The 55,405-nt window shown below is 66.0% G+C and carries 57 protein-coding genes and 4 tRNA genes (1 of these 61 running past the window's edge); 23 read left to right on the top strand and 38 right to left on the bottom strand.

All coding sequences use genetic code 11. The features are described from left to right. Nucleotides 1–32: 32 nt before the first annotated feature. On the bottom strand, nt 33–518 hold the full coding sequence (locus tag KIT89_RS08845; RefSeq protein WP_297600438.1) for a glutathione peroxidase: 486 nt from the start codon (nt 516–518) through the stop codon (nt 33–35). Between the two features lie 175 nt (nt 519–693). Between KIT89_RS08845 and KIT89_RS08850 the strand changes: the two genes are divergently transcribed. Next, nucleotides 694–1,692, top strand: coding sequence for a 2-oxoglutarate and iron-dependent oxygenase domain-containing protein (locus KIT89_RS08850; protein ID WP_297600441.1), 999 nt, complete (start codon nt 694–696; stop codon nt 1,690–1,692). Here the strand turns inward: KIT89_RS08850 and KIT89_RS08855 are convergent. Then, nucleotides 1,689–2,678 (bottom strand): YafY family protein, encoded by a 990-nt coding sequence (locus tag KIT89_RS08855; protein ID WP_297600443.1) that lies wholly within the window; start codon nt 2,676–2,678, stop codon nt 1,689–1,691. The genes KIT89_RS08850 and KIT89_RS08855 overlap by 4 nt on opposite strands. 109 nt (nt 2,679–2,787) lie before the next feature. On the opposite strand from KIT89_RS08855, the gene KIT89_RS08860 reads away from it, so the two are divergent. Beyond that, nucleotides 2,788–3,243 carry a VOC family protein gene (locus tag KIT89_RS08860; protein ID WP_297600446.1) on the top strand — a complete coding sequence of 152 codons (456 nt, stop codon included), beginning with the start codon at nt 2,788–2,790 and terminating at the stop codon, nt 3,241–3,243. Between the two features lie 180 nt (nt 3,244–3,423). On the opposite strand, the gene KIT89_RS08865 is transcribed toward KIT89_RS08860, so the two are convergent. After that, nucleotides 3,424–3,514, bottom strand: a tRNA-Ser gene (locus KIT89_RS08865). A gap of 110 nt (nt 3,515–3,624) precedes the next feature. On the opposite strand from KIT89_RS08865, the gene KIT89_RS08870 reads away from it, so the two are divergent. Both KIT89_RS08870 and radA read left to right on the top strand, forming a co-directional pair. Beyond that, on the top strand, nt 3,625–4,011 hold the full coding sequence (locus KIT89_RS08870; RefSeq protein WP_297600449.1) for a cupin domain-containing protein: 387 nt from the start codon (nt 3,625–3,627) through the stop codon (nt 4,009–4,011). A gap of 42 nt (nt 4,012–4,053) precedes the next feature. Beyond that, nucleotides 4,054–5,400 carry a DNA repair protein RadA gene (gene radA / locus KIT89_RS08875; RefSeq protein WP_297600452.1) on the top strand — a complete coding sequence of 449 codons (1,347 nt, stop codon included), beginning with the start codon at nt 4,054–4,056 and terminating at the stop codon, nt 5,398–5,400. Nucleotides 5,401–5,558: 158 nt separating this feature from the next. Here the strand turns inward: radA and KIT89_RS08880 are convergent, their stop codons facing one another. The 4 genes from KIT89_RS08880 to KIT89_RS08895 all read right to left on the bottom strand — a co-directional run bounded on the left by KIT89_RS08880 (nt 5,559) and on the right by KIT89_RS08895 (nt 9,782). Further along, entirely contained in the window at nt 5,559–6,014 is a 456-nt protein-coding gene (locus KIT89_RS08880) for an SseB family protein (RefSeq protein ID WP_297600454.1), read from the bottom strand. 30 nt (nt 6,015–6,044) lie between these two features. Beyond that, nucleotides 6,045–6,659, bottom strand: a complete 615-nt coding sequence (locus tag KIT89_RS08885; protein WP_297600457.1) for a hypothetical protein — start codon at nt 6,657–6,659, stop codon at nt 6,045–6,047. 74 nt (nt 6,660–6,733) lie between these two features. Continuing rightward, complete coding sequence (locus KIT89_RS08890) at nt 6,734–7,255, bottom strand: amino-acid N-acetyltransferase (protein WP_297600460.1); 522 nt, start codon at nt 7,253–7,255, stop codon at nt 6,734–6,736. 28 nt (nt 7,256–7,283) lie between these two features. Continuing rightward, nucleotides 7,284–9,782, bottom strand: a complete 2,499-nt coding sequence (locus tag KIT89_RS08895) for an ATP-dependent Clp protease ATP-binding subunit (RefSeq protein ID WP_297600462.1) — start codon at nt 9,780–9,782, stop codon at nt 7,284–7,286. A 172-nt stretch (nt 9,783–9,954) separates the two neighbouring features. Between KIT89_RS08895 and KIT89_RS08900 the strand changes: the two genes are divergently transcribed. The 3 genes from KIT89_RS08900 to KIT89_RS08910 all read left to right on the top strand — a co-directional run bounded on the left by KIT89_RS08900 (nt 9,955) and on the right by KIT89_RS08910 (nt 11,987). Continuing rightward, nucleotides 9,955–10,599, top strand: coding sequence for a hypothetical protein (locus KIT89_RS08900; RefSeq protein WP_297600465.1), 645 nt, complete (start codon nt 9,955–9,957; stop codon nt 10,597–10,599). Next, entirely contained in the window at nt 10,599–10,835 is a 237-nt protein-coding gene (locus tag KIT89_RS08905; protein ID WP_297600467.1) for a helix-turn-helix transcriptional regulator, read from the top strand. Before KIT89_RS08900 ends, KIT89_RS08905 begins: the two co-directional genes overlap by 1 nt. Before the next feature lie 174 nt (nt 10,836–11,009). Continuing rightward, nucleotides 11,010–11,987, top strand: a complete 978-nt coding sequence (locus KIT89_RS08910; RefSeq protein ID WP_297600470.1) for a pirin family protein — start codon at nt 11,010–11,012, stop codon at nt 11,985–11,987. Here the strand turns inward: KIT89_RS08910 and glsA are convergent, their stop codons facing one another. The 17 genes from glsA to tilS form a co-directional block, all read right to left on the bottom strand. Then, a complete protein-coding gene (gene glsA, locus KIT89_RS08915) occupies nt 11,988–12,968 on the bottom strand; it encodes a glutaminase A (RefSeq protein WP_297600473.1) in 981 nt (326 codons plus the stop codon). It abuts the gene before it with no gap. A 9-nt stretch (nt 12,969–12,977) separates the two neighbouring features. Next, nucleotides 12,978–13,163 (bottom strand): hypothetical protein, encoded by a 186-nt coding sequence (locus KIT89_RS08920; RefSeq protein ID WP_297600475.1) that lies wholly within the window; start codon nt 13,161–13,163, stop codon nt 12,978–12,980. Nucleotides 13,164–13,219: 56 nt separating this feature from the next. Then, nucleotides 13,220–13,741 carry a hypothetical protein gene (locus tag KIT89_RS08925; protein ID WP_297600478.1) on the bottom strand — a complete coding sequence of 174 codons (522 nt, stop codon included), beginning with the start codon at nt 13,739–13,741 and terminating at the stop codon, nt 13,220–13,222. Between the two features lie 180 nt (nt 13,742–13,921). Further along, nucleotides 13,922–14,077, bottom strand: a complete 156-nt coding sequence (locus KIT89_RS08930; protein ID WP_297600481.1) for a hypothetical protein — start codon at nt 14,075–14,077, stop codon at nt 13,922–13,924. 9 nt (nt 14,078–14,086) lie between these two features. Next, nucleotides 14,087–15,598 carry a lysine--tRNA ligase gene (gene lysS, locus KIT89_RS08935; protein WP_297600484.1) on the bottom strand — a complete coding sequence of 504 codons (1,512 nt, stop codon included), beginning with the start codon at nt 15,596–15,598 and terminating at the stop codon, nt 14,087–14,089. A gap of 185 nt (nt 15,599–15,783) precedes the next feature. Continuing rightward, nucleotides 15,784–16,647, bottom strand: a complete 864-nt coding sequence (panC, locus tag KIT89_RS08940; protein ID WP_297600487.1) for a pantoate--beta-alanine ligase — start codon at nt 16,645–16,647, stop codon at nt 15,784–15,786. After that, a complete protein-coding gene (locus KIT89_RS08945) occupies nt 16,644–17,420 on the bottom strand; it encodes a DUF2520 domain-containing protein (RefSeq protein WP_297600490.1) in 777 nt (258 codons plus the stop codon). The genes panC and KIT89_RS08945 overlap by 4 nt, the downstream gene beginning before the upstream one ends. Continuing rightward, nucleotides 17,417–19,000, bottom strand: a complete 1,584-nt coding sequence (locus KIT89_RS08950) for a PH domain-containing protein (RefSeq protein ID WP_297600493.1) — start codon at nt 18,998–19,000, stop codon at nt 17,417–17,419. Before KIT89_RS08950 ends, KIT89_RS08945 begins: the two co-directional genes overlap by 4 nt. Then, the gene (locus KIT89_RS08955; RefSeq protein WP_297600496.1) at nt 18,997–19,524 is read right to left on the bottom strand and encodes a PH domain-containing protein; all 528 of its coding nucleotides are present in this window, start codon (nt 19,522–19,524) and stop codon (nt 18,997–18,999) included. Before KIT89_RS08955 ends, KIT89_RS08950 begins: the two co-directional genes overlap by 4 nt. After that, complete coding sequence (locus KIT89_RS08960; protein ID WP_297600499.1) at nt 19,521–19,982, bottom strand: DUF3180 domain-containing protein; 462 nt, start codon at nt 19,980–19,982, stop codon at nt 19,521–19,523. Before KIT89_RS08960 ends, KIT89_RS08955 begins: the two co-directional genes overlap by 4 nt. Further along, nucleotides 19,979–20,470: a 2-amino-4-hydroxy-6-hydroxymethyldihydropteridine diphosphokinase gene (gene folK, locus KIT89_RS08965; RefSeq protein ID WP_297600502.1), complete on the bottom strand. Its 492-nt coding sequence runs from the start codon at nt 20,468–20,470 to the stop codon at nt 19,979–19,981. Before folK ends, KIT89_RS08960 begins: the two co-directional genes overlap by 4 nt. Beyond that, nucleotides 20,467–20,838: a dihydroneopterin aldolase gene (gene folB / locus KIT89_RS08970; protein WP_297600505.1), complete on the bottom strand. Its 372-nt coding sequence runs from the start codon at nt 20,836–20,838 to the stop codon at nt 20,467–20,469. Before folB ends, folK begins: the two co-directional genes overlap by 4 nt. Next, a complete protein-coding gene (gene folP, locus KIT89_RS08975; RefSeq protein ID WP_297600508.1) occupies nt 20,835–21,662 on the bottom strand; it encodes a dihydropteroate synthase in 828 nt (275 codons plus the stop codon). Before folP ends, folB begins: the two co-directional genes overlap by 4 nt. Further along, nucleotides 21,662–22,243, bottom strand: coding sequence for a GTP cyclohydrolase I (gene folE, locus KIT89_RS08980; protein ID WP_297600510.1), 582 nt, complete (start codon nt 22,241–22,243; stop codon nt 21,662–21,664). The genes folP and folE overlap by 1 nt, the downstream gene beginning before the upstream one ends. A gap of 9 nt (nt 22,244–22,252) precedes the next feature. After that, nucleotides 22,253–24,250: an ATP-dependent zinc metalloprotease FtsH gene (gene ftsH, locus KIT89_RS08985; protein WP_297600513.1), complete on the bottom strand. Its 1,998-nt coding sequence runs from the start codon at nt 24,248–24,250 to the stop codon at nt 22,253–22,255. A 103-nt stretch (nt 24,251–24,353) separates the two neighbouring features. Next, on the bottom strand, nt 24,354–24,908 hold the full coding sequence (hpt, locus tag KIT89_RS08990) for a hypoxanthine phosphoribosyltransferase (protein ID WP_297600516.1): 555 nt from the start codon (nt 24,906–24,908) through the stop codon (nt 24,354–24,356). Nucleotides 24,909–24,917: 9 nt separating this feature from the next. After that, nucleotides 24,918–25,967 (bottom strand): tRNA lysidine(34) synthetase TilS, encoded by a 1,050-nt coding sequence (gene tilS / locus KIT89_RS08995; RefSeq protein ID WP_297600520.1) that lies wholly within the window; start codon nt 25,965–25,967, stop codon nt 24,918–24,920. 79 nt (nt 25,968–26,046) lie between these two features. Between tilS and KIT89_RS09000 the strand changes: the two genes are divergently transcribed. Then, nucleotides 26,047–26,538 (top strand): inorganic diphosphatase, encoded by a 492-nt coding sequence (locus KIT89_RS09000; RefSeq protein ID WP_297600522.1) that lies wholly within the window; start codon nt 26,047–26,049, stop codon nt 26,536–26,538. Here the strand turns inward: KIT89_RS09000 and KIT89_RS09005 are convergent. Both KIT89_RS09005 and KIT89_RS09010 read right to left on the bottom strand, forming a co-directional pair. Further along, complete coding sequence (locus tag KIT89_RS09005) at nt 26,535–27,863, bottom strand: NlpC/P60 family protein (RefSeq protein WP_297600525.1); 1,329 nt, start codon at nt 27,861–27,863, stop codon at nt 26,535–26,537. The two genes, KIT89_RS09000 and KIT89_RS09005, sit on opposite strands and share 4 nt — an antisense overlap. A gap of 9 nt (nt 27,864–27,872) precedes the next feature. Beyond that, the gene (locus tag KIT89_RS09010) at nt 27,873–29,102 is read right to left on the bottom strand and encodes a M23 family metallopeptidase (RefSeq protein WP_297600528.1); all 1,230 of its coding nucleotides are present in this window, start codon (nt 29,100–29,102) and stop codon (nt 27,873–27,875) included. Between the two features lie 344 nt (nt 29,103–29,446). On the opposite strand from KIT89_RS09010, the gene KIT89_RS09015 reads away from it, so the two are divergent. The 3 genes from KIT89_RS09015 to KIT89_RS09025 all read left to right on the top strand — a co-directional run bounded on the left by KIT89_RS09015 (nt 29,447) and on the right by KIT89_RS09025 (nt 29,759). Then, nucleotides 29,447–29,522 (top strand) — tRNA-Glu (locus KIT89_RS09015). A 28-nt stretch (nt 29,523–29,550) separates the two neighbouring features. Continuing rightward, a tRNA-Asp gene (locus KIT89_RS09020) sits at nt 29,551–29,627 on the top strand. Nucleotides 29,628–29,686: 59 nt separating this feature from the next. Continuing rightward, nucleotides 29,687–29,759 (top strand) — tRNA-Phe (locus KIT89_RS09025). Nucleotides 29,760–30,222: 463 nt separating this feature from the next. On the opposite strand, the gene KIT89_RS09030 is transcribed toward KIT89_RS09025, so the two are convergent. Together KIT89_RS09030 and KIT89_RS09035 are read right to left on the bottom strand one after the other, a co-directional pair. Then, complete coding sequence (locus KIT89_RS09030; RefSeq protein ID WP_297600531.1) at nt 30,223–30,516, bottom strand: hypothetical protein; 294 nt, start codon at nt 30,514–30,516, stop codon at nt 30,223–30,225. A gap of 203 nt (nt 30,517–30,719) precedes the next feature. Then, the gene (locus KIT89_RS09035; protein ID WP_297600533.1) at nt 30,720–31,124 is read right to left on the bottom strand and encodes a hypothetical protein; all 405 of its coding nucleotides are present in this window, start codon (nt 31,122–31,124) and stop codon (nt 30,720–30,722) included. A gap of 80 nt (nt 31,125–31,204) precedes the next feature. Between KIT89_RS09035 and KIT89_RS09040 the strand changes: the two genes are divergently transcribed. Both KIT89_RS09040 and KIT89_RS09045 read left to right on the top strand, forming a co-directional pair. Continuing rightward, nucleotides 31,205–31,483, top strand: a complete 279-nt coding sequence (locus tag KIT89_RS09040; protein ID WP_297603980.1) for a hypothetical protein — start codon at nt 31,205–31,207, stop codon at nt 31,481–31,483. A 111-nt stretch (nt 31,484–31,594) separates the two neighbouring features. Then, a complete protein-coding gene (locus KIT89_RS09045) occupies nt 31,595–31,906 on the top strand; it encodes a hypothetical protein (protein WP_297600535.1) in 312 nt (103 codons plus the stop codon). Here KIT89_RS09045 and KIT89_RS09050 read toward each other — a convergent pair. Continuing rightward, nucleotides 31,903–32,994, bottom strand: coding sequence for a DNA cytosine methyltransferase (locus KIT89_RS09050; protein WP_297600537.1), 1,092 nt, complete (start codon nt 32,992–32,994; stop codon nt 31,903–31,905). The genes KIT89_RS09045 and KIT89_RS09050 overlap by 4 nt on opposite strands. 154 nt (nt 32,995–33,148) lie before the next feature. On the opposite strand from KIT89_RS09050, the gene KIT89_RS09055 reads away from it, so the two are divergent. From KIT89_RS09055 to KIT89_RS09075, 5 genes are all read left to right on the top strand, one after another. After that, the gene (locus KIT89_RS09055) at nt 33,149–37,858 is read left to right on the top strand and encodes a DEAD/DEAH box helicase family protein (protein ID WP_297600539.1); all 4,710 of its coding nucleotides are present in this window, start codon (nt 33,149–33,151) and stop codon (nt 37,856–37,858) included. Further along, nucleotides 37,828–40,977, top strand: coding sequence for a helicase-related protein (locus KIT89_RS09060; protein WP_297600541.1), 3,150 nt, complete (start codon nt 37,828–37,830; stop codon nt 40,975–40,977). Before KIT89_RS09055 ends, KIT89_RS09060 begins: the two co-directional genes overlap by 31 nt. Continuing rightward, nucleotides 40,974–42,767 (top strand): DUF1998 domain-containing protein, encoded by a 1,794-nt coding sequence (drmB, locus tag KIT89_RS09065; protein ID WP_297600545.1) that lies wholly within the window; start codon nt 40,974–40,976, stop codon nt 42,765–42,767. Before KIT89_RS09060 ends, drmB begins: the two co-directional genes overlap by 4 nt. Nucleotides 42,768–42,831: 64 nt before the next feature. Beyond that, nucleotides 42,832–43,293, top strand: a complete 462-nt coding sequence (locus KIT89_RS09070; RefSeq protein ID WP_297600548.1) for an iron chaperone — start codon at nt 42,832–42,834, stop codon at nt 43,291–43,293. 33 nt (nt 43,294–43,326) lie between these two features. After that, complete coding sequence (locus KIT89_RS09075; protein ID WP_297600551.1) at nt 43,327–43,512, top strand: hypothetical protein; 186 nt, start codon at nt 43,327–43,329, stop codon at nt 43,510–43,512. Nucleotides 43,513–43,597: 85 nt separating this feature from the next. On the opposite strand, the gene KIT89_RS09080 is transcribed toward KIT89_RS09075, so the two are convergent. Continuing rightward, a complete protein-coding gene (locus KIT89_RS09080) occupies nt 43,598–43,948 on the bottom strand; it encodes a metalloregulator ArsR/SmtB family transcription factor (protein WP_297600554.1) in 351 nt (116 codons plus the stop codon). A gap of 87 nt (nt 43,949–44,035) precedes the next feature. On the opposite strand from KIT89_RS09080, the gene KIT89_RS09085 reads away from it, so the two are divergent. Genes KIT89_RS09085 through KIT89_RS09095 form a run of 3 tightly spaced genes read left to right on the top strand, consistent with a single transcriptional unit; the run spans nt 44,036 to nt 46,637 of the window. Beyond that, nucleotides 44,036–45,352: an NAD(P)-binding domain-containing protein gene (locus tag KIT89_RS09085; RefSeq protein ID WP_297600557.1), complete on the top strand. Its 1,317-nt coding sequence runs from the start codon at nt 44,036–44,038 to the stop codon at nt 45,350–45,352. Continuing rightward, entirely contained in the window at nt 45,340–45,852 is a 513-nt protein-coding gene (locus tag KIT89_RS09090; RefSeq protein ID WP_297600559.1) for a GNAT family N-acetyltransferase, read from the top strand. Before KIT89_RS09085 ends, KIT89_RS09090 begins: the two co-directional genes overlap by 13 nt. Continuing rightward, a complete protein-coding gene (locus KIT89_RS09095; RefSeq protein WP_367275865.1) occupies nt 45,849–46,637 on the top strand; it encodes a DUF554 domain-containing protein in 789 nt (262 codons plus the stop codon). Before KIT89_RS09090 ends, KIT89_RS09095 begins: the two co-directional genes overlap by 4 nt. Here the strand turns inward: KIT89_RS09095 and KIT89_RS09100 are convergent. Next, the gene (locus KIT89_RS09100) at nt 46,634–47,089 is read right to left on the bottom strand and encodes a rhodanese-like domain-containing protein (protein WP_297600561.1); all 456 of its coding nucleotides are present in this window, start codon (nt 47,087–47,089) and stop codon (nt 46,634–46,636) included. The genes KIT89_RS09095 and KIT89_RS09100 overlap by 4 nt on opposite strands. Then, complete coding sequence (locus tag KIT89_RS09105; protein WP_297600563.1) at nt 47,086–48,165, bottom strand: DUF998 domain-containing protein; 1,080 nt, start codon at nt 48,163–48,165, stop codon at nt 47,086–47,088. The genes KIT89_RS09100 and KIT89_RS09105 overlap by 4 nt, the downstream gene beginning before the upstream one ends. A 59-nt stretch (nt 48,166–48,224) precedes the next feature. Here KIT89_RS09105 and KIT89_RS09110 point away from each other — a divergent pair, with 59 nt between their 5' ends. Further along, nucleotides 48,225–48,473, top strand: coding sequence for a glutaredoxin domain-containing protein (locus KIT89_RS09110; RefSeq protein ID WP_297600566.1), 249 nt, complete (start codon nt 48,225–48,227; stop codon nt 48,471–48,473). 9 nt (nt 48,474–48,482) lie between these two features. Here the strand turns inward: KIT89_RS09110 and KIT89_RS09115 are convergent, their stop codons facing one another. From KIT89_RS09115 to KIT89_RS09125, 3 genes are read right to left on the bottom strand one after another with little or no spacing between them, the layout of a single operon-like run. Then, complete coding sequence (locus tag KIT89_RS09115) at nt 48,483–49,211, bottom strand: dienelactone hydrolase family protein (protein WP_297600568.1); 729 nt, start codon at nt 49,209–49,211, stop codon at nt 48,483–48,485. After that, entirely contained in the window at nt 49,208–49,699 is a 492-nt protein-coding gene (locus KIT89_RS09120; protein ID WP_297600571.1) for an isoprenylcysteine carboxylmethyltransferase family protein, read from the bottom strand. The genes KIT89_RS09115 and KIT89_RS09120 overlap by 4 nt, the downstream gene beginning before the upstream one ends. Nucleotides 49,700–49,726: 27 nt before the next feature. Further along, nucleotides 49,727–51,886 (bottom strand): acyl-CoA dehydrogenase, encoded by a 2,160-nt coding sequence (locus KIT89_RS09125; RefSeq protein ID WP_297600574.1) that lies wholly within the window; start codon nt 51,884–51,886, stop codon nt 49,727–49,729. 201 nt (nt 51,887–52,087) lie between these two features. Here KIT89_RS09125 and trxA point away from each other — a divergent pair, with 201 nt between their 5' ends. Continuing rightward, a complete protein-coding gene (gene trxA / locus KIT89_RS09130) occupies nt 52,088–52,468 on the top strand; it encodes a thioredoxin (protein WP_297600577.1) in 381 nt (126 codons plus the stop codon). A gap of 12 nt (nt 52,469–52,480) precedes the next feature. On the opposite strand, the gene KIT89_RS09135 is transcribed toward trxA, so the two are convergent. The 3 genes in view from KIT89_RS09135 to KIT89_RS09145 are tightly spaced (at most 41 nt apart) and all read right to left on the bottom strand, a layout consistent with a single transcriptional unit that may run on beyond the window. Further along, nucleotides 52,481–53,191 (bottom strand): 1-acyl-sn-glycerol-3-phosphate acyltransferase, encoded by a 711-nt coding sequence (locus KIT89_RS09135; protein WP_297600580.1) that lies wholly within the window; start codon nt 53,189–53,191, stop codon nt 52,481–52,483. Between the two features lie 21 nt (nt 53,192–53,212). After that, complete coding sequence (recQ, locus tag KIT89_RS09140) at nt 53,213–55,054, bottom strand: DNA helicase RecQ (protein WP_297600582.1); 1,842 nt, start codon at nt 55,052–55,054, stop codon at nt 53,213–53,215. A gap of 41 nt (nt 55,055–55,095) precedes the next feature. After that, on the bottom strand, nt 55,096–55,405 hold the 3' portion of the coding sequence (locus KIT89_RS09145; RefSeq protein ID WP_297600584.1) for a hypothetical protein. It continues 203 nt past the right edge of the window; 310 of the gene's 513 nt are visible here — the last part of the coding sequence; its start codon lies off the right edge, out of view; its stop codon occupies nt 55,096–55,098.

The raw sequence follows: 55,405 nt of genomic DNA on the forward strand, positions 1-55,405 counted from the left end.
TCGCGTCAATCGCGCGTTCGCGCAGTCACTCGTCAGCTCGGCAGGTTCGCTTCGATGACCGAGATGATCTCGGGCGCATCGGGCACGATGTTCGGCCTGAAGCGGTGCACTTCTCCGCTCGGTAGCACGAGAAACTTCTCAAAGTTCCAGGTGATCGGCCCGGCGAGCCCGTGCGCGTCGGGCGTCTCGACGAGCTCGGCGTAGAGGGGGTGGCGCTTCTTGCCGTTGACCTTGACCTTCTCCGTCATCGGAAAGGTCACGCCCCACGTGGTGCTGCAGTATTCGGCGATCTTGCCTTCGCTCGACAACTCTTGCAAGAACTGGTTCGACGGCACGCCGAGCACGGTGAACCCGCGGTCACCGTAGGTTTTCTGCAACCGCTCGAGAGCTTCATACTGAGGCGCGAGCCCGCACCTCGATGCGACGTTGACGACGAGCACGACGCGGCCCGAGAACTCGGCGAAGGTCGTCTCGCGGCCATCGATCATCGTGAGAGGAGCATCCGTCAGTGCGGTCATGGCACCACGGTAAAGCGAGTGTGCTGTGAGTCACGTGAGCGTGCTACAGTCGCCCCATCATGAGCACGCTGTTCTGTTGTCGCTGTTGTCGCTAGTTCACTTCTCGAACTAGCTCCCCGGTGCGCCTTCTTCGCGCCCGCCCCCCGACAGCACAACTCACGAACAGGAAACCCCTATGCGCTCTCTGCCCATTCTCGACCTCGCCCTGCTCAACGGCACCGCCGATGACGCCGCTCGCTTTCGCGACGAACTGCGCCACGCCACCCACGAGGTCGGCTTCTTCTACCTCGTCGGCCACGGCCTCAGTGATGAGCTCATCGCCCGCATGATGCAGACGGCGCGCGACTTCTTCGCCCTGCCGGTCGAGTCAAAGCTCGCCATCGAGAACACGCACAGCCCGCACTTTCGCGGCTACACCCGCATGGGCGGTGAGCTCACACAAGGAGCCACCGACTGGCGAGAGCAGATTGATATCGGTGCTGAACGGGATGCTGTTCCGCTCGGCGAGGGTGTGCCCGACTTCTGGGCGCTCGAGGGCCCCAACCTCTGGCCGGCCGACTTGCCCGCGCTGCGCGAGGTCACGACCGAGTGGATGGACCGCCTCGGTGAGATCAGTGTGACGCTCTTGCGTTCGTGGGCCGAGGCGCTCGGGGCGCCCGCCGACACCTTCGACGCGGCCTTCGCCGGCAACGCCTCGCCGCACCTGAAAATCGCCCGTTACCCGGGGCGTGAGCAGACCGAGGGCACGCAGGGCGTCGGAGCCCACAAAGACCTCGGCGTGCTCACTTTGCTCTACGTCGAGGAGGGCAAGGGCGGACTGCAGGTGGAGAAAGACGGCGACTGGATCGACGCTCCCCCCGTGCCCGGCGCCTTCGTGGTCAACATCGGCGAGCTGCTCGAGATCGCGACGAACGGCTACCTCAAGGCGACCCTGCACCGCGTGCAGTCACCGCCCGCCGGTGACTCGCGCATCTCGGTGCCGTTCTTCTTCGGGCCGGCACTCGACGCCGAGATTCCGACGATCAACTTGCCTGCCTCATTGGCGGCTGAGGCCCGGGGTGTGACCCTCGACCCCGACAACCCGCTGCACCCGGTCTTCGGCGTCAACTGGCTCAAGAGCCGCGTGCGTTCGCACCCCAACGTCGTCGAGGCGCATTACCCGCACTGGCTCTAGGTCGCTCGGCTCGTGCTCGTCGCCGCGTAGCGTTCAGCGAGCGTGGCGAAGGCGGAGGCGAGCTCTGGCGGGCCGATGACGTCCATCGGCACGTCGAACCTGCCGAAGGAGGCAGCGAGCGCCACCCATGACCACGAGCCTGCTTCGAGGCTGCAGGTGTGATCGTCGATGGCGGTGACGACGCCGTCGCCCGCGAAGGGCAGAACCTCTCGTGCCGGAAGCGCCAAGCGCACGGTTCCGCGGCACGGCCAGTCGTTCACATCAGAACCTTTGAAGCGCGCGGAGACGAACTCGTGCACGTTGCCACCCGGCACCGAGCGAGGGGTGAAGCGGGGCCCGCTGGGTGTGCGGGGGTGAAGCCGATCGACGCTGTACAAGCGCCAGTCGTCGCGGTCGAGATCCCATCCCACGAGATACCAGCGCCCGTGTGAGGTCACGAGGTGGTGCGGCTCTATCCGGCGGGGCGGGGTCAGCTCGCGTGCGTCAGATTCTGTGGTGTCGCGGGGTGCGTAGTCGCAGCGAAGTGTCGCGTGGTCGCGAATCGCATCGGCGAGAGCGATGAGCACGTCGATCGAGATTTTCACTGGCGCTCCGTCACCAGGGCGACCGATGGTGATGATCTCTAGCGCATCGAGTCGATACGTCAGGCGTGAGGGCATCACTTGACGAATGGTGGCGAGGGCCCGAACGGCGGCCTCGTCGAGTCCGGCCCCGACCGCGGGTGCGGCCTGCAGCGCGATGGCGATGGCAATCGTCTGATCGTCGTCGAACAAGAGAGGCGGAAGTTCGCTGCCAGCATCGAGACGATATCCGCCATCGGGGCCGAGCGTGGCGTGGATGCTGTAGCCCATCTCGCGGAGCCGCTCGATGTCTCGGCGCACCGTGCGGTCGCTGATGTTGAGGCGTTCGGCCAGAAGTGACCCCGGCCAGTCGCGACGGGTTTGCAGCAGTGACAACAGATTGAGCAGCCGCGTTGTCGTTGTCACGCACTCGAGATTAGTCGAGGTCTAGGACAAGAACTGACCTATACACACGAGAGGGTAGATCCATCGCGCCGATCGGGCCGACTCTCACCTCGAACATCAAGGAGCTCACATGACCATCCAGACCACCACTCACCTCAACTTCACGGGCGACGCTCGCGCAGCACTCGAGTTCTACCAGTCGGTCTTCGGCGGGCATCTCGTCATCAACACCTACGCCGACTTCGGCATGCCTGCCGATGTGCCTGGCGCCGACAAGGTTGTCTTCGGCCTCGTCGCGGCCGACAACGGCTTTCGCATCATGGGCTACGACATCCCCGGTCAGACCGAGGGTTCGATCGCGGGCGGGGGCTCGACTCGTCGCGAGAACAACGTCACGATCACCGACCAGGCCGTGTTTGTGTCCGTCAGCGCAGACTCCCTCGACGAACTCCAGGGCTACTGGAACGGCCTGGCCGTCGGCGCCACCATCGTCGAGCCCTTGGCGGCGTCGGCATGGAGCGCCGGCTTCGGGATGCTCACCGACCGTTTCGGCGTCACCTTCAGCGTCAGCGTCACCGCGTCGTAGGCCGCCGGCGCCTCCTGGTGTCCCCTGCCGTTGCAGAACGCGAGAGGCTAGTCGGAATGCACGAACGCCGACGTGTGGGTGCCCGTCGCGACGAGGGGCGCCCACACCGTTAGCCCACGGAAACGCAAGAGACCCCCGAACCAAGAAGTTCGAGGGTCTTCTCTGTCGTGCGACAGGACTTGGCGGTGACGGTGGGATTTGAACCCACGGTGGGCTCAACACCCACACAACTTTTCGAGAGTTGCACCTTCGGCCGCTCGGACACGTCACCGCGAGAGAGTTTAGTACAGGCGCGCGGGCGGGTCGAACCGCGCGAGCGCAGGGCAGGGCATCCTGAGCAGTTCGCCTCAAAAGCCGCACCCCGACTGGCAGACTGAAGCGATGTTCGACAAGACCACGATCTCTGCAGAACTCGCCGAAGTGACCGAGCACTGGACTCCGCGGGTGATTGGTCGTGTGAACGACCAGTACGTCAAGGTCGCCAAGCTGCTGGGCGAGTTCGTCTGGCACGCGCACGACAACGAAGACGAGCTGTTCTGGGTGGTCTCGGGGCGGCTGCGCATTCAACTCGAAGGCCGCGACGAGGTGGTGCTCGAACCCGGTGAGTTCTTCGTGGTGCCGCGCGGGATGCGTCACAATCCGGTGGCCGACAGCGAGGTCGAGATCGTGCTCATCGAGACCGTCACGACCACCCACACGGGCGATGTCGTTCACGAGAAGACGGTGCCGATCGAGCGCCAGCTACCTGAGAACCGCCGAGCTAGCTAGGTCGAGTCGCGCGTCGGTGCATCGCCGTATCCTGTAGCAACCATGGCCAAACCGACCGCGAACTTCGTGTGCACCGAGTGCGGGTGGACGACCCTGAAGTGGGCGGGCCGCTGCGGCGAGTGCCAGCAGTGGGGCACCGTCATCGAGAAGGATGCCCCGACGCGGCACACCGCGCCGGCCCGGGTCGCTGAGGGCCGGGCTGCCCGCCCGATCACCTCGATCGAGCCGCGGGGCGAGAGCCACACGCCCACGGGCATCAGAGAATTCGACCGCGTACTCGGCGGCGGCATCGTGCCGGGCGCCGCCATTCTGCTGTCGGGTGAGCCGGGGGTCGGCAAGTCGACTCTGTTGCTCGAAGTCGCCGCGCGCGCCGCGAAGCTCGGCCAGCGCGTGCTCTACGTATCGGCCGAAGAGTCGGTGGCACAAGTGCGGCTGCGGGCGGGTCGCACGGGCGCGCTGACCCCCGAGCTCTACCTCGCGAGCGAGACCGACCTCGCAACCATCCTCGGTCAGATCGATGAAGTGCAGCCGGCCCTCGTCATCGTCGACTCGGTGCAGACCGTCGCCTCATCACTCGTCGACGGGCTGGCGGGCGGGGTCAGCCAAGTGCGCGAGGTCGCAGCCACGCTCATCCGCGTCGCAAAAGACCGTGACATTCCCGTCGTGCTCGTCGGCCACGTCACGAAAGACGGCACCATCGCCGGCCCCCGCCTGCTCGAGCATCTCGTCGACGTCGTCTGCCAGTTCGAGGGTGACCGCCAGACGGCGCTGCGCTTCGTGCGCGCGCTCAAGAACCGCTTCGGCCCCACCGACGAGGTCGGCTGCTTCGAGATGACGGGCGACGGCATCGCCGAGGTGGCCGACCCGTCGATCTTGTTCCGCTCGGGGTCGACCACGCCGGTGAGCGGCACGTGCGTTGCCATCGCCATGGAAGGCCGCCGCGCCCTGCCCGTCGAAGTGCAAGCGCTCATCGTCGCCTCGAACGCACCCCAGCCGAGGCGTGTCGTCAACGGCGTCGACTCGTCTCGCGTCGCCATGCTGCTCGCCGTGCTCGAACGCCGCTGCGGCATGCCGCTCAGTGGGTTCGACGTGTACGTCTCGACCGTCGGCGGAATCCGGCTGACCGAGCCTGCCGCCGACCTGGCGATCGCGCTGGCGGTTGCGAGCGCCCGCCGCGAGAAGGCTCTGGATGCTCACCTCGCCGCCATCGGAGAAATCAGTCTCGCCGGCGAGATACGCGCCGTGTCGGGCGCCCCGCAGCGCGCCGCCGAAGCAGCGCGCCTCGGCTACACCTCGATCGTCGACGCGTCATCGCTGCACTTGCGAGAAGCCGTGCGACTCGCGTTCGCGAGCGCGCACGACGAGAAGCTCGACGTGCCCGAGTTCTAGGCTGCACGTCTCGCCCCCCGCGCGCCGCCACCGCTACGCGAAAGTCGGGCTTTGTGGCGCGGGTCGCGAAACATTGCGCGACTCGTGCCACTTTCGGCGACTCTCACGGTGAGGGGTCGCCGCGGGCACGGCGAGGGGTGGGGCTCGGCGGGAGTCAGTCAGTCAGCGGAGAGCCGCAGGGCGTCGAGCACATCGTGCGGCTCGGCCTGCATCGCGTGCGGCCCCGCGACGTCGAACCACACCGCCTCGAGCACGCCCAGGTTCTGCTCGATGAAGTCGGCGAGCGTCGCGGCGTCATAGGCGAGCACGCGGTGCTCGGGCTCGCTCGGCGTCATCGCCGCATAGTGCTCTGGCGCCGAGAAGAGCAACAGCATGTACTTGTCGGCCTCACCGCGCCGAAACACCCGCACCTGCGGCGACCCCTCCACCGGCAGCAAAGGAACGATCACGTGATCGTTGCGCAACGCGAAGGCGACGGCCGCCGCGTCTTGCTGCTCGAGCGCGGCGCCCAGACGCTGCTCGGGTGGCAGCGTCGACGCGGGCAACCCCGGCGGGCTCGACCCCGACACAGGCGCACGCCGAGCGGGGCGTTTCGAAGTCTTCTTCTTGGGCATCCTGAACAGCCTACGGGGCCGTCTCGAAAGCTAGTTCAGAATGAACGGGCGATCGCCTTCGCTCGCGAACTCGCCCACCGTCACGCTCAGTCGATAGGTGGCTCCGCCAGCGATGACGTCGGGCCGGGCCGCGTCGCAGTCGCCCGGGGTCGAGCGGGTGCGGCTCCACGGGAAGGGTGTGCTGTCGAGCGCAACACCCGGCTCGAGCAGCACCGTCGCCGGCAGCGCGGGGTCTTGGCAGTCGGTCGACGCCCAGATGCGGTCGCTGCCCGACATGATGAGATACTCCTGCACGTCGGGGCCGGCCTGGATGGTGCACGGGGCGGATCCGGTGTTGAGCAGTGTGAACGACAGTAGTGGCTGCTGACCCGCCGGGTAGCTCGACGCGTCGGTCACCGGGGTGACCTCGACCTGACCGGCCGTGCACGCGGCTGCCTCACCCTCAGCGCCCTCGTCGTCGGGGGCCGCCGACTCGGTCGACTGCGGATCGGGGCTCGGCTGCTCGCCGGGGTCGCCCGCCCCGGGCCTCACGATGATGAGCACGATGATGACGATGACCGCCAGCAGGCCCAAGCCCACGACGAGTCGCCGCCGCCAGTAGACCTCGGGCGGCTGCGGTCCGACCGGATGACGCAGCGTCGACATACGCACAGAGTATGCCCGGCGGGCAGCGGTGGCCGGATGCTCGCGCGGCGTGTGCCCGTTCTCGCAGGCCGCGCTTACGCCGTGAGCGACTTGAGCATGCGCGTGTTGCCGAGGGTGTTGGGCTTGACGCGCGAGAGGTCGAGAAACTCGGCGATGCCCTCATCGGGCGAGCGCAGCAGTTCGCTGTATACCTCAGGGTCGACCAGCAACTGTTCGTCGGTGGCGCTGAAGCCGTGCCGCGTAAAGAAGTCGACCTCAAACGTGAGACAGAACAGTCGACGCAAGCCGAGCCTGAGCGCTTCGTCTTCGAGCGAGGTCAGCAAGGCGTGACCGACGCCCGCGCCGCGCCAGCTGTCGGCGACGGCGAGGGTGCGCACTTCGCCCAAGTCTTCCCAGATGACGTGCAAGGCGCCACACCCGATGACGTTGCCCGTGGTGTCGTCGACGGCCACGCGAAACTCTTGCAACGACTCGAAGAACACGACGAGTTCTTTGCCCAGCAGAATGCGCTGCTGCACGAGCGGTTCGACAAGCCGCTTGATCGCCCGAACATCACCCGTGCGTGCTTCGCGCACGCTGAAACTTCTCGCCGTCACCGCCCCAGCCTAGGGCCGCCGAGCACCCTCAGTCGTCGGCGGGCAGCTCACCAGCCGACGCCGAGACCCCAGCCTCGACAGCCGCGAGCTCTTTCTGCGTCGTGACGAAGGTGAACTCGCCGTCGACGAAGTCGACCGCGACGTGGTCACCGCCGTTGAGCTCGCCGTGCAGAATGCGCTCGCTCAGCGCGTCTTCGATCTCGTGCTGCACCGCGCGGCGCAACGGTCGGGCACCGAGCGTCGGGTCCCAGCCCAGCTTGATGAGCTGCGCCTTCGCCGCCGCCGACACCTCGATCGTCATGTCGCGGTCGAGCAGTCGCTCGCGCAGCCGCTTGATGAAGAGATCGACGATCTGCATGAGCTCGTCTTCGGTGAGTTGCGGGAACACGATGGTCTCGTCGACACGGTTCAAGAACTCGGGCTTGAAGTGCTTCTTGAGCTCTTCGACGACCTTCGCCCGCATGGCCGAATACGACGCAGCGGTGTCACCTTCGATCGTGAAGCCCACGGGCCCGCCCGTGATGTCTTTCGTGCCGAGGTTGGTCGTCATGATGATGACCGTGTTCTTGAAGTCGACGACGCGACCCTGACCGTCGGTCAGGCGACCCTCTTCGAGCACCTGCAGTAGCGAGTTGAAGATGTCGGGGTGCGCCTTCTCGATCTCGTCGAAGAGCACCACCGAGAACGGCTTGCGGCGCACCTTCTCGGTGAGCTGCCCGCCCTCTTCGAACCCGACGAAGCCGGGGGGGGCTCCGAACAGGCGCGAGACGGTGTGCTTCTCGCCGTACTCCGACATGTCGAGCGCGATGAGCGCGCCCTCGTCGTCGAAGAGAAACTCGGCGAGCGCCTTGGCCAGCTCGGTCTTTCCGACACCGGTGGGGCCGGCGAAGATGAATGAGCCGCTCGGACGCTTCGGGTCTTTCAGGCCGGCGCGCGTGCGGCGAATGGTCTTCGCGAGCACCGAGATCGCCTCTTCTTGGCCGATGACCCGCTGGTGCAGGGCCTTCTCCATGAAGATCAAGCGAGAGCTCTCTTCTTCGGTGAGCTTGAACACCGGGATGCCCGTGGCCTGCGCCAGCACTTCGGCGATAACGCCCTCGTCGACGGTGCCGCTCGCGGCGACTTCGCCGGCGCGCCACTGCTTCTCGAGCCGCAGCCGCTCACCGAGCAGCTTCTTCTCGTCGTCACGAAGGCTCGCGGCTTTCTCGAAGTCTTGGTTCTCGATCGCCAGCTCTTTCTCGGTGCGCACTCCGGCGATCTTCTCGTCAAACTCGCGCAGCTCGGGCGGCGCCGACAAGATCGACAGCCGCAAGCGTGCGCCGGCTTCGTCGATGAGGTCGATCGCCTTGTCGGGCAAGAAGCGGTCTTGCACGTAGCGGTCGGCGAGGTTCACCGCGGCGACGATGGCACCGTCGGTGATCGACACCTTGTGGAACGCCTCGTAGCGGTCGCGCAGGCCCTTCAAGATGTTGATGGCGTGCGGCAACGCGGGCTCGTTCACCTGCACTGGTTGGAAGCGGCGCTCGAGCGCAGCATCCTTTTCAAAATGCTTGCGGTATTCATCGAGCGTCGTCGCACCGATCGTCTGCAATTCTCCCCGCGCCAAGAGCGGCTTCAAGATGCTCGCCGCATCGATCGCGCCCTCTGCAGCACCCGCGCCGACGAGCGTGTGAATCTCGTCGATGAACACGATGATGTCGCCGCGCGTGCGAATCTCTTTCGTCACCTTCTTGAGGCGCTCTTCGAAGTCGCCGCGGTAGCGACTGCCGGCGATGAGGCTGCCCAGGTCGAGTGAGTAGAGCTGCTTGTCTTTGAGCGTCTCGGGCACCTCGCCCTTGACGATGGCCTGAGCCAAGCCCTCAACGACGGCGGTCTTGCCGACGCCGGGCTCGCCGATGAGCACGGGGTTGTTCTTCGAGCGGCGCGAGAGAATCTGCATGACCCGCTCGGCTTCTTTCTCGCGCCCGATGACCGGGTCGAGCTTGCCTTCGCGCGCGGCCGCCGTGAGGTTGCGGCCGAACTGGTCGAGCACTTGCGAGCCCTTGTCGGGGCTCGGGCTGTCGCCGCCGACGGCGACGGCCTCTTTGCCCTGGTAGCCGCTCAACAGCTGAATGACCTGTTGACGCACGCGGTTAAGGTCGGCGCCGAGCTTGACGAGCACCTGGGCGGCGACGCCTTCACCCTCGCGGATGAGGCCGAGCAGAATGTGCTCGGTGCCGATGTAGTTGTGGCCGAGCTGCAGCGCTTCACGCAACGAGAGCTCGAGCACCTTCTTGGCGCGCGGCGTGAACGGAATGTGCCCGGTCGGCTGCTGCTGCCCCTGCCCGATGATGTCTTGCACTTGCTCGCGCACGGCGTCGAGCGAGATGTTGAGCGACTCGAGCGCCTTCGCGGCGACGCCTTCACCCTCGTGGATCAGGCCGAGAAGAATGTGCTCGGTGCCGATGTAGTTGTGGTTGAGCATCTTGGCTTCTTCTTGCGCCAGCACGACCACACGTCGGGCCCGGTCGGTAAACCGTTCGAACATCTCGCACTCTCCTCACGCGGCGCCGAAGGTTGCGGAACCGCTGTATCGAGGGTAACCAGCGCACCCTGGGTTAACTGCCCGTGTTCGCCCTAGGCGTGACCGAGTTGCGCTTCGCACCGTACGTCAATAGGTTAACGACATTCGATAATAATGTTCAACGATAAGGATGCTGATGCCAGCACTACCCCCTCCCTCCAGCGACTCGATCCATCGTCACGACCGCACCGCGCTGCGCGTCATCGGCGTGCTCGCGCTCGTCGGCGCGGCCGCCGCGCTCATCGGGGCGGTGGTCTCTGCACTCTTGCCCGTGCTCTCAGACCAGGGTCTGACGGTCGAGCTGCTGCTCGCCCCCGGAGCCACTGTCGGTGACCACGCTGAACTCGCACCGGCGATCAGGAGCATCACCCCGGAGTCGGCGGTGGTGACCCTCGAGGCCTCGACACTCAGCGGCGGCGCGGTCGCGCTGCTGCTCATCGAACGAGCGCTCAGCGGCATCATCGCGACGGTCGTCGGTGCGGCCCTCGGGTACACCCTGCTGCGCATCGCGCGCGGCGAAGCGTTTCATCGCTCGCTGTTCGCGGTGACCGTCGCCGTGGGCGCCGCGCTGTCGATCGGCACGATTCTCGCGGTCGGGCTCGGCGGGCTCGGCCGCATGATGGCCGCCTTCGAGCTCAACGAGTTGCTTGGCGGCGAGCGCTTCCTGCCCGGCTTCACCGCTGATCCGACCGTCGTGCTCATCGGGTTCGCAGTGCTCGGCCTCGCCTACGTGTTCCGCATCGGCGAGCGCCTGCAGCGCGAGACTGCGGGGTTGGTCTGATGAGCCCGGCGGTCTCTGGTGATGAAGAGACGGGCATCCACTGCCGACTCGACGAGCTGCTCGCCGAACGCGGGCTGACGCTGACCAAGCTGAGCGAGCTCGTCGGCGTGAGCCTCGTCAACCTGTCGGTGCTCAAGAACGACCGCGCTCGCGCGATCAGGTTCTCGACCCTGCGCGCGATCTGCGAGGTGCTCGACTGCGAGGTCGGCGATCTGCTCGTCGTCGACCGCGCCTGACACCTCGCAGCCGCGACCGTGCACGAACATCTGCAGATTCGCGTCCACAGCCAAGTTCGGCCTCTGCAATGCAGTTTTGCAGACGATCGTGCATGCCCATCGAGACGGTGGCGCAAAACAGTGGTCGGCAGGATCGCAAAAACTCGTCCACGCGCATCGACGTAGGGTGACAGGGTGAGCAACCTTGAGGTCGAGCCCGACGAGCTGATCGCCGACGCGCAACCCGCCGCGAGCATCCAGGTGCTTGAGCCGCGCGAAGTTCCGCTGGGCGGGCCGCGAGCGATGACCGTGCGCCGCACGCTGCCACAGAGGGCCCGCAGCCTCATCGGTGCGTGGTGCTTCGTCGACCACTACGGGCCAGATGATGTCGCCGAGACGGGCGGCATGGTCGTGCCGCCGCACCCCCACACGGGGCTGCAGACGGTGAGCTGGCTCTTCGAGGGCGAGGTCGAGCACCGCGATTCGACGGGCGCTCACGCCATGGTGCGACCCGGCGAGGTCAACCTCATGACGGCGGGCAGAGGCATTCAGCACTCAGAGGTGTCGACCGCGGCAACAACTCGACTGCACGGCGCCCAACTGTGGGTGGCGCTGCCCGACCGCGACCGGCACACGGCCCCGCTCTTCGAGCACGCCGAGCCCGAGCCTTTCACTATCGGCGACGCGACGCTGCGAGTCTTCGTCGGGCAGCTCGCGGGATCGGCGGCGAACGTCACCACCTTCTCGCCCCTCGTCGCGGTGCAACTCGACCTGCCGGCCGGCGCTAGCGTCGACCTGCCTGTCGACCCGAGCTTCGAGCACGGACTTCTCGTTGATGCTGGCACCGCGCTCTTCGACGACCACGCTATTGCGACCGCACACCTCGGGTATCGCGGCCCCGGTGCCTCGACGCTGCGAGTGACCGCCGCCGACGGCCCGCTGCGTGCCCTGCTGCTCGGCGGTGCACCGCTCGGCGAGCCGATCGTGATGTGGTGGAACTTCATCGGCCGAGACCACGACGAGATTGTCGCCTACCGCGAGCAGTGGCAGGCCGAGGTGATCGACGACAGCAAGCCCGCGGGCCGGTTCGGAGAAGTCTCGGGCTGGAACGGTCGTGCCCTGCCGGCTCCGGCGCTGCCGACCGTGCGGCTCAAGCCTCGCGATCAGCGCTGATCAGTCTGCCGCCTCGTCGAGCACGGCGGGCAACTGTCGGTCGTCGGGCTGCGCGAGCGCGTGCCACGTGAAGCGCTCGGCGAGTTGCTCGCAGGCGCGCACGGCGCGCACGCTGTTGCCGCGGTCGTCGAGCAGGGGCCTGTAGAGCCCGAGACCGAACTGTGCGGGGCTCGCGGTGATGATGCCGCCCGAGACTCCGCTCTTGGCGGGGCTGCCGACGCGCAGCAACCACTGACCCGAGGCGTCGTACATGCCGCATGTCGCCATGATCGTGAGCACGTGCCGGGCGACGGTCGACGAGAACACCTGCTCGTTGGTGAGCGGGTTGCGGCCTCCGCCGGCGAGCGTCGCGGCCATGACCGCCAGGTCTCCTGCAGTGACGAGCACCGCGCACTGGCGCAAGTACACCTCAAGGGTCTCGTCGACGTCGGTCGTGAGTGACCCGGCACTGCGCATGAAGTAGGCGAGGGCCCGATTTCGGTCGGCCGTGGCGAGTTCTTGCTCGAACACGTTCTCGTCGACGTCAAGCTCGCGGCCGGCGCACGATGACAGCATGCCGAGCACACGGTCGAATCGTTCGGCCGACGACGAGGCCTCAACGAGCGAGCACGTGACGATCGCCCCCGCGTTGATCATGGGGTTGTCGGGGCGCCCGGTGCCCTCTTCGAGACTGACGGCGTTGTACGACTCTCCACTCGGTTCGACGCCGACGCGGTCGAGCACGCCCTCGAGCCCGTGGTCGACGAGCGCGAGCGCCAGGGTGAAGCACTTCGAGATCGACTGCAGCGTGAAGGCAACGTCGTGGTCGCCAGCGGCGGCGAACCCGCCGTCTGGCGTGCAGATCGCGAGCCCGAAGAGCGTCGGGTCGACCTCACTCAGCGGCGGAATGTAGTCGGCGAGCCCACCCTCGTTGACCTGCACCAGCTCGTCGTGCACCCGTTGCAGCTCGTCGGTCACCACGCTCGGTAGATCGTGCAGCATGGCCCGCCCCTACTCGTGCGGGTCGGGTTTGAGCGCGGCGAGTCGTGCCCGCTCTTCGTCTTCGATCTGCGCGAAAGTCTGGCGCTCGGCACGGTCGGCGCGAATGATCGCGCGCATCGCGAACCAGAAGATGAGCCCGACGATGATGGTCGGAGTCACCGAAAAGACCGCGTTGCCCCAAAAGTCGTCAGGCATGGTCACCAGAATACGTGGGTCGTGCAGTGAGTGCGTCGAGAAGCCTGCCAGGAGGGCTACTCTGTCGCGCGGCGCTTGCGCTGCAGCTGCCCGAAGACGAGCACGACGAGGGCGAGGGTGGCGGCCGCCCCCAAGACGACGGGGGCGAGAACGCTGGCGTCGGCGAGGGGCGCGAGCGCAGCATCCGTCACCGGGTCATCGTCGAGCGATTCGGTGGGCAACTGGGGGCCATCGAGGGCGTCGTTCTCGCTGTTGAGCACGGTGATGTCGCCGACGGCGGTCGACAGTTGGCCGTCTGCGACGACGGCGATCACGCAGTAGACGCCATCGGCGACGACGGCACTCTGGATGCTCGTCGCGAAGTTGCCGTCACTGCCGGCGCGCACCGCCACATCGTGCACGGTGGCACCGCACTCGCTGAACGTCTGCGGGGCCAGCGACAGCGTGACGTCGGTGTCGGCGCTCGCGCGACCGGCGACATCGAACATGCCTGACACGGTGGTTCCGCCGACGGGTGTGGTGATGCGCAACGACTGCGAGGCCAGGCTGGGGCTCGCAGCGAGGAGCCCAGCCAACACGATGGCAGGGATGACACCACTGAGGGTGCGCAATCGCGGTGACAGCATGAGATCGCCGTTCGGGTGAGACGATCGGCGCGCGATCGGGTGAATCGACGCCGTGATTCGGGTTCACTCAGGCTAGAGCGCGCGGGCGCGCGCAGGCAGACCCCCCTTAGGGGGTCAAAGGTCGAGTGAGACTCACGACTTGGCGAGAATGCCGAAGACGCCCGAGAGCAGCAGGTAGGCACCGATGCCGCCGACGACGAGCCACAGCGCGAGCCGGTTCATGCTGATGGCAGGCTTCTTCTCGTCGTCGCCGGGCAGTTTGAGCTCGTCGTCTCGATTGAACGCCATGACGCGACCCTACTTCACCAGCGGAAAGAGAATGGTCTCGCGAATGCCGAGCCCGGTGAGTGCCATGAGCAGACGGTCAATGCCCATGCCCATGCCTCCCGACGGCGGCATGCCATGTTCGAGCGCGGTCAAGAAGGCCTCGTCGAGCTGCATGGCCTCGAGGTCGCCGCCCGCCGCGAGCTTCGCCTGCTCGACGAAGCGTTCGCGCTGCACGACCGGGTCGACGAGCTCTGAGTAGGCCGTCGCGAGTTCGAAGCCGCGCACGTAGAGATCCCACTTCTCGACGACGCCGGGCGTCGAGCGGTGCTCGCGCACGAGCGGGCTCGTGTCGACCGGAAAATCCATGACGAAGGTCGGTCGCGTGAGGCCGCCCTTCACGAAGTGCTCCCACAGCTCTTCGACATACTTGCCGGGCAGCGGGTGGTCGATCTCGATGTCGACCGTGTCAGCGAGCTTCTTCAGGTCGGCCATCGAGGTCTGCGGAGTGATCTCGACGCCGGCCGCGGCGCTGAGCGACTCATACATGCTGAGGCGATCCCATTCGCCGCCGAGGTCATACTCGGTGCCGTCGGCCCACGTGACCACGTGCGAGCCCGACACGGCGACGGCCGCGTTCTGAATCATCTCTTGCGTCAGGTCGGCCATCTGGTGATAGTCACCGTAGGCCTGATAGGCCTCGAGCATCGCGAACTCGGGGCTGTGCGTCGAGTCGGCGCCTTCGTTGCGAAAGTTGCGGTTGATCTCGAACACTCGCTCGATGCCGCCGACGACCGCGCGCTTCAAGAAGAGTTCGGGTGCGATGCGCAAGAACAGTTCAGTATCGAAGGCGTTCGAGTGGGTGACGAAGGGGCGAGCGGATGCTCCACCGTGCATCGTCTGCAACATGGGCGTCTCGACCTCGAGATAGTCGTGACTCGCGAAGGTGCTGCGCAGACTGGCGACGGCCGCGGCGCGGGCGCGCACGGTCTGGCGCGCCTGCTCGCGCACTATGAGGTCGAGGTAGCGCTGGCGCACGCGCGTCTCGTCGCTGAGCTCACTGTGCAGGTTCGGCAGCGGAAGAATCGCCTTCGACGAGATCGCCCAGCTCGACACCATGACGCTGAGCTCGCCGCGCTTGCTCGTGATGACCTCGCCCTCGACGAACACGTGGTCGCCGAGGTCGACGAACTCTTTCCATCGGTCGAGCGACGTCTCGCCCACTTCGGCGAGGCTCACCATCACCTGCAGGCGGCTGCCGTCACCCGACTGCAGGGTGGCGAAGCAGAGCTTGCCGGTGTTGCGGCTGAAGACGACACGACCGGCAAGGGCCACTCGCTCACCCGTGGCCGTGTCGACCTCGAGTTCTGGGTAGCGCGCGCGAACATCCGCAATCGTCGTCGTCACCTCGAGGCCGATCGCGTAGGGCGCCAGCCCGGCATCGAGCATGCGCTGCCGCTTGTCGAGGCGCACCTGCTTCTGCTCGGCGATCTCTTCGATCGTCGGCTCGGCGGCGTGTTCGGCGGGTGCGGTGTTGTCGCTCATCAGGCTCCTCGGTTCAGCGTTTCAGCCTACCGGCGGGCGGGGCCGCGCTCTGCGGCCGCACCCCCGTTCGCTCATTCGGACGCACGACCGTTGCACACGGCGTGTTGCCGCAACCCGCCGTGTGGAACACGCGCGAACCCGAATGACGACACGGGCGGGGGCGGGATGCTCGCGCGCCGTCGACCTCAGCCGAGGTGCAGCAGCTCGGTGTCGATGAGTCGGGTGTCGCCGACCCGCGCGGCGATGAGGGCCCTAGCCGGCCCGCGGTGGTCGTCATCGACGGGCTGAAAGGTGTCGGGGCGCACAACAGCGATGTAGTCGAGCTGCACGTCATCTGCCCCCATGAGCACACCTTGCATGGCGGCGAGCACGGCGTCGATGCCCCGATCGGCCGCCGACTGCGCGGCTTCGAGCGCGTCGGGCAGCGCGCGAGCGGCACGGCGTTGACGCTCGCCCAGAAAACGGTTGCGGCTCGAGAGGGCGAGGCCGTCGTCGGCCCGCACGGTGTCGACCACCTCAACGCGGGTGCGAATGTCGAGGTCGCGCACCATGCGCTGCACGAGAAACACCTGCTGCGCGTCTTTCTGACCGAAGAGCACCAGGTGCGGTTGCGCGATGCCGAGCAGTTTGGCGACCACGGTGAGCATGCCGTCGAAGTGCCCGGGGCGCGAGCGGCCTTCGTAAAGGCCGCCGAGCGAGCCCGCGGTGACGCGCGTCTGCGCGGCGCCGTGGGGGTACATCTCGTCGTCGGCGGGGGCGAACACTGCGGCCACTCCGTGTCCGGCGAGGGCGTCGCGGTCGGCGTCGAGCTCGCGGGGATAGCGTTCGAAGTCTTCAGCGGGGCCGAATTGCAGGGGGTTGACGAAGATCGACACGATGACGACGTCGGCGAGCTCTCGCGCGCGGTCAACGAGCGCGAGGTGCCCCTCGTGCAGCGACCCCATGGTCGGCACGAGCGCGATGGTGGCCCCGTCGGCGCGCGCGGCGTCGAGTCGTGAGCGTAGACCCGCGATGGTCGTTTCGACGGGGGGTGGGGTTGTGGTGCTCACCGGTCTCCTCGCGCTGGGCCCGACGCGGGGCCGAGATCGCTCGCCGAGTCGTTGCCGTTGAGGTCGACGTGGCTCAGGTTGATGCTATCGACCGTGGCACGCTGCAACGCGTTCTCGACGGCTGAGCGCACGACGGGCCCGAGCACGCTGCCGGGCTGCTCGACTCCGATGGCGCGCAGCGCGTCGACAGACTGCGACACGATGGCCGTCGAGAACTGTGAGGCCGCGGTGATCGCGTCGGCGTAGGTCTCTCGATCGCTCTCGTCGACGATGACGGGTTCTGCCCCCATCTCGACAACGAGCGCTTGGGCAATGGGCAGCACGGGTGTTGGCGCGGTCACTGCGCACCACGCGTCGCGCAAGCGGGCGAGGTCGATGCTCGTGCCGGTGAACGCGATCGCCGGATGCACCGCCAACGGTATGCCCCCCGCGAGCCGCGCGGGGTCGAGCACCGAGGTGCCGTACCGCGCCGCGGTGTGCATGACGAGCTGCCCCGGCTGCCAGGCGCCGAGCGCGGCGAGCCCGGCGACGAGGTCAGCCAACTGGTCGTCGGGCACGGCGATGATGACGAGCTCGCTGCGTTCGACGATGGTCGCAACGTCGAGCACGGCGACGCCGGGTAACACGATCTCGACGCGATCGCGCTCGTCATCGGTGGTCGCCGAGATGCCAACGATGGCGTGTCCGGCACCGGCGAGGGCCGCGCCGAGCACCGGCCCGACTCGACCGGCACCGATGATGCCGATGCCGAGCCGCCCGTCGCGCGCACTCACGTGGTGCGCCACCGGTGCGAGCGGTCGGTGTCGGCGCTGTCGATCGCCGCAGCGACTGCGTCGTCGAAGAACTGCATGGCGTCGCTGCGGTCGAGGGCACCGAGGGTAGGCGAGATCGGCCCGGCGACGGTGTGCACGTGAATCGAGGCGAGTCTCAGCGAGCGCAAGATCGGCCCCTGGTGTATCGACACCGACTGGGTGCGCGCGAAGGGCACGATCGTGAGCCCGCGCCAGATGGCTCCCGTGCGCAGCAGCACCGCTTGCTGCGTGAGCGCGAAACCGTTGCGGCGGCGTGAGAACCAGCGCAGCCCTCGGGCGCGCGGCGGCGACACGGTGAAACCGCCGCCGTCGCCCGAGCCGAGCAGCCCGAGCTCGATCGACTCTCGCGAATCGTCTGTCACCACGTCGGGCAGCAAGAGTTGCAGCACTGCGCGCACGTCGTCGAGGTTGCCGACGGGCAAGATGGTTGTCTGCTGCTGACCGGCAGCGCCGCTCTGCGACGACCGCGACGCACGGTTGACGGCGATCTGCCACCAGCCGGCCGGGCGCCACAGCAGCGGCTGGCTGACCTTCACCGAGTGGATGCGCCCGGGCGGCAGCGTCTCGTTGGTGGTCGAGAGCAGCCCGAAGCCGACGCGCACACCGTCGGGCGTCGCCGCGATCGAGTAGCGCAGCGAGCGCGTGATGCGCGAGATGAGAAAGCCGCCGAGACCAATGAGGGTCGGAAAGACGGCGAAGAGCACGAACAGCTCGCCGGTGACACCGACGAACACGGCGATGCCGATCAGCATGGCGACGAGAATGATCGTGGTCTCGCTGAGCAGGGTCGAGCCGATGAGCCGACCAGGGTTCATGCGCACGATCGACTGAGGTTCGACGAGTTCAACGTCGAGCTCGGGGGCGAGCAGTTCAGAGACACGCTCATCGAGCATCCCCTGAATGGGGTGCTCGCCACTCGCGACCGCGCCCTCCGCGGCAGCCGCTGGCCGCTGGGCGCCCGAGGCGAGCAACAGAATGTCGCGCCGCAGGGCGTCGGCGTCGCGCCCGCGCAGGTAGGCCAGCTGCACGTTGGCGTCATTGCCGGCCGACGAGACCTCGAGCTTGGCCGCACCGAACAGGCGCGGAATGAACGGGCGCGACACGTTGATGCCCTGAATGCGGTCGAGGCGACCCTTGCGATTGGTGCGAAACAGGATGCCCGAGCGCACTTCGACGACCTCGTCAGTGATGCGGAAGGTGTGCATGCGCCACGACAGGTAGAAGCCCGCGATGATGATGAGCAGCAGCCCTACGACGGCGAGCAACACATAGATGATGAGGTCTTCGCGCACGATGTAGTCGATCGCGTCGCTCTCGAAGTCACCGCCCGGAGTCGAGACGAAGATGTTGTCGGCGCCGAAGAACAGCTCGAACAGGCGATCGCGCAGGTTGACGATGATGACACCGAGAATGGCGATGAAAGCGATGCCGCCGCGAAACAGCGGGGTCGCGGGGTGCAGCCGGTGCCACTCGCCGTCGGCGTAGTCGGTCGCCAGCGGTGCGGCCGGCGTCGCCGGGTGCTCGGCGGGCTGCTCGCTCACAGGCCTGCCCGGCGCGATTCGGCGACGGCCACGAGGTGGTCGCGCAACTGTTCGGCGGTCTCGAGAGTGAGACCCGGAATCACGACGCCGCTCGAGGCGGCCGCCGTCACGAACTTGAGCTCGGCGAGCCCGAAGGCACGAGTGAGGGGCCCACGCGTAATGTCGACGAGCTGCATGCGGCCGTAGGGCACGGCGACGAAGCGCTGAAAGAGAATGCCGCGGCGAAAGAGCAGGTCGTCGTCGCGCAAGATGTAGCCGATCGCGCGCACGCGTCGCGGGGTCAGGGCGAGCACGATCAGAAAGAGGGCGCCGAGAGCCGAGCCGATGATCCAGCCGTACTGCCAGCCGACCCAGAACGGAACAAACCCAGCCGCCGTGACGATAGCGCCCGTGATGAGCGTCGAGATCATGTCGACCGGAATGTACTTGGGCGACACCCGCTGCCACTCGGTTTCGGGGCGCTCGAGGCGCCGGTTCTCGGCTGCGCTGGCGTCAGCGGGGCCGGTGTCATCAGTGGTGGTCACGAAGACTCCTCGGTGAGTGTGTCGGTCGGCTCGTCGGGCGGTATCGCGCACAAGTGCTCAGCCACGAGCGCGGCGGCCACGAGCATGACGGCAGTGATGAGTGTCGCCCCCGCGGTCAGCGTCGAGCCTAGCGGCACGACCGCACGGCTGAGCAGGTAGGTGAGAATGCCCGCGGCCGCACCGGCGAGCAGAGCGCCCGCGAGCGAACTCGCTTTCGCGAGCACGACCACTCGCGTGGCGTAGAACGGGTCAATGCGACGCTCGCCCACCGCAGCGCGCCGCACCGGCCACGCGAGCGCGATGAGCAGCACGGCGATGAGGGCGAGCGCGACCGCGAGCGACACGGGCGGCACGAACACGGCGAAGCCTCGCATCGCGAGCACAACATCGAGCAGGTACGCCACGACGAACCCGGCGAGCGCCGCCACGAGCAAAGGCAGGGGGCGGGTTCTGGTCACGGCCGGCCCTCGTGCGCCCGCCGCTCGGCGAGCAATTCGGCGACCGGTGCGCGCCCGGGCACGATGGCGTCGGGCTGCACCTCGAGCCACGGCGCGAGCACGAAGTCGCGTTCGTGCGCCCGCGGGTGCGGAACCTCGAGCTCGGGGCTCGTGATGACGAGATCGTCGACGGCGATGAGGTCGAGATCGAGCGTGCGATCACCCCACCGCTCGGCGCGTTCACGACCGTGTGACTGCTCGATCGCCCTCAGCGCGTCGAGCAACTCGTGGGGCGTGAGCTCGGTGCGCAACAGCAGCACGCCGTTGAGGTAGGCGGGCCGCTCGGGGTCGAGCCCGTCGACGGTGAGCGCGACAGTGCCGTGCCACGACGACACCGCCTCGACACGGCAGCCCGGCAACGCGTCGAGTGCACGCACGGCGCTGTCGAGCGTGGTGGCCCGATCACCGAGGTTGCTACCGAGGGCGATGACGGCGAGCGAGTCGGTCATGAGCGGCCCCGCACGATCGTGACGCTGACGTCGTCGAACGGCACCGGTATCGGCGCCTGCGGCTTGTGCACCGTCACTTCGACCTCGTGCACGGCCGCGTAGCCGAGCGCGAGCGCGGCCACCCGTTCGGCGACGGTCTCGATGAGGTCGACCGGGTCGCGCTCGACGGCCTCGACCACGGCGACGGCGAGCTCGCCGTAGTGCACGGTGTCGGCGACGTCATCGCTCTGCGACGCCCGCGCGAGGTCGACGGTGACGCGCACGTCGATGATGAAATCTTGGCCGTCACGACGCTCGTGCTCGTACACGCCGTGGTGCCCTCGGGCGCGTAGCCCGGTGAGGGTGATGGCGTCGCGCGGGGTCGTCATGCCGCACCCCCGCCCCAGCCAGAGCGCCAAGCCTCGACGACGTCGAGGGCGCGCGCGTTCGCGCGCACGTCGTGCACGCGCAGCGCGTCGACCCCGGCGAGGCTTGCGAGCGCGCTGATGACCGCGGTCGGCAGGTCGCGCTCGTCGGCGGCCTCACCCTCGGGCAGCAGCGCCCCGACGAAGCGCTTGCGCGACGCACCGACCAGCACGCGCGCGCCGAGCACGTCGAGCTCGCTCAGGTGCGCGAGCAGCTGCCAGTTGTGTTCGTGCTGCTTGGCGAAACCGAGGCCAGGGTCGATCCAGAGGCGTCGGGGGGCGATGCCTGCCTCGAGCAGGGCGTCGAGCCGGGCACGCAACTCGTCGCGCACATCGTGGGGGGCCCACGTGTAGGTGCTGCGGGCATCCCACACCTCGCTCGGCCCCCGCCAGTGCATCGCCACAAAGTCGACCTCGAGTTCGGCGACGAGCGGTGCCATGTCGGCATCGTGCAGGCCGCCGCTGACGTCGTTGACGATGACGGCTCCGGCGTCGACGGCGGCCGCCGCGGTGGCGGCATGCATGGTATCGATCGACACGTGGATGCCCTGCCCCGCGAGCCCCGCCACGACGGGCACCACGCGCTCACGTTCAACCTTCGGGGTCACGGGTGCTGCGCCCGGCCGGGTCGACTCGCCGCCGACGTCGATGACGGATGCGCCCTCAGCCACCATGCGCACCCCGTGCTCGATGGCCGCGTCAGCGTCGAGGTAGCGCCCGCCGTCGCTGAACGAGTCGGGGGTGACGTTGAGAATGCCCCAGAGGTCTGGGCGCCGCGCTGCAGACATCAACCGCGCCCGCCGATGAGCGACATCACCTCGGCGCGGCGAACCGGGTCGGCGAGTGCGCCGCGGGAGGCGACCGTAACGGTCGAACTCTCGGCCTGCCGAGGGCCGCGGGCGCCGACGCAGCCGTGCCGCGCGTCGATGACGACGAGCACGCCGTGCGGGGCGAGCCCCGACTCGAGGGCGGCGACGACGTCTTCGCCGAGTCGCTCTTGCAGTTGGGGGCGCGAGGCGACGGTCTCGACGACGCGCGCGATGCGCCCGATGCCGACCAGTCGTTCGGCGGGAAGGTAGGCGACGTGAGCCACCCCGGTGAAGGGCAGCAGGTGGTGCTCGCAGATCGAGCGCAGGGCAATGTCGCGCAGCAGCACGAGTTCTCCGCGTTCGCCCGGGTCGGTCTGCATTTCGATGTCGTCGCTCAGCAGCGGCACGGGGTCGACGCCGACTCCGGCGAAGAACTCGGCGTATGACTCGGCGACCCGCTGGGGGGTGGTGAGCAGCCCAGGGCGAGTGGCATCGTCACCGATCGCCGCCAGAATTTCGGCGACGGCCGCTTCGATGCGGCCGGTGTCGACGGGTGACATGGTCGGTGCTCAGTCTCGCGGTGATGCCGGGCGGTCGGCGGCGCGGGCGCTCGCTGCGCCATCGTGCGTCGTGTGGGCGAGGGCACCCGCGTCAATGGGTGCCTTGCTCGGCATCGGCACGGGCGGCAGGTCGGGCAGCGGTCGGTCACTGCTCGAGAGCCACTGCGGGCGCTCGGGCAGCTTCTTGACGTCGGCGAAGATCTCGGCGAGCTGCAGGTGGTCGAGCGTCTCTTTCTCGAGCAGCTCGGTCGCGAGCCGGTCGAGAATGTCGCGGTTGTCGTTGATGACCTTCCAGGCTTCGTCGTGCGCCTGCTCGATGAGTGCCCGCACTTCGGTGTCGACGCGCTCGGCGAGCTTCTCGCTGTAGTCGCGCTGGTGGCCCATGTCTTTGCCGAGAAAGACCTCGCCGCTCGACTGCCCGAGCTTGATGGCGCCGACGTCGGTGCTCATGCCGTATTCGGTGACCATGCGGCGCGCGATCGACGTGGCCTTTTCGATGTCGTTCGACGCACCCGTCGTGGGGTCGTGAAAGACGATCTCTTCGGCCACGCGGCCACCCATGGCGTAGGTGAGTTGGTCGAGCAACTCGTTGCGGGTCACCGAATACTTGTCGTCGATCGGCAGCACCATCGTGTAGCCGAGCGCTCGACCGCGCGGCAGAATCGTCACCTTCGTGACGGGGTCGGTGTGCCGCATCGCCGCGGCCGCGAGCGCGTGGCCGCCCTCGTGGTAGGCGGTGATGAGCTTCTCGTGGTCGCGCATGATGCGCGTGCGCCGCTGCGGGCCGGCCATGACGCGGTCGACGGCCTCGTCGAGCGCCTCGTTGGTGATGATCTCGCCGTTGACACGCGCGGTGAGCAGTGCGGCCTCGTTGAGCACGTTGGCCAAGTCGGCGCCCGTGTAGCCGGGAGTCTTGCGGGCGAGCACCTCGAGGTCGACGTTCTCGGCCATCGGCTTGCCTTTGGCGTGCACGCCGAGAATCTTCGCGCGGCCCTTCATGTCGGGCGCATCGACCTGAATCTGACGGTCGAAGCGGCCCGGGCGCAGCAAGGCCGGGTCGAGAATGTCGGGCCGGTTGGTGGCCGCGATCATGATGACGTTGGTGTTGGGGTCGAAGCCGTCCATCTCGACGAGCATCTGGTTGAGCGTCTGCTCGCGCTCATCGTGCCCGCCACCCATGCCGGCGCCGCGGTGGCGACCGACGGCGTCGATCTCGTCGACGAAGATGATGGCGGGCGAGTTCTCTTTCGCCTGCGTGAAGAGGTCGCGCACACGGCTCGCACCGACGCCCACGAACATCTCGACGAAGTCTGACCCCGAGATCGAGTAGAACGGCACGCCCGCTTCACCGGCCACCGAGCGAGCGAGCAGCGTCTTGCCCGTGCCGGGAGGGCCGTAGAGCAGCACACCCTTCGGAATGCGAGCGCCGACAGCCAAGAACCGAGCCGGGTCTTTCAAGAAGTCTTTGATCTCTTCGAGCTCTTCGATGGCTTCTTCGGCACCGGCGACATCGGCGAAGGTCACTTGCGGGGTCTCTTTGCTGACGAGCTTCGCGCGCGACTTGCCGAACTGCATGACACGCCCGCCACCGCCCTGCAGGCGGGTCAGCAAGAAATAGAAGATGACGCCGATGATGAGAAACGGGATGATCAGGCCGAGCACGCTGACGAAGAAGTTCGACTGCGGAACCTCGTCAGTGAACTCGCCCTCGATATCGGCCGCGTCGACGGCCGCGATAATCGCGTCGGCACGCTGCTCGACGTAGTAGAACTGCACGTTCTGACCGAGCTCGTCGTCGGCCTCGGCGAGCACGACGTCGACCCGCTGCTCGCGGTCGACAATCTTGACCGACGTGATGGTCTCGGTCTGCAGCAGTTCGAGCCCGCGCTGCACGCTGATCTCGCGAAAACCGCCGATGCCGCCCAGCAGTGCGAAACCCGCCCAGATGACCACGGCACCGACGAGGATGAAGGGCAGCGGCCCGCGAAAGAAGCGCTTCGCAGTCATGGGTTGGCGAGCCATCGGGCGCGCACCTTTCTGTCATTCGAGCAAGACCGCCAGGTTATCGCGCGCCACCATGGGAAGGGGTGGAAGTTCGCGGTGGGCAGATTCAGCTGCTGTAGACGTGCGGGGCGAGCACGCCGACGGCCCGCAGGTTGCGGTACTTCTCGGCGTAGTCGAGCCCGTAGCCGACGACGAAGGCCGGCGGAATGTCAAAGCCCACATACTCGACGTCAACCTCGACCTTGGCGGCTTCTGGCTTGCGCAGCAGGGCCAGAATCTTGACGCTCTTGGCTCCACGTGATTCGAGGTTGGCCCGCAACCACGAGAGCGTCAGCCCCGAGTCGATGATGTCTTCGACGATGAGCACGTCGCGCCCGGCGATCTCAGTGTCGAGGTCTTTGAGAATGCGCACGACGCCGCTCGACTCAGTGCTCGCGCCGTAGCTCGAGACGGCCATCCAGTCCATTTCGACGTGGCAATTGAGTTCGCGCGCGAAATCGGCCATCACCATGACGGCGCCCTTCAGCACGCCGACGAGCAGGGGCGGGGTGTCGCCGTAGTCGGCTTCGACGCGTCGCGCGAGCTCGGCGAGCTTCTCGTGAATCTCGTGCTCAGTGACGAGCACTTCGGTCAGGTCAGAGCGGATGTCTTCGACGTCCACGGGGCTCCTTCAACGCTGGTCGCGGTCTTCGGCGGCGGTGAACACAATGCTGCCTGCCGTGCGCTCCACCCTAATGCCGGGCAAGTGCACGGCACCTTGCCCGTGCCAGTCGGTGACGAGCCTGGCGACCTCGAGCGTCTGGTCTCGGCTGATCGAGACGCCAAACTCTGCTCGTGCCACCAGGCGGATCATGCGGTGCCGCAGCGCTGCAGGGTTGGCGGCGAGCCACGCGACGGGCAGTGAGCACCCGGCCTCGGCGTGTTCGACCACGTCGCCGGTGGCTTCGTCGACCATGCGGTCGAGCGCCTCGGCATCTTCGCGGGCGATCGCAGCGGTGCGGGCGAGCGCGTCGACCACGCCAGCGTCGAGTGCCTCTTCGAGCATCGGCAACACTGCGTGCCGCACGCGCACGCGCGTGTAGCGCTCGTCGTCGTTGTGCGGGTCGTGCCACGGCAGCAGTTGCTGATCGGCGCAGGCGGCGTGCAGGGTCGATCGTCGCAGGCCGAGCAGCGGTCGGCGGTAGAGCCCCGAGACCTCGGCCATGCCGGCCAGACTGCGGGTGCCGCTGCCGCGCGCGATGCCGAGCAGCACCGTCTCGGCCTGATCGTCGAGGGTATGGCCCAGCAGAACTGCCGCAGCGCCGAGGCCGCGCGCCACGCTCTCGAGGCGCTCGAAGCGTGCATCACGTGCCGCCGCTTCGGGGCCGTTCTGCGCACCGACGGCGACCCGTTCGACTCGCACGGGGTCGAGCCCCAGCGCGAGGGCGGCGTCTGCCGCGCGTCGGGCGACCGTAGCCGACTCGGCTTGCAGACCGTGGTCGATGACGACGGCGCCGGCGCGCACCCCCAGCCGGGGAGCTTCGAACGCGGTCGCCGCGGCGAGGGCCAGCGAGTCAGGCCCCCCGCTGAGGGCGACGAGCACGAGCGGTCGCGAGCTCTCGTGCGGTGACCCCTCTGCACTCAGGTCGGCAAGGCTCTCACGCACCGCGCGCCGCACGTCGGCGACGGCCGGGGTGAGGCGGGGCCGACGAGAGTCGACCGAGGGGCGTGCGGGGGGCATCCACTAAGGTTAGAGCCGGTCTCGCCTGCGCGACCCTGCCGATTTTCTCCGCCATCTCTCTCGTCGAAGGAGCACCCCTGTGGGCGCCTACCCCGTCATCATCGAAGTGCCGAAGGGCAGCCGCAACAAGTATGAGATCGACCACGAGACGGGTCGCGTCATGCTCGACCGCGTGCTCTTCACGTCGTTCGTCTACCCGACCGACTACGGGTTCTTCGAGAACACGCTCGGTCTTGACGGCGACCCGGTCGATGCGCTCGTGCTCACCGAGTACCCGCTCTTTCCGGGGGTTGGTGTGTCGGTGCGCCCGGTCGGCGTCTTCAACATGACCGACGACGGCGGCAGTGACGCCAAAGTTGTCTGCGTGATCGCGAAAGACCCGCGGTGGGATCACATTCACGACGTCGACGATGTGCCCGAGTTCACGCGCAAAGAGATCGAGCACTTCTTCGAGCACTACAAAGACCTCGAGCCGGGCAAGTGGGTCAAGACCGAGGGCTGGGGCGACGCCGCCGAAGCCGAGGCGGTCATTCAGGCCGGCATTGCCGCCTACGTGCCGCCGGCGCACTAGGCGCTGGGGCGCGCGACGACCGGTATGCGGTCGTAGTTGCGCACCGTCACGATGCGCACGGGGTTGCCTGGTGAGGGCGCTTCGAGCATCTGGCCGTTGCCGATGTAGAGGGTGACGTGATACTTCGACCCGGATGCTGAGCCGCCGTAGCTGTAGAAAATGAGGTCGCCGGGCTGCGCCTGGGCGTAGGGCAGCAACTGCCCGCGCGTGGCCGCGCGGTTGTACTGCGCCGACACCGAGTGCCCGCCGATCGCGAGCCCCGCCGCCGAGTACGACATCATCGTGAGCCCCGAGCAGTCCCACGAGTTCGGGCCGCTGCCACCGAACTGGTAGGGCTTGCCGAGCTGTGCGCGAGCGAAGGCGATCGCGGCATTCACGATGGTGGCGTTCGGCGGGCCGACCCCTGACGGTGGGGGCGTGACGGGCGGGGTGCTCGGCGAGGGCGCCGGGCTGCTGGGGCTGGGGGCAGGACTGCTCGGTGACGGTGCCGGGTTGCTGGGGCTCGGGGCCGGGTTGCCCGGGTTCTGTGACCCTCCGCCGTCGCCTCCGCCGGCGCCACCGCCGTTGCCTCCCCCGCCGATCGAGTCGAGGTACTCGCGTTCGAGTGCCGCACTGCGACCGGTGAGCGTGGCCAGTTGGGCCGACAAGCGGCTCAGGGTGGTTTCGTGCTCGGCGACGCGGGCTTCGGCCTGAGCGGCGGCGGCGGCTGCTTCGTCGAGCGCGGTCTGGGCTTCGTCGGCGCGCAGTTCGCGTTCGGCGCGAGCGACGGCGGCTTGCTCACCCAGTGAGGTGGCGACGTTGCGGTCGAGCACGGCGAGCGCCATGACGGCGTCGGCGCGGGTGCCGAGAATGCTCATGGTTCCGAGGCGGTAGAGCAGGGCATCCGCGTCATCGCCGCTCGTCACGAGGGCCGCCGTGATGTCACCGCCGCCCGCTCGTGAGAGTTGCGCCGCGACCTGTGCGGCCTGACGCGCTGTCGTGTCTGCGCGTTCGAGGGCGGCGTCTCGTTGCCGTTCGATCGAGCGCACGACGTGGTCGGCGTCGTCGAGGGCGGCTCGCGCCAGCTGCAGGGCTTCACCGCGCGCGAGGGCTTCACGCGCCGCCGCCGCATACTGCTCTTCGAGCGAGCGCACGGTGTCGATGATGCGCGAGATGGCGATTTCGGTGGCGGCGACATCGCCTTTGGCGGCTTCGACGTCGTCCCAGCTCGGAGCATTCGGCGCCGCGAGTGCCGAGTGCTCGTGTGCTGAGGTCACCCCGAGCGCGAGTACCAGAGCCGTCACGAGGGTGACGACTCTGATCGCGAGCCACTCGGGGCGTCGCATCAGAGCCGGCTACCCAATCGTGAGCCCCTTGTTGCGCAGGTAGGGCAACGGGTTGGTGGGGGTGCCGCTTTCGCGCACCTCGAAGTGCAGGTGGCAGCCGTTGGAGGTTCCGGTGGTGCCGACGCGGGCGATGTTCTGGCCAACCGTGACCGGCTGCCCCATCTGCACGAGAATGCCACCTTGCTGAATGTGCGCGTAGCCGGTGGTGAGGCCATTGCCGTGGTTGATGCGAATGAAGTAGCCGTAGCCGCCGTTCCAGCCGGCGTACTCGACGGTGCCACTCGAGGCGGCATACATGGGGCGACCGCACGGTGCCGCGAAGTCGGTGCCGGCGTGAAAGGCGACGTTGCCGCTGATGGGGTGCACGCGCGTGCCGAAGTGCGACGAGATCCAGCCGTTGACCGGAACCGCCCAGCCGTTGACGATCTGCCCCGCGTTGAGGCTCGAGCCAGCTCCGTATTGCGCGGCGATGCCCGCTGCGTAGTCTTTCTCGGTCGCGTCACGGTTTTCGACGAGCACGGCGAGCTGGGCTTCGAGTCGCGCCTGGTTCTCTTGCTGTGCGAAGAGCGCGGCTTGCGCGGCTTCGGCTGCCGCTTGCGCGGCTTCGTAGGCGGCTTGAGCTTCGAGCCGCAACTGGTCACGAATCTCGGCGGCGACGTTGGCCTGGTCGGTCAGCGATTGGGCGGCGTTCTGGTCTTGCAGTGCGACCGCGTAGATTCCGTCGGCCTGTTCGGTGATCTTGCTGGCAAAGCCGAGGCGTGACAACAGCGAGTCGGCCTGGCCGGGGTTGGTGAAGAGCGCGGCTGAGAGGTCGCCGCCGCCCGATCGAGCGAGTTCGGCGACGAATTGGCCGGCGCGCAGTCGCGATTCGTCGGCACGCTCTTGAGCTTCGTCGGCTTGGCTCTGCAGTTGCTGGGCCGTGTAGGCGGCTTCGTCGAAGGCGAGCTGGGCTTCGTAGTAGACGGTGCCGAGCTCTTCAGCGATGGCTTGCGTGCGCTGCACTTCGGCGGTGATCGCGGCGATGGCGGCTTTGATCTGGGTGATCTTGGCTTGAGCGGCGGCGACGTTGCGTCGCGCTTCGAGCACGTCGCTCCATGAGGGGTAGTCGGTGGCGTAGGCCGGCTTCTCGGTGGTGGCGATCGAGCCTGTCACGAGTAGGGCGATGGCCGCGATGGCGGCCGTGAAGGCGCTCGCGCGACGGCGGTGCGGCCGCACGGCGGCATCCTCCGTCGTCGTCATCCCGCTCCCCCAGCGTGTGTGTGACCGCAGTCGTGACTGCATTGCGCCTACCCACTTCCGGCATTCATGAGTCGACCTGCGATCACGTTATGTCGCAACTCTCACATGAGCACCATTGACAACAGTATCAACGAGCGCGCTGTTCGGCCAGCATTCTCGCCGCACAGCACGCAGGGCGACCCCCGCCGAAGCGGGCACACCCGTGCGGCGACGGTAACCCGCGACTGCGCCTGCTCGGGGGAGGCCGCTCGGATCGTCGCTGAACCCGCTCTGCCCCGCGTTTGGCAAACTGCGGGCCCGCACCGTATGCTTGTGCCTCGGTTGCTTTGCGGCTCGCGCCACCAGGCCCCATCGTTTAGTGGCCTAGGACACCGCCCTTTCACGGCGGCAGCACGGGTTCGAATCCCGTTGGGGTCACCAGCAGAGCACCACACAACTGAATATGTTTGGCCCTGTAGCGCAGTTGGTTAGCGCGCCGCCCTGTCACGGCGGAGGTCGCCGGTTCAAGTCCGGTCAGGGTCGCCACGGCAATGGGCCCTCTCTTCGGAGGGGGCTTGTTCCGTATCGGGGCCTTCGGGCCTCGAGGCTCTGTAGCTCAGTTGGTAGAGCGTTCGACTGAAAATCGAAAGGTCACCGGATCGATGCCGGTCGGAGCCACTGATCGAACCCCCGCCGAGTGCGGGGGTTCCGTCGTTGATGGGCCTCCGCGCTCACGAGCCGCCTGATCACGACGCACACCGATTCGACCTGTTGGCGAGCTGGCCGGCAGCCGCTCCGGCCGAGGGATGCTCGGGGCGAGTCGAGGCGGGCTTCGTCGTGACGAGGCCCGGCTAGTCGACGTGCTCAGCGAAACTTGTAGGGCTGATTCGTTTTCCACACCGTGATTGGCTCGTGTGGATCGATCTCGGTTTCGAACCTGGCTCGCGGTCGGCTCGCACACTCAGGGCTCCGCCAAGAAAACGTAGTCCGCCGAGAACGTTCTCCAAAGTCGTGCACCACCGGATCGACATCGCCCGCGGAGTCGAGGTCAATCCTTCTTCGCGGCGCCACGCGATAGCGTATTCGAGGTTGCTCACGATGCTGGAATACTCGCTGCGGAGCGCACGGGATCGCGCCCTGATCACGTCATCGCCGACCAGCCCCTGCGCTCCCACGCGGGCTGCGGAGACGGATTGGGAATCAGCAGCTGCTCGCCCCTTCTCTCCTCGACGAGAAGGAGACCGATTGCAATGAGGGCGTCGATCGCATCGCCGATCGTGGCGATACGCATCCGATCGCTGAGTGCAGCCAGAAGGTCGACACTGCCGTTCAGAGTCGACCGAGGCGGCACCGCCATCTCCTCAGCATCTGAACCACCCATTTCCCAGGGCGGCATCCTCCGAGCCATGCGTTTCGCTAGTTCGAGTCGAGTCATGGGTGCCGCCGACCACAATTCCAAGTATGCGAGACGGAATCCGTTCGAGTCCGCTAGCACATCCGACCAGCCAGACGACTGAAGCCCTTGCATCGCAGCCCGCCACGGCGAGCTCGGCGACTGAGAGTGACCACCACCGGCGATCCGGCGAGGCCCCCGTCCATCGGGTCGATGGGGCCGTCGTGAGGGTACGGCTGCAGCAATCACTCCTCAGGAGCCATCGAGTCTAGATCGACCCCGGAGTCATATTGATAGCGAGGGCGACCCCGTGCCAAAACCCGGACTCGCCCACGGCCGAGCCCAGACACGTCAAGACCGACCTTTCCCGCATCGAAACCGCTGAGCATGAGCTTGCCCGCAGCGGGCACCTCCTCGAAAGGGAGGTCGTCTATGTCCTCCCAGCCATCGGGGGTCGACGGGCGGGCATCCCAGCCTTCTGCGCGAAGATGCGCGCGCGAGTACTTGCTTCCCGCTTCGAGGCTGATGAATCCCGGAGCAGACCCGGCAAACGAGGCAGCCGGGCTGAGAACCGCCTCTTCCTGCCCGGCCGATAGAAGCGCGAAGTCGGTGCTCAGGGTGGTCTGAACAGCATCGACGAGTTCAGGCATAGCCTGACCATATCTCGCAGACGGTATCTGGGCTCGGCCTCATCAGCTGAGGGCCAGAGGCTGCCGTCGTCACCGGCACCGTGGTCGCGCTCGCGAACGACTTCATCGCGACGTTTACCGACCTGGGCTATGTGTGGGCGCCTGCCGGCTTCAACTCTTACAACCTGCGCAACCGCACGACCGGCACGGTGGAGCACACGGCCACCCGCGCCGACCTCGTGTTCGGCTCGAACTCGATTCTGCGCTCATACGCCGAGGTCTACGCGCAAGACGACAGCCGCGAGAAGTTCGTGCACGACTTCGTCGCCGCCTGGACCAAGGTCATGAACGCCGACCGCTTCGACCTCGTGGCGAGCTAGCCGTCAGCTCGTCCGGCCGACGGATGCTCGGGCCGGGGTCTCTGCGGAGGCCCCGGCCCTTCCGTTGTTGGGGGAGTTTCAGTTCACCGCACTGCTCGTTAGGCTGCGCTCATGGCTGACCGCAATGAGTTCAGGGTCTTCGTCGTCGATGCACTGCGATCGCTTGGTGGCTCCGCAACTGTGCTGGATGTCACCAAACACGTCTGGCAGGTGCACGAGGCAGATCTGCGGCAGTCAGGCGACCTCTTCTACACCTGGCAGTACGACATCCGGTGGGCGGCCCAATATCTCCGAAACAACGGATACCTGAAGCCGGTCAATCGGGACAGGAGTCACCCGTGGGAGCTGACGCAAGAAGGCTGGAACGTGGAGCTCGAGGCCCTGGCCTCCTCCGCCAGCGAAAAGCGCAAGGCCACTGGCTAAAGAGCGGCCGCGAGGAGTCGACCGATCGCCGCTCCGAGCGGAATCGGTACCGCGTTCCCGATCTGGCGGGCAATGTCGGTGCGTGAACCAACGAATCGATGTCTCGGGCTGAAGCCCTGCAGCAAAGCAGCCTCGTAGTGCGTGATCGCACGATCCTCGACGGGATGGATGTACCGACCCTTCTCTGGCTTGAAGAACTCAGTACGGATCGTGACAGAGGGCTTGTCCCAGCGGAGTCTGCCCATCACATCGCCAGACCCCGTCTTGTGCTTGACCCAACATGGGGCCATCAACTCCGGATACGGCTCCAAGTCCCGACGGTTACCCCCTTCAGGAATCACAGAGAACCGCTTCAAGGAAAGAGCCGTGTAGTTCCGGCTCCAGTGCATGTCACGAGCTACGAAGGTCCCAGGAAAGGCTCGACCGTGGAACTCTGTCTGTCTCTCGGACAGCAACTCATCTCGATCAGGGAGGCGGGGCACCTTAGCCAACACATCCCGCACCGTGACCCACGGCAGTAGCCCGTCATTTGGGCTAGCGGAGTGAGTCTTGGCAAGGGAACCAGGAGACCCGAGGTCTCGGTGGTAGCCGATCATGACGGTTCGACGACGAGACTGGGCTGCGCCGAAGTCGGCAGCGTTGTAGACATCTGCATCGAACGCGTAGTCGTCGAGCTCTCCCCCAGGCTCGGTCGCTGCCAAGAACTGGCCGAACTGAGGGGAGCGCTTGAACTCAGCGACGTTCTCGACAACGAAGTACTTCGGCTTGGCGCGCCTAATGGTCTCTGCGTACTGGCGCCAGAGCGCATTGCGCTCATCCTCAACGTCACGCTTGCCCAAGCTGGAGAACCCCTGGCACGGCGGGCCCCCGACGATCACATCCACCGACGGGACTTCGCCGAGAAGCCACTCCCGAATGTCGCCTACAAACACCGAATCGGGACCGTGGCTAGCGGCGTACGAGGCGGCAGCGGCCACATCCCATTCGACGGCGCCTGCGGTCTTGAACCGGTCCGAGGCCTCTCGAAGTCCAGATGAAAGGCCGCCCGCGCCAGCGAACAAGTCGAGAATTCGAATGTCGCCAGCCACCACGCCATCCTACGAGGAAGGCGGGCTGAGAGACCTGCGCGACTCACATCCCCTGCCACCACTTCTGAGGTGCCTCGATTTGTCGGACGCTCGGGATATGTTGAAGCGAAGTCAACGAACAGTGATGTTCACCTAAAGGGAGGCTGGCCCCTATATGTGGGAGAAGTCTGATCCTTCGCTCGAAGCGCAGGTACTTGAGCGCCAGCGGATCACGATCGAGAACTACCGCAATGACCCCGACCTCCTTGCCGAGCATGTGGGCATGGAGGACAACTTCCAGGCGGGCGGATACGGCGAACGGCAAATCGAGGAGCTACTTCAGAATGCCATCGACCAGTTGGGATCGCCCGGTCGCGTGGAGCTGCGGCTAGCCGATGGCAGCCTGTACTGCGCCAACGAGGGCGAACCGTTCGCTTCAGCCGGAATCCGGGCCGTCACAGGTGCATTCCTTAGCTCCAAAGCAGATGAGAAGATCGGCCGCTTCGGGCTTGGATTCAAATCCGTGCTCGGGGTGACGAACAGACCGCAGATCCTCAGCCGAACGATCTCGTTCGGTTTCAACGAACCTGAGGCAACATCACTGCTCGAGGGGTTGCCGTACGACACGTCTCGACTGCCGACACTTCGAGTGCCGAGCTTGCTCGACGCTCACTCGATCGCCGCGAACGACCCGAATGTCGCGGAGATGATGGGCTGGGCTTCAACAATCGTGAAGCTACCTCTCACGCGCGGCGGCGAGAGACTACGCCAGCGCCTCAAACAATTCGACGTCCGCTACCTGCTCTTCCCGGACAACCTGGCACAAGTCGACATTTCCCTCTCGGATGCCGAGGGAGGACTGCGCCGAGAAGTCTTTCGCCGGCGTCCCGGAACAAGTTCGCAGCTTGTGGAGCTTGAGGCGCCTGATGGCGAGGCTACCAACTGGCGAGTGCTTCGGCGAGCACATCATGTTTCAGAGGGCGTCGCTCGCGACCTTCCTGGACTATTCCGGCGTGACGAGGTCACTGTCTATTATGCACTGGAGAGCGGTAAGTCAGGAGTAGGTGAGTTCTGGGCTTGGTTCCCCCTGCAAGATGAGACCACCGCAAGCGGCATTTTCAACGCGCCCTGGCAGGTCAATGATGACCGCACATCGATGTTGCCGGGCAGCGCGCTAAACAAGGAGCTCCTTGGAGTAGCAGCAGAGCTCCTATTGGAGGCGGCGCTTCTTGAGTCAACTCCGGAGGATCCTGCGAAGCACTTCGATGTCTTGCCCGCGAGAGGTAGAGAGACGCGCTCTGCTGCTGACAAGTTCCTTTCCGAACGTATTCCGCAAATGGCTCGGAAATACGAGTTGATCCCGACAGGACGAGGAGAGATGTGGGCGCCTTCACGGGTCCGTGCACCCTTCATGTCCAGCCAACCAAACCCGTTCGACCTCCCTTTGGAGGCAATGCAGCGTTGGGCAGAGGGTGCGGGCGCTGCCGACGCCCCCCACTGGAGTTGCTACCGAACGCCCACTCGCAGAGCCCGATTGGCACAGCTGCTCCTTGGCGACGATGAGCGTCCCATCTGTGTCACGGTCAGCCCTGGATCTTGGCTCTCTGAAGCTGCCGAGGCACGGTCGGCGGATGCGATCGACGCCGCCCTATCGGTATTCCTCCGCCTGAAGGAAGAGAAGGAAGAGATCTGGAAGCAATTCCAGAACGGAATGATCATCCCTCTCGAAGGTGGAGGTTTCGCGAGAGCGGCGGATGCGGCAGCAGTCCTCCTCCCCGTGGCACATTCAGAGGCGCCCTTAGGCGTGTCGATGGTAGAAGCCGAGTTTGCCGATGACCCTGGCATTCGAAGGAAGTTGTCTGAGCTCGGGGTTAAGGAAGTCTCAGCAGATCAAGCTGCCCTGGCGACCGCGATGACTGGCCATGCCAACTGGACAGATGCTGATTGGGCTCAGTTCTGGATCGTGCTGGCAAACGCTTCACCTTCTGGCGGCCGAAGCGCTTTGGAGACACTGCAGGAGCGAATGGTTCCGATCAAGGTGCCTACAAGTGCTGGAACCTGGCGAGAAGCAATCGATGTGTTCCTGGATCCGGCGATGGCTCCGGGGATCCCCTCCAGGCAACCCTCGTTCCAGGCGGTCGCGGGGCGGCGCGATTTGCTCGAAATAGCCGGATGTCTCGTCGACCCAATTCACAGCTACCCAGTACACCGCGAACGCGTCTTCGAGATCTACTCCGAGAAGATGAAGCAGGATGTCAATGCCAAGGTCCAAGAGGAATACGGTCGCGGCAGGAGCGCAACACTCAAGTTCTCGGACCCTCATGGAGCAGGGCCCCTTGACGTCCTGCTAGAGCTCTCCGAAATCGCCGATCCTCAGGCGTCGAGAGCACTGGCTGAATGGTCTAGCCGAATCCTGCTGGCAAACCGGTCAGGTTCAGTGACGGCAGGCCTTCGAATCTCCGGCCAGAGCAAGGACGCGACGGTCACCATGGTCGCCCCTGACGTTTGGGCCGTGGAGGCCTTTGGGCGAGTTCCCACATCCCTCGGCCCCCAGCCGATCAGGACCGCTCTGGCATCATCGCTCTCACAATTCGGTCAGTACCTCGCAATTGCATTGCCGCAACTCGCTGGCGCGTACCCGTTCCCCAGAAGCCTTGTCGACGCGCCGGACGCTGCCTTCAAAGCGCTCTTCACCCGCGACAACTTCTCCGCGGACGAACCCGGGCACCTCGCGGAGCTACTTGCGGAAGCCTCCACCCGCAAGGCGTTCAAGAGGGTGGACGAGCTGCCGGCCTTCGACCCGAAGAATCAACATGTCCGCTTAACGCCTGTCCTTGAAGTCGTCCTGGCAACGACAGAGGAAATGGACGATCTCGGGTCGCACAGCCTCCGCTACCTACCGTCCGGGCCTTGGGACGACGCGCTCGTAAATGCATGGGGCGTTCAAAGAGCTGCTGACGTCATCGCAAGGGCGATCGACTGGACGCCAAGCGAAGACGCTGTCCCCGTCCTGGATGTGTACCCGAGCCTCCGTGATGCCGTGGCCCATTCGGTCGATGACTACACGCTTCGTCGGTGCATCAGAATCACCAGGCGAACCACAAGTCCGGCAGGAGTCCGAGAGCAACGACTCGCGGCCCACGTGGACGGCAAGACTGTGCTCATTGATGCAGAGCTTGATCCAATTGCCGAGCTCATTCAGTTGAGTGCCGCGCTACGACTTGGGTTGAACGAGTCAGACGCCGCGAGAGTGATTGCGAACGACAGGGAACTGCGGCACAGCAAACTCGTGCAGGACGTACTCGCTGAACCGTCTGAGGCCAAGAAGCTTCTGCTGCTTGTCGGTCGCGACGCCCTTGTCGAAAACCTCCCGCATGGACTCTTGGGGGTAATCGAACAGCGCCAGGGCAAGAAATCTGACCTCGAAGTCGCAGACCTATTCATCACGACGCGCAGCAACGACTCACTGCGTTGGCTCAAGGAGCCTCTCGGGGCTGCGGGGCTCGCGGTTCCCCGGGCCTGGGACGGCACAGCTGAAGCTGATCAGTTCGTGACTTCGCTCGGGTTCCCTCGCGCGTATGCCGGCACGCGCGAGAAGAAAGCGGCTCCAGTCGAGCTGGTCCTCGGGAAAGTTGACCTCAAACCGCTGCACGATTTCCAGATGAAGCTGCGCGATCAGATACGCGAGCTTGTCCTCATTCGAGACAAGGATGGCCAGCACAGACGCGGGCTCTTGTATCTCCCGACTGGCGCGGGCAAGACGCGCGTGACCACGGAGTCGATCGTTGCGATGCTGCGAGATGAGGAGCTCGCTTCGCCCGTCCTCTGGATTGCGCAATCGGAAGAGCTGTGTGAGCAAGCGATCTACTCCTGGGCTGAGGTCTGGCGCGCCATCGGGGATGAGCGGCCGCTCGAGATCACCCGATACTGGGGCAACTACGAAGCGGATGAATCACTTCAAGAGCTACAGGTCGTGGTGGCAACCGACGCCAAGCTGGCATCGATGATCGACCGAGGGAGTCGCGCTCACGAGTGGCTCCGGGACTCGAAACTCGTCGTGATTGATGAGGCGCACACGGCTGGCTCCCCGACCTACACCAAGATCCTGAGCTGGCTGGGGATCACCCGAGACGCTCGAGGGTCCTCGACGGCGCGGTCGCTGCTCGGGCTGACTGCCACCCCATATCGGGGGACCAACGTCGAAGTAAACAAGCAGTTCGTTGCCAGATTCGGTGAAAGGCGATTGAACGCCCTCGACCTCGAAGACCCGATCGGCCAGCTCCGCGAAATGCAGGTGCTCTCCCGGGTCGAACACCAGTTGTTGGATGGTGTGATCGTGGACGACGCCCCGACCGAGGGGATCACAGGGGCGCGCGCTTGGGATGATGTTTCGAGAGCAACACTCATCAAGCTTGGCGAGAACCTCGACCGCACACAGCAGCTTGTCGACCACATCATGGGGCAGGATGCAGATTGGCCGATCTTGGTGTTCACCCCCTCGGTCGTATCTGCCCACGTGACGGCCGCGCTGATCAGGACCCTGGGCAGGAAAGCGGACGCTGTCGATGGAGAAATGAGGGGCCAGGAACGCAGGCGAAAGATCGATGCCTTCAAGTCGGGGGAGACGAAGGTTCTCGTCAACTGCGACTTGCTGACACAAGGGTTTGACGCCCCACAGGTTCGGGCTCTCTACATTGCGCGACCGACCTTCTCCCCAAATAGGTATGTGCAGATGGTGGGGCGCGGGCTCCGGGGACCCCTGAACGGAGGCACCGATGAGTGCCTCGTCGTGAACGTGGCGGACACCTTCACCCAGTTCGATCGAAAACTGGCATTCACGGAGTTCGACTACCTGTGGGCCAAGAAGGGCGTGAAGAACAAGTGAGATCGGCTGGCCAGGACGAGTTCGTCAACTACCTGAACCGCAACTTCGTGGGCCCACGGGACGGAGACGACGAACTCCTCGCGTCAAACCCGGTCTATGCGTACCTGACAGGAATGCTCTTTCCGACTGAAGTCGGAGAGGGTCTCGCGCCTGAGACGCTCGATGAAGACCTCAGCCCCGACGAAGCGGGGGTCGAGGACGACATTGACCCGGAGTTCCCTGACGAAGAGGATCACGACCAGGACGACATCGGGAACCTTACTGCCGCCTCGGGGTGGACACCGTCTTCAATGGGCCTGTCTTTTATGCATGACGCTCCCGAGCTAGTCGTCAGCGTTCGAGGCGCTTCATACAACCGAGAAGAAGAAGGGCACGAACAGTCTGCCGACGGCACGGAAGGGCGTTGGCGTCGTACGGCGCTCGAAGAGCAGTCCGTGATTATCGCCGCGGGAACCAGTGGCAAAGAGACGATCTGGGGAGGTCGGGCTCGATTGCAGTGGCGTTCGAGGACGGGCAAGCATGCGGAGATCGTCACCGTCTCGCTCTCGAACACTGCGCAAGTGCCACTTGGCCGAGCGAAGAAGGATGTAGAAGAAGTCCTCTTCCAGTGTGGATACGACGTCGAGGCGGTTGGGGGTGTCATTGAGCCGTACCCAGGAGATGTCGTCGTGAACGCGACGCCGGAGGACCGCGAACTCGAGTACCGATTCCGGAATCACCTCAGCTATGCCATCGGGCACGGGGTCGCTGCGGACTGGACCGATGACCTGCCAGTCACACGAATCTCAACAGACTCTCTGCCGTCCGAGACAGTGCCTCGGGTGAAGCCACGTGAAGCTTCGAGCGACGCTCTACGAATGTCCTGGTTGGCAGACCGTAGCCTGCAATCGAGAGTCCTCACGGATGCACTTTCCGTGTTCGTAGCTGAGTACGAAGGATGGGTGTCCGATCGGAAGGCAGAAGCTGAGTCAGCGGGCAAGCACCGCGAAGTCGCCCGTGAGCTCGTCCATCGGATGGAGCAGGCAACCATCCGTATGCGTGAGGGCATTCTCCTCATAGAGAACGAAGGGTTGATTCGCGAAGCCTTCCAACTCGCCAACACCGCGATGAGGCTGCAAAGCACTAGGGGAATCGAGCCGCCTCCGGAGAAGGAACCCGCCTGGCGACCCTTCCAGCTAGCCTTCATCCTCATGGCGTTGGCCTCAACAGCCGAGGAGGACCATCACGATCGCGAGCTCGTCGATCTGATTTGGTTCCCCACGGGCGGCGGAAAGACCGAGGCCTACCTTGGCCTTGCCGCGTTCGAGATGATTCGACGCCGGCTGGTGGACGGCTTGGCTGGCGGAGGAACCGCAGTAATCACGCGATACACGATGCGCCTGCTGACAGCCCAGCAGTTCCAGCGGGCGGCACGGCTCGTCTGCGCCCTGGAACTACTACGACGGAATGGCACGCTACCTTCGCACACGCCGCAATTCAGCATCGGGCTGCTCTTGGGTGGCACTACTACTCCCAACGACTACAAGGCGGCGGAACGCATCCTGACAGAAGCGCGAGGACAACTCAGTCCGAGCAACCCATTCCAGGTTCGTACCTGTCCGTGGTGCGATACGCAGCTGATGCCCGAACGGAGATCCCTGAGGGATGACGCATATGGCTTCCGCGCGACAGGGAGAAGTTTCACGATCAACTGCGTGAATAAGTATTGCGAGTTCCACGCCTTCTTGCCCATGCAGGTCGTCGATGAGGGAATCTTCCAGAACCCCCCGACAATCGTGGTCGCTACGGTCGATAAGTTCGCGCGCTTGGCTTGGATTCCTAGTGGCGGTTCCATCTTCGGACTCAGTGGCTCTCCGTTCAACCCGCCCTCCCTCGTGATCCAGGACGAGCTTCACCTGATTTCTGGCCCGCTTGGCACGATCGTCGGAATCTATGAGGCTGCAATCCACGCACTTCTCAAGTGGCGTGGACGCTCTCCCAAGATCGTGGCTTCCACCGCAACAATTCGCTCGGCAAACGAGCAGGTTCGGGGCCTCATGGCCTCGAGAGTGGATGTCTTTCCGCCGAGTGGCTTGGACGCTGACGACAACTACTTCGCCGAACTGGATCGAGAGGGGCCCGGACGCCTCTACGTTGGCATCTTGCCGCAGGCATTCGCGCCTGCCTGGGCGATCGGTCAAGCCGCCGGCCGACTCATGGCAGCGCCCCCTGCGATACCGTCCCTATCAGACGCCGAACGTGACGCGTACTGGACGCTGGTCGCGTATCACAACAGCCTCAGGGAGCTCGGTCGCACGGTGACGATCCTCCGCGACGATGTGAGGACCATGTTGGAGCGTGAGGCAACATCAGGATTCACTGGTCGAAAGATCGGAGCAGAGGGAATTGAGGAACTGACCAGCAACGTGGACTCCCATGAGCTAGTCAAGATCCTCGAGCGCCTGAGCGCTTCGGAAGGCTCACCCGATGTGATCGACGCGATCGCGGCCACGAACATTCTGTCCGTGGGAATCGATGTGGATCGTCTCGGGCTCATGCTCGTGAACGGTCAACCCAAGACAACGGCGGAGTACATCCAGGCAACAAGTCGCGTCGGGCGCGCAAAGGTACCGGGGATCGTTTTAACGTTGTACCGGTCGGGGAAGGCGCGAGACCGGTCCACGTTCGAGGGCTTCCGGACTTTCCACGGTTCCTTCTACAGGTTCGTGGAGCCGACTTCGGTGACGCCATGGGCCTTCCAAGCCCGTCAACGGGCGCTGCGGGCCGCACTCGTGATCTTGATGCGTCATGCGGCTGGCTACGCGAAGAACGACGATGCGGCCGCCTTTGATGAGTCTTCCGCGTTCGTCCGAAAGGCAATCAACTTGTTGATGGATCACATTCGGATCGCGGACGAGAGAGAAGCGCCTGCCGTCGAAGCCGAGCTTCGTCGAGCGGTCGCTGACTGGAGCGCGCGCGCGAAGAGCACTGGAGGGAAACTGAAGTACCAGGGGTCGAAGAGCGGGGAAGAACGCTTGCTGAAGACTTTTGGTGATAGCGGCCAGGGGTGGCCAACGATGCATTCAATGCGATCTGTCGAACGCGGAGTACGCCTTCGGCCTCGGGGGGAGAAGGCGTGAGCAAGAGGATTCTGCAGCTTGGCGTAGCCAAGTTGATCGCACCATTCGGCCCCGGGGCAGTGGTCGACATTCTCGGCGAGTCATTCATGACGTTGACGGCCGAGAAGTGGCCCAAGCGCACACTTCTAACCCCCATCGATTGCCTACGGCTTTCCTCCAGGCTGGGGGTTCAGCGGTTCTACGGCCCTCCCACATCTGATGACATGGAGAGCCCCAACTCTCTCGGCATTCCGGTCATCCGGTACCCCGCTTGGCTGTTCTGCCAGACCTGTCGGCGGATGATTCGCTGGACGGGCAAGCTCGAGAACGGGAAGAGCCCGGAGTGTCCGAGCGATTCCGGGCGGCTCGTCCCGCTGCGCTTTGTCGTGGTCTGTCGTGAACGCAGTCATGCCGCAGACGTTCCCTGGTCCGAATGGTTACATCGAGCACCAGGCGCGACGCCAGACTGCGGCGACAGCGGCTCCCTTCGTTTCCGACCCATCGACGGTGGATCCCCCGGCCTTTCTGGCCTCGAAGTGATGTGCGACAAGTGCAGAAGTAGGAGGACGCTAGGCGATCTTCGCGGAGATGTCCTCATCCGCGAAGGCCTCAGATGTCACGGAACTCAGCCGTGGGAATCCAGCTGGGGGACCTGCGAAGGTCCTCTGGAAGTCATGCAGCGGGGAGCCACAAGCTTCCATTATGCGGAGACAGAGGCCGCAATCGATATCCCCGACCTCTCGGCGTCGACGCTGGACATCGAAGACAGAATTCGCACAAGCACCTACTACCTTGGCTTGAAGAGCACACCGCTCGACGACCCCTTTGCAGCCCAAATGGCTCAGCGCATCGCGGATGAGTTTGGGATCACCAAGGACTTGGTGTTCTCCATTGTGCGACGAGACCAAGCTGCAGATGACGAGGGCGGACCGGTCCGGAGCGCAATCCTCGGCGAAGAATTCGCGGCCTTTCGGGCAGCGGCGAACGACGACGCTGATGAAGAGAACTTCAAAACTCGTTCTCAGAGCTTCAACCGCGAGTCAGGCGACATCGTCGAACGAGCCCTCGCTGGACTCATTGACAGTGTGATCCTCGTCGACCGCTTGCGCGAAGTACGGGCAAGTCTCGGCTTCAAACGCTATCGACCGGACTCCGACCTAGTCGACTCGGTGGCGCACGACGGCACTGAGGCCAAGTGGCTACCAGCGTATGAAGGCTTCGGTGAAGGCGTCTTCCTCCGCTTCAACTCAACCGCACTCGATACTTGGTCCGACAGCCCGGGAGCTCAAGCGCGATCAAAGCAGCTGGCAGACAAGTTCGATGCATCGGGATTCTCAAAGCGGCTACACCCGTTCTCGGCGCAGTATGTAGCGCTGCATTCATTCGCTCACGCTCTTCTCCGAGAGTTCGCGTTCTCTTCGGGCTACCCCGCCGCGTCCCTGCATGAACGGATCTACTGCGAATCTTCAGGAGACTACGGAGTCTTCATCTACACGACATCAAGCGATCCGGAGGGAACCCTCGGCGGACTCGTGCGAGAAGGAGAGCCCGATCGATTGGGGAACACTCTCGCTCGGGCCGCCGAACAGTTGAGTTGGTGCTCCAACGATCCCGTTTGTGGTGAGTCGCAACCTCAGAACCTCGACGGGCTGAATCTCGCAGCCTGCCATTCATGCCTGCTCACTTCCGAGACGTCGTGCGACGGCTTCAACCTTCTGCTTGACCGGGTGATGCTCGTGGGTTCCACAGACGGGAGCGCACCCGGGTTGCTGGAGGGCCTCTTGCAGGCCATCACAACCTCAGCGGATTAGGGCTTCAAGCGACTGTTCGACCTTCAGTTCTCAAAGAGCCACGTGCAGGTCTAGCCTGGGGCGCATGGCAGACAAGAGCCGAGCATCCACCGGCAACGACGGGTTCACCGCGGACGAGCGCGCCGCGATGAAGGAGCGGGCGGCCGAGCTGCGCGCGCAGGCGAAGCGGGCCAAGGGCGCGGCGAAGGCCGAGGCCGAGCTCAACGACCTGCTCGAGGCGATCGCGAAGCTTCCTGACGAGGGTGACCGCGCGCTCGCCACGACGCTGCACGAGGTGATGATGGCGGCGGCACCGCAGCTGGCTCCGCGCACCTGGTACGGCATGCCCGCCTACGCGCTCGACGGCAAAGTGCTGTGCTTCGTGCAGCCGGCCAGCAAGTTCGACACCCGCTACACGACCCTCGGGTTCAACGACACGGCGAAGCTCGACGACGGCGCGATGTGGCCGGCGTCGTTCGCCGTGCTGAAGCTCGGCGCCTCAGAGAAGAAGGCGATCACCGAGCTCGTGCAGCGCGCAGTGGGGTAGCGAGCGCACGACTGTCGTCGCTAGGGTCGCGACATGAACAACGAGCAGCACGACACCGGCGCTATCGGGTTCGACCGTGAGCGCCACGCGGGCGCCGACGGCGCCACCGGTGGCTTCACCTGGTTGCCTGATCAGCCGGTAGAGACCATCGCCGAAGTGGGTGTGCTGGGAGATGACGCGGCGTTCGTCGACTCAGTCGCGGCAGATGGCGACGACTGAACCCTGAGCGACGATGGCGGCTGTCACGCAGCCGTCGCCATGCGACCGTGCTGTCTGGCCGCCGCGCGCCCGCGATTGCCGCACCCTACGAACTGACCAGCAACTTTGAGAGGCGGTCGAGCGCGCCGGGCACGAGCGCGTAGTACGCCCAGGTGCCGCGCTTCGACCGGGTGAGCAGCCCGGCCTCCATCAAGATCTTGAGGTGGTGCGACACCGTGGGCTGGCTCAGGCCGATCGGGTCAATGAGGTCGCAGACGCACGCCTCATGACCCTCTGATGCGGCGATCATCGAGACCAGTCGCACCCGGGTCGGGTCGCCGAGGGCCTTGAACGTGCGCGCGAGAACCTCAGCCTGGTCGGCATCGATGGTCTCGCTCGTGAGCGGCGCACAGCACAGTTCACTGTCACCAGCGGTGAGCGCAATGGTCGAGGTCATGACTCAATGATACTCGTATATTGACAAACTTCGATGGATGCGCGCACACTATCCATCGACAAACGTCGATACAGCGAAGGACTCCCCATGACCCTCACCGAGCTCAGCCCACCTCGCACGCGTGACGACCGCCTCACCGGACTGCCGGTCGCCATCATCGGCGCCGGCCCGGTCGGCCTGGCGGCCGCTGCGAACCTCGTCGAGCGCGGCATCGACTTCGTCATCTTTGAGGCTGGCGAGTCGATCGCGCACAGTGTCGACCAGTGGGGCCACGTGCGCCTGTTCTCGCCGTGGAAGCTCGTCGTCGACCCCGCCTCGCGTCGGGTTCTCGAAGAAACCGGGTGGCAGCATCCCGAACCAGAAGCCCTGCCGACCGGCCTCGAACTCGTCGAGCACTACCTCGCCCCGCTCGCCGCGCTCGACTCGATCGCCGCGCGCATCAACACGGGCACCGAGGTCGTCGGGGTGTCGCGCGAGGGCATGGATCGCACGCGCACCGCGAACCGCGAGGCGGCCCCGTTCGTGCTGCGCCTGCGCACCGGCGACACAACCATCGAGTCGACCGCGCGCGCCGTCATCGACGCCTCGGGCACCTACCGCTCACCCAACAGCCTGGCGTCGAACGGGCTCGACCCCCTTGGGTTCGACGAGGTGGCCAACCTCGTGCACCACGCTCTGCCCGACGTGCTCGGTCGTGACAGGGCGCAGTTCGCGGGGCGCCACACCACCGTCGTGGGGGCGGGCCACTCTGCCGCCAACACTCTGCTCGCGCTCGCCACGCTCGCCGAGAGCGAGCCAGGCACCCGCATCACCTGGGTGATTCGCTCGGCGTCGGCCGTGCGCATGACGACCTCGGCCGATGACGAGCTGACAGCGCGTGCGTCGCTCGGCGCTCGCGTCGATCACCTCGTCGCGACTGGGGCCATCGAGAAGCTCGACCGTTTCGAGATCATCGCACTCTCGCGCCAGGCTGACGGAGTGCGCCTCGTGGGCTCGCGCAACGGCGACCTTGTCGAGCACGATACCGACCGCGTCGTGAACGCCACGGGCTTTCGGCCCGACCTCAGCATGCTGCGCGAAGTGCGCCTCGATCTCGACGAGATCGTCGAGGCGCCTGCGCGACTCGCGCCCCTCATCGACCCCAATGTGCACACGTGCGGCACCGTCGAGCCCCACGGATTCGCCGAGCTGCAGCAACCCGAGCACGGCTTCTTCGTGGTCGGCATGAAGAGCTACGGCCGTGCGCCCACCTTTCTGCTCGCCACGGGCTATGAGCAAGTGCGCTCGATCACGGCATGGCTGGCGGGTGACCTCGCTGCCGCGTCGGCGGTGCAGCTGACGCTGCTGGCAACCGGTGTGTGCTCGACGGATGCCGCGCCCGCCGAGCTCGGATGCTGCGGGTGATCATCCGCGAGCTTCGTGCCACAGACTGGCCGTCGGTGCAGGCCATCTACCAAGAGGGCATCGACGGTGGACACGCGACGTTCGAGTCTCACGCGCCCTCGTGGGCAGACTTCGACCGGGGCCATCTGCGCGAGGCACGACTCGTCGTCGTCGACGAAGACGATGCAGTTCTGGGGTGGGTCGCCGCCTCACCGGTGTCGACGCGTGCCGTCTACCGGGGCGTCGTCGAAGACTCGGTCTACGTCGCCGCGGCGGCTCAGGGCCGCGGTGTCGGAGGCGCCCTGCTGCGGGCGTTCATCGAAGCATCTGAGGGTGTCGGAATCTGGACGGTGCAGGCCAGCATCTTTCCCGAGAACACTGCGAGTCTTGCGTTGCACGAACGCGAGGGGTTTCGAGTGGTGGGCCGTCGTGAGGCGATTGCACGCATGACGCACGGGCCTCTCGCCGGAGTCTGGCGCGACACCCTGATCGTCGAGCGGCGCACTAACCTGTATCGGTGATCGGCCTCGGCACTCTGCTCAACATCGCCACCATCGTCGTCGGCGCGACCATCGGCGTGCTCATCGGCCGCCGCCTGCCTGAGCGCACCACGCGCGTCGTCACCGACGCTCTCGGCCTCATCACGATCGTGTTGGGCGGCCTCAACCTCATCGCGCTCACCGACACTGACTTCGTCGGCGCGGTCGGCGCCGGCGGCACCTTTCTGGTCGTCATCGGCGCCCTGCTGATCGGCAGCATCGTCGGCTCGCTCGCCGGCATCGAGGCGCGGCTTGAGCGGTTCGGCGGCTGGTTGCAGCGCCGCTTCACTCGGCCGGCGGCGAGGGATGCGGAGGCCATCCACCCCGATGGCGCACCGCTCGCCCTCACGGGCCGCGACCGCTTCATCACCGGCTTCGTCGACGCCTCATTGGTCTTCGCGATCGGGCCGCTCGCCATTCTCGGCGCCTTTCAAGACGGCACCGGGCAGGGCTTCGACCAACTCGCGCTCAAGTCGACCCTCGACGGCTTCGCCTCGGTGGCCTTCGCGGCCTCGCTCGGCTGGGGCGTGGCGTTCTCGGCGATTCCGGTCGGCGTCTGGCAGGGGCTGCTGACGGTGCTCGCGTTCTTCTTAGGCACCGTCATGTCGGGGGCGGCGATCGCCGCGCTGACCGCGACGGGCGGAGTGCTGCTGCTCGGCGTCGGCCTGCGCCTGCTCAACCTGCGCGCCGTCGCCGTGGCCGACATGCTGCCGGCGCTCGTCGTGGCACCGTTGCTCACGGTCGGCGTCGCGGCGCTACTGACCTAGCAGTCGCAGCTGATGGCGTGCTCGACGGGCGCCGTCAGCGGGTCGGTCGCACGGTGAATCGGCCCCGCCTCGCCCTCGACCGGGTAACCCTCGCGCGCCCAATATTCGAACCCGCCGAGCATCTCTTTCACCGGAACGCCTAGGCTCGCGAGCTCGAGCGCACCTTTCGCGCCGCCGTTGCAGCCCGGCCCCCAGCAGTAGACGATGACCGGGATGCCCTCGCCGAGTTCACCGACCCGCTCGGCCAGCTCTTGCCGGGGGATATGCAGTGCCCCGGCCGCGTGCCCCTGATTCCACGCGGCCTGCCCGCGCACGTCGACGAGGTGAAACTCGACCCCCGCCGCGCGCGCCGCAGCGACATCTGAGGCGTCGGTCTCGAACGAGATCTTCGCGGCATAGTGCGCGGCCGTCGCACCGGGGTCGGCGAACGCGCCGAGGGGCGAGTCGCTCATGCGGACACCTCCTCGTCAGCGAGCGCGCTGATGAACCGGATGAAGATCGCGATCCAGGCGAAGATGATCGCGAAGGCGACGAGTTCGAACGCCGTCAGGTTGTAGTACTGCACTGGCTCGAAGAGCAGAGCGCCGCCGATGAGGGCGAAGGCGAATCCCGCGCAGACGACGAAGAAGCGGCGGGGCAGGCCCGTAAGAATCCACGGTGAGGCGAACAGCAGCACCAGGAAGGCGACGGCCATGCCCATCGCCGAGAGGTTGTGCAGAAGCACGCTCACGGTGAGCGGAAAGATGCCGACGCAGGCGAGCATGACGCCCATGATCACGAACACGATCGACACGGTGCGCGGCGCACTGGCCTTGACGAGCACGCCGCGGTCGACGAGCACCTGCAGGTCGCGCTGCAGGTAGAGCGCAAAGGTGGTCACGAGCACTCCGGCGATGATGAGCGTCAGATTGAACAGACTGCTCGAGCGGTCGCCGAAGGTTCCCAACTGGCTGAAGTGGTACTCCCACCAGGCGGGGTCGCTCGAGGTGGCCATCGCCGTGATGGTGCCGAACGTCATGAACAGCACCAGCAGGCTCGAGAGCTTCGGGGTGGTGATCGATGACACCGAAAGGTAGATCCAGTACCCGGCGAGGGCCGTGACGAGCGCCATCGCGATGGTGGTGAACGGCGCGTCGAGCACGAGACCCTGAAAGCTGCGCTGCAGCAGCAAGAACGTGGCGATGGCGGCGAGCACCGCGAGCACGGCGTGCACGAGCGCGACCGAGGTGGCGTCGACGATGAACTTCCACGACGCGAGCTCGAGGCGCCACTGCTGCCCGTCGATGCTGCGACTGCGCCAGTAGCCCACGTAGGCGACGATGACGCCCGCGGTGAGAATCGAGCCTGCCGACGCGACGCCGAGAGAGATGCCACCCCAGATCGGTGGGTTAGTGCCGGCGAACATGATGCCGCCCACGATGAGGGTCACGACGCCGACCGCGATCGCCACCCCGAATGCTTCAGACTCGACGTCGACCAGCGTTCGTGAACTCGACGCCGGCCGCGCAGCACTGCCCGTGATGCTCATGGCGCTCAGTCTAGATTCGCGCCGGGAACAATGGCGCGGCGAGTTGCGTTGACGCTGACATGACTGACACGACTTCGACCATCACCATGTATGGCGCCGACTGGTGCCGCGACTGCCGCCGCACCGAAGCCCTGCTCAACGAGCTCGGCGTCGACTGGACCAAGGTCGACGTTGAGGCCTCGGCCGAAGCCGCCGCAGAAGCGCAAGCGATCAGCGGGCGCATGAATATTCCCGTCGTGGTCTTCGCCGACGGTTCGCACCTGGTCGAGCCCAGCGACGACGCCGTGCGCGAGAAGCTGGGCGTCTAACCCTCGGCTCTACCCGAGCGTGCGTCGAAAGAATGCGTCGATGCGGCGCCATGTGTCGGCCGCTTCGTCGGGCTTATAGCCGAGTCGCAGCACCGGCCCCATCGTGATGCGGGCAAGCCGCGTGCCGTTGGGTATGTCGTTGAGAAACGCGTGCCCGGCCTCGGGGTATTCCACCACGTCGTGCTCGATGCCGCGCGCGTCGAGCGCTGCCTCGAGCTTCTGCGCCGCGCCCTTCAGCGTCAGATCTCGCCCCCCGAACGTGCCGACAACAGGGCATGCGCCGTCGAGTGCGTCATCGAGATCGGCCGGCAGGTGGCCGTAGTTGACGGATGCTGCACCATAGCCGCCCTGCCCCGCTAGTAGCAGCGCGAAGCCTCCGCCCATGCAGAACCCGATCACACCGACGGCCCCGCTCGTGTCGTCGCGCTCGAGCAGCGTTCGCCGCGCCGCTTCGATGTCGTCGAAGGCCGCACCGGTGCCGTTGCGCAGTGCCCGAAAGGTGGCGACCAGGCAGCGCCGAGCACCGCCGCGGCTGTAGAGGTTGGGCATGAGCACGACATACCCCATGCTGCGCAACCGTTCGAGGTGCGCACGCATGGCGTCGTCGATGCCGAAGAGCTCGTGCACGACGACGAGTGCGGTGAATGGCCTGGGCCCGTCAGGAACCCCGAGCACGCCTGTCAGCTCACCGCCTCGAGTGTCGCCGGGTTGCGCGATGACAATGTCAGTGAGACTCATGGCGTCAGCTTTCCGATGCCGGGCACGAGCCTGCCGACGCGCGCCGCATAGGCTGCGTAGTCGGGGTAGCGCGCTGCGAGCATCCATTCTTCGAATCTCGACTTCGCCATGAGCACACTGAGCAGCGCGACCCAGGCGAGCAAGTGCAGCACTGAGGCTCCGATGATGACGAGGCCGATGCCGAGCAGCAGCAGACCCGAATAGATGGGGTGCCGCACGAACCCGTAAACACCCGTTGTCACGAGCTCGCCGTCGGCCTTCGGCACGGGGCTCGGTGTGAGGGTGCGGCCGAGCCCGGCGCCTGCGGCGAGCGCGATGCCGATGCCGAGCGCTACGAAGACCAACCCGAACACGACGGTGCCGATGCCTCGGCTCCACAGGTCGCCCCACGGCATGAAGCCCAGCAGCAGCAAGAAGAGAAATTGGGCGCCGACGAGCGCCCACGCCGCGGCGGGGTGTAACTGCGCAGTCGGGTCAGCGACACTCATACCGCTGACCCTACGCCGCGGGCGCCGTTAGCGCTTGGCCTTCTTCGCCGCGATCAGGTCTTTCTCATCGATCGGCGCGAGCCCGCGAGCGCGCAAGTCGGCATAGTGCGCGCGCGCTTCGTCTTGCCGCGCCTTCTCAGCACCCGTCGCGATGTCGGCCCGAATGTGCTCGGGCGCCAGCTCGAATGCGTCGGTGAGCGCAACAGCGTGCGGCCGCAGACGGGGCAACAACCGGTCGTCGATGTAGTCGGTGATCGCCTGCGCGCGGTGGTCGCTCAGCCGACCGTGAATGACGTACCAGGCGAGGTTCTTCTCGATCAGACCGAGCCCGAAGAGGTCGCGCAACCACGTCATCACCTGGCGGTTGCCCTCGTGCTCGATGGTCTCGAGTGCTTCGGTGAAGGCCTCCCACTGCAGCAGCTCACCGTGCGCCTTGGCCGCTTCGATGAGGGCGTTCTGGTGGCGGTTGAAGAGGGCGGCCGCTTCGCGCTTCGGCAACTTTGATGCACTGCGCAAGCGCCCCGCGAGCTCGGCCACCATCGTCTCGACGCGGTCGGTGAGCAGCTGGCGTTGTGACGCGGTGTCACGCACGTAACCGATCGAGCGAGCGGTCGACCCGAAGTCGACGACCGACTGGGCGAGCCGTCGAAGACCCGACCGGTTGACGACAGCCTCGCCGACCTGGTCGGCAACGTAGTGGGCCATGACCCCGGCATCGGCTTTGGCGAAGGTGCGGCTGTAGTCGGTGAGCAGTCGCTTGGCGACGAGCTGCAGCAGCACGTTGTTGTCGCCCTCGAACGTGGCATAGATGTCCATGTCGGCGCGCAACTGGGTGAGGCGGTTGGCGGCGAGGTAGCCCTGACCGCCGCACGCTTCGCGCGCCTCTTGAATGATGTCGAGCGCTGCCCACGTGCTCAGCGGTTTGAGCGCGGCGGCGAGAGTCTCGAGGTCTTCTCGGTCGGCGTCGGTGTCTGCCGTGCCTGAGAACACGGCGTCGAACTTCTCGAGAAACACTTCGTGAGCGAACGACATGGCGTAGGTCGTGGCGAGGCGCGGCAGCAGGCGACGCTGGTGGCGCTGGTAGTCGAGCAGCACCACTTCGTTCTCGTCGCCGCCGTCGAACTGGCGGCGCTCGTTGCCGTAGCGAATCGCGATGGTGAGGGCGAGCTTGCTCGCCACGACCGAGGCGCCGTCGAGCGACACGCGACCCTGCACGAGCGTGCCGAGCATCGTGAAGAAGCGGCGGCCGGGGCTCTCGATGGGTGAGGTGTAGACGCCGTTCTCGTCGACGTCGCCGTAGCGGTTGAGCAGGTTGGTGCGGGGCACGCGCACCTCGGTGAAGTGCAGGCGCCCGTTGTCGATGCCGTTGAGGCCGCCCTTGAGCCCGTCGTCGTCGCCGCCGACGCCGGGCAAGAAGTCGCCGTTCTCGTCGCGAATCGGAACATAGAAGGCGTGCACCCCGTGGTTGACTCCGCGCGTGATGAGTTGCGCGAAGACGACGGCGGCCCGCCCGTGCAGGGCGGCGTTGCCGAGGTAGTCCTTCCAGGCGGCTCGGAACGGCGTGTGGATGACCCACTCATCATTCGCTGCGTCGTAGGTGGCCGTCGTGCCGACCGCCGAGACGTCGCTGCCGTGCCCGGTCTCGGTCATGGCGAAAGCACCAGGCGTGGTGAGGTCTAGCGCGTCGGGCAGCCAGGCGGCGTGGTGCGGCGCGGTGCCCAAGTGCAAGATGGCCGAGGCGTAGAGGCCCCACTGCACACCCGACTTGATCTGCATGCTCGGGTCGGCGAGCAGCAGCTCTTCGAAGCTCGCGATGAACCCACCGTGGTCGTCGTCGCCGCCGAACTCTGCCGGAAACGCCCGGTGCACCGAGCCCTGCTCGACGAGCAGCTTCAGCTGACCGAGCACGCGATCGCGGTGCTCGTCCATGCCGAGGGTCGGAATGCGGTGGAACTCTTCGCGCTTCATGAGCTCGCGCGAGGCGCGACGGCTGTCGGCCCATCGGCCCATCAGCTGCTGGCCGAGCGCGGCCACATCGAGCGTGGGCGAGCCTTCTGCCGACACGATCGACTCGCCGACCGCGGCGCCCGCCGGAGCGGGTTCGCCGAGCGGCGTCGCGGCCTGCTCGGCGCTCGTGGTTTTCTTGGTCGGGCTGGCTTTGCGGCGGGGTGCATCAATCGTGCTCATAACTTCACGGTAGAAGTGTGGAGTGCCGCCGTGTGATTCGTCGTGCACCGCCGACGAACGGCTTCGGCGAGTTCGGGCCGTGATTGTGGATGCTCTCACATTGCTGTGCGCAGGCTTAGTAGAGAACCTCTGCTCGCCGCACGGTGTTCGCCGCTCGCGAATACCCGTGGGGGTATGTGTCTCGTGTGAGAGAATGGGGTCATGGCTACCGTGACCCTGACTCAGGCGGACTTCGAACAGACCGTCACTGCCCCCGGCATCACCCTCGTCGACTTCTGGGCCGAGTGGTGCGGCCCGTGCCGCCAGTTCGCCCCCATCTTCGAGAGCGCGAGCGAGCAGCATGCCGACGTCACCTTCGGCAAGGTCGACACCGAGGCCGAGCAGGCGCTCGCGTCAGCGGCGAGCATCCGCTCGATTCCGACGCTCATGGCGTTTCGCGACGGCATTCTCGTCTTCGCTCAGCCCGGCGCGCTTCCCGCGCCCGCACTAGAGCAGGTCATCACCGCGGTGAAAGGCCTCGACATGGATGAGGTGCGGGCGCAGGTCGCAGCCGCCGCCCAGGCTCCGCCCGCGAGCGCCTAAGCGCTCGGGTTCTTACAGTTCAGCACGGGTGCGAAAGAAGCGTCGCACTCGCTCGCCCACGTTCGCGGGGGGCGGCTCGTTGTACTGGTCGACATACTCTTGACCGCTCATGCGCTGAATCTGCACCATGACGGCGTCGGTCGCGTGACGCCTCGCACGGCCCGATGACGCTTCGCCGAACGTCGAGAGGTCGAGCGGTTCGCCGAACTCGATCGTGATCGGCACCCGGCGTATGCGCCGCGAGCCGACGGGCTGCAGGTGCTGCGTGCCGCTGAGCGCCACGGGCACGACGGGAACCCCCGCCGTGAGGGCAAGCCACGCGACTCCGGTCTTGCCACGGTAGAGACGACCGTCGCGCGATCGGGTGCCCTCGGGGTAGATCGAGAACGCTTCGCCCGACTCGATCTTCGCGAGGCCAGCATCGAGCGCTTCTTGCGCCGCCTGACCGGCACCACGCTTCACCGGAATCGCTCCGACCGAGGTGAAGAAGTTGCGCGAGATCGCACCCTTCACACCCTTGCCGGTGAAGTATTCGTCTTTCGCCAGAAAGCTCACGCGTCGGCGCGCGAGCATGCTGATGATGATCGAGTCAATGAACGACAGGTGGTTGCTCGCGACGACCACTCCACCCTCGGCGGGAAGGTTGTCGCGCCCGATGATCGTGGGCTTGTAGATGGCCTTCGCGATCGGCGCAACGAAGGCGCGAGCCACGAACGTCAGCATGAGTTCATCGTGCCACGAAGCCTATTCCGCCGCGGGAATGTCGAGCGCGGGCGGCTCATCACCCCGCACGATCGCGAGCACCGCCTCGCCGAATCGTTCAAGCTTCGCAGCGCCGACCCCGCTCACTTGCCCGAGCTCGTCGAGCGTGGCCGGTTCAGTAAGGGCGATGCCGCGCAGGGTCGCGTCACCGAACACAATGTAGGCGGGCGCAGACAGCGCCTTTGCGGTGGATGCTCGCCACGCCCTCAACCGCTCGAACAGCCCCGCGGCCTGCACCGGAAGGTCGCTCGGCGCCGAGCGCTTCGAGCCCCGACTCGCACGCGGCGCCTCGCGGCGCAAGCGCACCGGTCGTTCGCCCCGCAGCACGGCGGCGCTGCCCTCGGTGATGCCGAGCGTGCCGTATTCGCCCTGCACCGCGAGCAGGCCTTGGGCGAGCAGTTGCCGCACCACGCCGCGCCACTCTTGCTCGCTGAACTCGGTGCCGATGCCGAAGGTGCTCAGCTCGTGGTGCCCGAGTTGCTCGATGCGCGGGGTGCGCTTGCCCAGCAGAATGTCGATGAGCTGACCGGCGCCGTAGCGCTGGTTGCGCTCGCGGTCGAGCCGCACGACCGTCGACAGCAGCTTCTGCGCCGCGACGGTGCCATCGATGCTTTCGGGCGGCGAGAGGCACGTGTCGCAGTTTCCGCACGCTGTGGTGGTTTGGCCGAAGTAGTCGAGCAGTTGCACGCGTCGGCACTCGACCGTCTCGCACAGGGCCAGCATGGCGTCGAGCAGTTGGCTCATGCGCCGTTTGTGCGCGAGGTCGCCCTCTGACCTCTCGATGATCTGCCGCAACTGCACGACGTCTTGCAGGCCGTAGGCGAGCCACGCGGTCGACGGCAGCCCGTCGCGCCCCGCACGCCCCGTCTCTTGGTAATAGCCTTCGACACTCTTAGGCAGGTCGAGGTGGGCGACGAACCGCACGTCGGGCTTGTCGATGCCCATGCCGAACGCGATCGTCGCCACCATCACGATGCCCTCTTCACGCAAGAATCGTGCCTGGTGGTTGGCCCGCGTCGCCGCGTCGAGGCCTGCGTGATACGGAAGAGCGGGGATGCCGTGCTCGGCGAGCGCGAGCGCGGTCTTCTCGACAGATGCCCTCGACAGGCAATAGACAATGCCCGCATCGCCGGGGTGCTCGCTGCGGATCAACTGCAGTAGTTGTTGCACCGGCTGGTTCTTCGGTTCGATGCGGTACTGAATGTTGGGCCGGTCGAAGCTCGCCACGAACTTTCGCGCCTGGCCCAGATCGAGCCGCGCGACGATCTCGCGGGCGGTCGCCTCGGTGGCGGTCGCCGTCAGTGCGATGCGCGGGATGCTCGGCCAGCGTTCGTGCAACATCGACAGCGCCAGATAGTCGGGTCTGAAGTCGTGCCCCCACTGTGACACGCAGTGAGCCTCGTCGATCGCGAACAGTGCCACGGTGATGCGGTCGAACAACTCTGCAGTGCTCGGCACGGTGACTCGCTCGGGCGCCAGGTAGAGCAGATCTACCTCTCCGGCGAGCAGGGCGGCTTCGACGGCCCGCCGCTCATCGGGCGACTGGGTCGAGTTGAGAAAGGCTGCGCGCACGCCGACGGCGGCGAGAGCATCCACCTGGTCTTTCATCAGGGCGATGAGTGGCGAGACGACGACGCCGACGCCCTCGCGCACCAGCGAAGGAATCTGGTAGCAGAGGCTCTTGCCGCCGCCCGTCGGCATGAGCACGAGGGCGTCACCACCGGCGACGACGTGGTCGATGATGGCCTGCTGCTCGCCGCGGAATGCCGGGTAGCCGAACACCGACTCGAGCACCTGCTGGGCGGTCGCGGTGGTCGTGGTCACTCGCCCCAGGCTAGTCGCCGCCGCCGACCGCGTCGGCGCAACTATTCACACGGATCGCTAGAAAGGGTTCCGTCGGTTGAGAGCCAGTCTCCGTCTTCGAAGCCAACAAGAATCTCTTCAGTCAGAAGGAAGTCACCGCTGTGGAGCACTCCGCCGTCATCTCGGAAGCTGAAATCGAGCTGCTCCTCAGGCTTCAATGGCGCGAGGTGCGTCGAACCTTCCGGCAGCGCGATCAGCGTGCTGAACGAAGTCGGCGACCCGTCCTCGACCTCGATGACGCCCGGAGTCAACGGAAGACCATCGCGCTCGCCCCGGAAAACACCTCGACTCAAGGCCCCGAAGTCGACCGTT

Origin of the sequence: Microcella sp., assembly GCF_025808395.1 — a bacterium.
Lineage (GTDB): Bacteria > Actinomycetota > Actinomycetes > Actinomycetales > Microbacteriaceae > Microcella.

Bases quoted from the DNA above. Each gene is read 5' to 3' on its own strand.
- radA (WP_297600452.1), top strand. From the start codon at position 4,054: ATGGCCAAACCGACCGCGAACTTCGTGTGCACCGAGTGCGGGTGGACG.
- KIT89_RS09005 (WP_297600525.1), bottom strand. From the start codon at position 27,863: ATGCGACGCCCCGAGTGGCTCGCGATCAGAGTCGTCACCCTCGTGACG.
- KIT89_RS08880 (WP_297600454.1), bottom strand. From the start codon at position 6,014: ATGCCCAAGAAGAAGACTTCGAAACGCCCCGCTCGGCGTGCGCCTGTG.
- KIT89_RS08860 (WP_297600446.1), top strand. From the start codon at position 2,788: ATGACCATCCAGACCACCACTCACCTCAACTTCACGGGCGACGCTCGC.
- KIT89_RS09105 (WP_297600563.1), bottom strand. From the start codon at position 48,165: ATGAGCATCACGGGCAGTGCTGCGCGGCCGGCGTCGAGTTCACGAACG.
- KIT89_RS09030 (WP_297600531.1), bottom strand. From the start codon at position 30,516: ATGACTCGACTCGAACTAGCGAAACGCATGGCTCGGAGGATGCCGCCC.
- folP (WP_297600508.1), bottom strand. From the start codon at position 21,662: ATGTCTGCAGCGCGGCGCCCAGACCTCTGGGGCATTCTCAACGTCACC.
- KIT89_RS09090 (WP_297600559.1), top strand. From the start codon at position 45,340: ATGCTGCGGGTGATCATCCGCGAGCTTCGTGCCACAGACTGGCCGTCG.
- KIT89_RS08920 (WP_297600475.1), bottom strand. From the start codon at position 13,163: ATGCCTGACGACTTTTGGGGCAACGCGGTCTTTTCGGTGACTCCGACC.
- folB (WP_297600505.1), bottom strand. From the start codon at position 20,838: ATGACGACCCCGCGCGACGCCATCACCCTCACCGGGCTACGCGCCCGA.
- KIT89_RS08885 (WP_297600457.1), bottom strand. From the start codon at position 6,659: ATGTCGACGCTGCGTCATCCGGTCGGACCGCAGCCGCCCGAGGTCTAC.
- KIT89_RS09045 (WP_297600535.1), top strand. From the start codon at position 31,595: ATGGCTGACCGCAATGAGTTCAGGGTCTTCGTCGTCGATGCACTGCGA.
- trxA (WP_297600577.1), top strand. From the start codon at position 52,088: ATGGCTACCGTGACCCTGACTCAGGCGGACTTCGAACAGACCGTCACT.
- KIT89_RS09070 (WP_297600548.1), top strand. From the start codon at position 42,832: ATGGCAGACAAGAGCCGAGCATCCACCGGCAACGACGGGTTCACCGCG.
- KIT89_RS08850 (WP_297600441.1), top strand. From the start codon at position 694: ATGCGCTCTCTGCCCATTCTCGACCTCGCCCTGCTCAACGGCACCGCC.
- lysS (WP_297600484.1), bottom strand. From the start codon at position 15,598: ATGAGCGACAACACCGCACCCGCCGAACACGCCGCCGAGCCGACGATC.
- KIT89_RS09055 (WP_297600539.1), top strand. From the start codon at position 33,149: ATGTGGGAGAAGTCTGATCCTTCGCTCGAAGCGCAGGTACTTGAGCGC.
- KIT89_RS09120 (WP_297600571.1), bottom strand. From the start codon at position 49,699: ATGAGTGTCGCTGACCCGACTGCGCAGTTACACCCCGCCGCGGCGTGG.
- KIT89_RS08930 (WP_297600481.1), bottom strand. From the start codon at position 14,077: ATGGCGTTCAATCGAGACGACGAGCTCAAACTGCCCGGCGACGACGAG.
- KIT89_RS08905 (WP_297600467.1), top strand. From the start codon at position 10,599: ATGAGCCCGGCGGTCTCTGGTGATGAAGAGACGGGCATCCACTGCCGA.
- KIT89_RS09080 (WP_297600554.1), bottom strand. From the start codon at position 43,948: ATGACCTCGACCATTGCGCTCACCGCTGGTGACAGTGAACTGTGCTGT.
- folE (WP_297600510.1), bottom strand. From the start codon at position 22,243: ATGTCACCCGTCGACACCGGCCGCATCGAAGCGGCCGTCGCCGAAATT.
- KIT89_RS08900 (WP_297600465.1), top strand. From the start codon at position 9,955: ATGCCAGCACTACCCCCTCCCTCCAGCGACTCGATCCATCGTCACGAC.
- KIT89_RS09085 (WP_297600557.1), top strand. From the start codon at position 44,036: ATGACCCTCACCGAGCTCAGCCCACCTCGCACGCGTGACGACCGCCTC.
- tilS (WP_297600520.1), bottom strand. From the start codon at position 25,967: ATGCCCCCCGCACGCCCCTCGGTCGACTCTCGTCGGCCCCGCCTCACC.
- folK (WP_297600502.1), bottom strand. From the start codon at position 20,470: ATGACCGACTCGCTCGCCGTCATCGCCCTCGGTAGCAACCTCGGTGAT.
- KIT89_RS08845 (WP_297600438.1), bottom strand. From the start codon at position 518: ATGACCGCACTGACGGATGCTCCTCTCACGATGATCGATGGCCGCGAG.
- ftsH (WP_297600513.1), bottom strand. From the start codon at position 24,250: ATGACTGCGAAGCGCTTCTTTCGCGGGCCGCTGCCCTTCATCCTCGTC.
- KIT89_RS09110 (WP_297600566.1), top strand. From the start codon at position 48,225: ATGACTGACACGACTTCGACCATCACCATGTATGGCGCCGACTGGTGC.
- KIT89_RS09135 (WP_297600580.1), bottom strand. From the start codon at position 53,191: ATGCTGACGTTCGTGGCTCGCGCCTTCGTTGCGCCGATCGCGAAGGCC.
- KIT89_RS09035 (WP_297600533.1), bottom strand. From the start codon at position 31,124: ATGCCTGAACTCGTCGATGCTGTTCAGACCACCCTGAGCACCGACTTC.
- KIT89_RS09115 (WP_297600568.1), bottom strand. From the start codon at position 49,211: ATGAGTCTCACTGACATTGTCATCGCGCAACCCGGCGACACTCGAGGC.
- KIT89_RS09100 (WP_297600561.1), bottom strand. From the start codon at position 47,089: ATGAGCGACTCGCCCCTCGGCGCGTTCGCCGACCCCGGTGCGACGGCC.
- KIT89_RS09125 (WP_297600574.1), bottom strand. From the start codon at position 51,886: ATGAGCACGATTGATGCACCCCGCCGCAAAGCCAGCCCGACCAAGAAA.
- glsA (WP_297600473.1), bottom strand. From the start codon at position 12,968: ATGCTGCACGATCTACCGAGCGTGGTGACCGACGAGCTGCAACGGGTG.
- KIT89_RS08895 (WP_297600462.1), bottom strand. From the start codon at position 9,782: ATGTTCGAACGGTTTACCGACCGGGCCCGACGTGTGGTCGTGCTGGCG.
- KIT89_RS09075 (WP_297600551.1), top strand. From the start codon at position 43,327: ATGAACAACGAGCAGCACGACACCGGCGCTATCGGGTTCGACCGTGAG.
- KIT89_RS08870 (WP_297600449.1), top strand. From the start codon at position 3,625: ATGTTCGACAAGACCACGATCTCTGCAGAACTCGCCGAAGTGACCGAG.
- KIT89_RS09010 (WP_297600528.1), bottom strand. From the start codon at position 29,102: ATGACGACGACGGAGGATGCCGCCGTGCGGCCGCACCGCCGTCGCGCG.